The following is a 54611-nucleotide window of genomic DNA, read 5'->3' on the forward strand; positions in this document are numbered from 1 at the left end:
GCTGCTGGACCAGCTGAACGCCGCCGCCCGCAGCGGCGACTTCCACATGTCGGTGACGATGTTCGCCTACCTCGTCCACAAGCCCTGACGAAACCCTTCCGACATTCGGAAACCGAGTGTGGTGGATCACCTCCGGTGCCGCACAGTGGTGGAGACGACGCTGACGCCTCACCGAGTCCGGCGTCACGAATAGCGCAGCAGCCCAGCATATTTCGGAGGCACCCATGTCCACGATCGCCCGCAACCAGTGGTACGTCGCAGCGTACGGCCGTGAGGTCGGACGCGAGCTGTTCTCGCGCACCATCTGCGAGGAGCCGATCCTGTTCTGGCGGACCGAGGCCGGCGAAGCCGTCGCGATGAGCGACCGGTGCGTGCACCGCCGGTACCCGCTGTCCGAGGCGCCGAGCCGGCTCGACGGCGACAAGGTGGTCTGCGGCTACCACGGATTCACCTACGGCAGCGACGGCGGCTGCGTGTTCGTGCCCGGCCAGGCGCGCGTTCCCCGCACCGCCCGGCTGAAGTCGTATCAGGTGGTCGAGCAGGACTCGTTCGTGTGGGTCTGGATCGTCGACCCACAAAACCCCGAGCAGGGCGATCCCACCCGCATCCCCCGCGCACCGTGGATGGACTCCCCCGACTACACCGTGGTCAGCGGTATGGAACCGATCGACTGCAACTACGGCCTGCTCGTCGACAACCTGATGGACCTGTCGCACGAGACGTACCTGCACGGCGGCTACATCGGCACCCCCGAGGTGGCGGAAACCCCGATCACCACGGAGATCGACGAGGACCGGAACGTCATCTACGTGTCCCGGCACATGGACGACGCCGAGTGCCCGCCGTTCTACTCGAAGTCCACCGGCATCGAGGGACGCATCACCCGCTGGCAGGACATCGAGTACACGCCGCCGTGCCTGTACCTTCTGCACAGCCGCATCGCCCCGATCGGCGCACCGCTGCCCGGCGACGACGGCTCCGACCCGCACGCGTTCCACAGCGAGATCGTGTACGCGATCACCCCGTCGACGGAGAATTCCACCCTCGACTTCTGGGCCGTGGCCCGCGACTTCGCGCTCGGCGACGACGCCGTCACGACGTTCCTGGCGGAGAACAACCGGACCGTCGTGATGCAGGACGTCGTGGCGCTGAACGTCCTGCAGAAGGCGCTCGACACGGAAAAGGACGGCTACCAGGAGCTGTCGATCAACATCGACGCCGGTGGCCTCGGTGCACGCCGGATCCTGAAGAAGCTGGTCGACGCGCCGCAGGCCGTCACGGCAGCGGCGGTGGGCTGAGCCGTGGAACCGACCAGGATGCTCCGCGGCGCCAACGTGATGCGCATCGTCTGGCTTCCGGGCTCGGACCTGCTCGAGGGCGAGTGCCACTGCGGCGCGCGACACGTCGCGGAAGAACCCGCCACCCTCTGGGAGTGGTTGCTCGCCCACCCCGAGGGACACCACCCCGCCGATCCGCCGGTGCCCGCCACGCCACTGCCCGCGGCGCCGGAATCCGCTCCCGTTCCCGTCTGACCCGGAGAAACCGCCATGCCTACCCCACCCGAACCCGTGCTCGAGCTGGAGCTGACCACCAGGACCACCGGCGCCGACGGCGTCGTCGTCTTGGAGTTCCGCGACCCGTCCGGCGCCGACCTGCCCGCGTGGACGCCGGGTGCGCACATCGATCTGGTGCTGACGCCGGAGCTCACCCGCCAGTACTCGCTGTGCGGCGACCCGGCCGACACCGGGACCTGGCGCGTCGCCGTGCTGCGGGAGGCGATGGGGCGCGGCGGTTCGCAGTTCGTGCACGACAAGCTGAGCGAGGGCGACCGCGTCACGGTCCGGGGACCGCGGAACCATTTCGAGCTCGCACCGTCACCGCGGTACGTGTTCGTCGCGGGCGGCATCGGGATCACGCCGATCCTCACCATGGCGCACGCAGCGGAGAACGCCGGCGCCGACTGGACCCTGGTCTACGGCGGGCGCAGCCGCAGTTCGATGGCGTTCGCCGACGCACTCGCCGAGCGGTTCGGCGACCGGGTGGTAGTGCACCCCGAGGACGAGCACGGCCTCATCGACCTACCGGGACTGCTCGGCGACGTCCGGGCCAACACCCTCGTGTACTGCTGCGGGCCCGCGCCGCTGCTCGACGCCGTCACCGGTCACTGCGACAGCTGGCCGTCCGGCGCGCTGCACATCGAGCGCTTCGCGGCCAAGGATCTCGAGGAGCCGGTCCGCGCCGAGGGGTTCGAGGTGGAGCTGACTCTGAGCGGCAAAACCGTCACGGTGGCACCCGAGCAGTCGATCCTGCAGGCCGTCACCGCCGCCGGCGTCCAGGTGCTGTCGTCCTGCGAGGAAGGGACCTGCGGAACCTGCGAGACGGCCGTGCTCGGCGGTACTGTCGATCACCGGGATTCCCTGCTCACAGCGGACGAGCAGGCCGCCAACGACACCATGATGATCTGCGTCTCGCGTGCGAGCTGTCCACGTCTGACGCTGGAACTGTGAGACGGAGAACGAGCAATGGCGATCACCGGATCGGTGACCATTCGCTCGTTGCGGCTCCTCGAGCTCTTCACCCCCGCGTCCCCGCGGCTGACCCTCAGCGATCTGTCGCGGAAGTCGGGGTACCCGCTGAGCACCGTGCACCGGCTGACCAGCGACCTCATCGAATGGGGCGCCCTCGAACGTGACAGCAGCGGCCGCTTCACGGTCGGGCTCAAGCTGTGGGAGATCGCGTCGCTCGCACCGCGCGGCACGATGCTGCGCGAACTGGCGATGCCGGTGATGGAGGACCTGTCGCAGATCACGCGGGAGAACGTACAGCTCGGCATCGCCGAGGGCACCGAGGTCGTGTTCGTCGAACGCATCGCCGGACAGAAGGCCGTGCCAGTCCAGACCCGCGTGGGCGGCAGGTTCCCGCTGACGGCGTCCGGCATCGGCCTGGCCCTGCTCGCCTACATGCCCGCCGACGTGCAGGAGCAGGTGCTGAGCGGGCCGATCGAGAAGTTCACCGAACGGACAGTCACCGACCCCGTCGTGCTGCGGCGGACGCTCGCCGAGATCCGCCGATCCGAGGTCGCGATCAGTGATCGCCAGGTGACCATGGACGCGGTCTCCGTCGCGGCACCGATCTTCGAGCGTCCCGGAGCGGCGGTCGCGGCCGTGTCGCTGGTGGTCTCGGCGGAGAACGCGTCACTGAACGCGCTGGTCCCGCTGGTGCGTGCGGCCGGCCGGACGATCAGCCGCGCGCTGCGCCCTCGTCAGCCGTCGTAGCCGGACGGGTGCGACGCTCCCAGGCCCCCGGATCGGATGTCAGCGTGGTGAGGAAACCCGGCAGCTGCTCGTTCGCCACGTCCGCCAGGCTCACGTTCTCGAGCACGGCCCGCAGGTTCACCCGTACCGCGATCCACACGTCCTGCAGTTTGGCGGCCGGCCCGCAGTAGTCGACGTCCTCGGGACGCTCACCCCGCACCGACGCGAGCGGACCCTCGACGGTCCGGATGACGTCGGCGATCGTGATGTCCTCGGCGGGACGGGCCAGCCAGTAGCCGCCGTCGGGTCCGCGCCTGCTGTTGACCAGTCCCCCGCGCCGGAGGTCGGCGAGGACGGCCTCGAGGAACTTGTGCGGAATGGTCTGCGACTGTGCCAGGAACTCGGCCTTGGACGGGGACGGCCCGGCAGCGGCCAGTTCGATCAGCGTCCGCACGGCGTAGTCCACCTTTGCGGTGATGTGCACACCGAATTCCTACCATCCGAGTATGAAAACGGGCAACTCACGCTTCGCCGCGCGCACCCAGAATGTCCAGGTAATGCGGGTTGTGCGTGACGCCGAGGATGTTGCCGAACGGGTCCACGACGGACGCGGTGACGAATCCCGACTCACGTTCGGTGCGCGGCTCGCGCTCTGTCGCGCCCATCGACAGCAGCTTCTCGACGGCGGCGGTCACGTCGTCGACGTGCCAGAACACCACCACGCCAGACGGGCCGTCCGCGGCGCCGTGCGGGGCGTATCGACGGTCGATGATGCCGAGCTCATGCTGGTAGTCGCCGATCCGGTATTCGATGTACGCAGGGTTCTCGGAGTCGGGGCGTTGGAAGTACGGGGCGATGCCGAGCACGGCGCTGTACCACTCGCGGGCCGCCGGGATGTCGTCGGCGAAGAGGCTGACGGTGGTGAGTCCTCGCAACATGACGAGTCCTTTCGACTGATCCGGCTCTTGCTGACGGATCCATTCTTCGCCGCAAAAGTGCGCACCCGATGAGCACTTTGTTTGCCTCTTCGAATCGAGGCGGATAGTGATGCGTGTCACTCCGAGGTACATTGAACTGGACGATCGTCTTGTGGAGGAAGCAGCATGTGGGAGACCGTGACGTCGGCGTGGAATTCGGCGTTGCTGACGCCCCTGCACGAGCCGGTGACGCTGGCCATCCCGGCGTTCGTGCTGTTCCTCGCCATCGAATGGTTCGCGGCCCGGCACCTCGAGGACGCGACGTTCGACCCCGACGGACGGTCCCGCCCGGTGCGCGGAGGCTACGAGCGCCGAGACGCGCGGGCGAGCGTGTCGATGGGCGCCGTGTCCATCCTGACGACCACATTCTGGAAGCTGCTGGCCCTGATCGGGTACTCCGCCATCTGGGTGTACCTCGCGCCGTGGCACCTACCCGCGGACGCCTGGTACACGTGGGTGATCCTCATCCTCGGCGTCGATGCGCTGTTCTACGCGTATCACCGGATGGCGCACCGCATCCGCCTGATCTGGGCCACCCACCAGGCGCACCATTCGAGCGAGTACTTCAACTTCTCGACCGCGCTCCGCCAGAAGTGGAACAACAGCGCCGAGATCGTGATGTGGATTCCGTTGCCGCTGATCGGCGTTCCGCCGTGGATGGTGTTCATCGGATTCTCCGTGAACCTCGTCTACCAATTCTTCGTCCACACCGAGCGCATCGGCACGCTGCCCCGGCCCATCGAGTTCGTGTTCAACACCCCCTCTCATCACCGCGTCCACCACGGCTGCGACCCCGAATACCTCGACCGCAACTACGCCGGCATCCTCATCGTGTGGGACCGGATGTTCGGCACGTTCCAACCCGAAACCCACCGCCCCACCTACGGACTCACGAAACCGGTGGGCACCTACAACATCTGGAAACTGCAGACCCGCGAATACGCCGCCATCGTCCGGGACTGGCGCCGGGCATCGTCGTGGCGCGACAAGCTCGGCTACGTGTTCGGGCCGCCCGGCTGGGCGCCGTCAGGAACGCGCGAAGCTGACCAGGAAGTCGACCGTGCCGTTGCCGTCCACGGTCACGAAGCCCAGTGACGGCGGCGTCACCCCGAAGTCCGTCCAGGTCACCGGGATACTGCCCGAGGCGATGAGGTCGTCGCCGGAACGCAGCACGTCGATGTCGACGGACACCGGACGCGACTGCCCCTTGAGGGTCAGCGTGCCCTGGGCCGTGACCGTTCCCACGGAACCGTCCGCAGGCAGCCCGGACAGATCGACCGGGGAATCGACCGTGAACGTGGCGGTCGGGAACGTGCCGGTGTCCATCACGTTGCCGCGGAACTGGTTGTCGCGGCGGGACTGATCGGTTGCGATCGTCGCCACCTGCACGGTCACCTCGCCGGCGGTGAGTTTCTCGCCCTCGACGGTCGCGTTGCCGGTCGCGTCTCCGGTCGACCCGACCACCGTGACGCTGGCGCCGTTGAGGATCTCGTGGACGGTGTACCCCGCCGCCGTCTGGTTGGAACCCTGACCCGGCGTGACGGTCCACTGTCCGTCGACCGATCCGGTGGCCGCCTCCGCGCCCTCGGTCGACACCGAGGCCGCCGGTGCGTCGTCCTCCGCGATGAATTGGCCGTAGAACCACGGTCCCACCAGCACCGCGATCACGACGATGACAACTGCGCCGACCAACCACCACAGCTTTTTCATGAGATCACGCTAATTGCAGCTTCAACGGATGTCACTCGCTACGACCTGCGAGAGTGCTGTGAACGGCGGTCACGGGACGATGGAATCGATGTAGCCGCCGTCCACCCGCACCGCCGCGCCGGTGGTCGCCGACGCCTGCGCCGAACTGAGGTAGACGACCATGTTCGCGATCTCCTCCGGCTCGATGAGTCGCTGCAGCAACGACTGCGGCCGGTACTTCTTCATGAACTCGCGCTGCGCCTCTTCCCACGGCAGGTCCGTGTCTACCAGGCTGTAGACGAAATCCTCCACACCGCCCGTGTGGGTGGGGCCGGCGAGAACCGAGTTGACCGTGACCCCCGTCCCCGCCGCCTCTTTCGCGAAGCCGCGCGAGACCGCCAGCAGTGCCGTCTTCGACATCCCGTAATGGATCATCTCGGCGGGAATGACGATCGCGGAGTCACTGGCGATGTCGAGGACCCGGCCCCACGACCGTTCGACCATGCCGGGCAGGACCAGACGTGTCAGCCGGATCGCGGACAGCACATTCACCTCGAAGTAGCGGCGCCACTCGTCGTCGTCGATCTCCAGGGCCGGCTGTGAGCCGAAGATCCCCAGATTGTTGACGAGGATGTCGACGCCCGGAACGATCTCCAGGACCCGGCGCGCGCCCTCGTCCGTCGTGACGTCGGCGGCCGCCGGAACGAATTCGCCGTCCGGGACGTCGGCCCGCAGTCGCTCGATCGCCGCACCCACGGACTTCTCGGTGCGGCCGTTGATCGCCACCCGTGCGCCGGAGCGGGCGAGACCCGCTGCGATCGCGGCGCCGATGCCCTGCGTCGATCCGGTGACCAGTGCCGTCCTGCCCGTCGAGTCGATGCGCATGTCGCCTGCCCCTTCCCTCCAGGACACGCTAACGAACATCCCCGGCACGGATATACAAAAAGCTCCCCACCTGCGTGTGCAGGTGGGGAGCCCTGGCGGTGGCGGAGGGATTTGAACCCTCGGACGGGGGTTACCCGTCACACGCTTTCGAGGCGTGCTCCTTAGGCCGCTCGGACACGCCACCGCCGGTGACTTTACCGGATGTGGCGCCCGAGCCCGAAATCGCCAGGTGAAACCGTTTAAGTCAGCTTGTCCTTGAGGTTCTTGGCGGCGTCCTTGGCCTTCTCGCCGGCATCCTTCACCGCCGAGGACGCCTGGTCTGCCTTGCCCTCGTCGCGCAGGTCCGGATCGCCCGTGGCTTTGCCGGTGGCTTCCTTCGCCTGGCCCTTGAGGTCTTCCGCCTTGTTCGAAGCTTTGTCTGCGATTCCCACGAGATACCTCCGTGAATCCGATTTCGAACCCGGGGACGGGTCCGGCGGCGCCTCGTCAGCGCCTGTCTCCAGAGAAGCACGGGTCATGCGGACCCGGCCACATTGTGTCGAGTACCCCACGAAAGAGTTTGAAACCGGTCAGCGCCGTTCACGGAAGAAGTCTTCGAGGATGCCGGCGCATTCGTCCTCGAGAACACCGCCCCTGACCTGCGGGCGGTGCGTGAGGCGGCGGTCGCGGACCACATCCCACAACGAGCCGACGGCACCGGTCTTCGGCTCCCACGCCCCGAACACGACCCGGGAGATCCGGGCCAGCACGAGCGCGCCCGCGCACATCGTGCACGGCTCCAGCGTCACCGCGAGCGTCGCCCCCTCGAGACGCCAGCCGTCGCCGTACACCCGCGCAGCGGCCCGCAACGCGATGATCTCCGCGTGGGCCGTCGGATCCGACATCGCCTCCCGCGAGTTCACGGCCCGCGACACCTCGACACCGTCGGCGTCGAACACCACCGCACCCACGGGCACGTCGGCGTCGGTGGCGGCCCGGGCCGCCTCGATCGCCGCGCGGATCATCCGCTCGTCGTCCTGAAGAGTCACGGCGCGTGGAACTACCGGGGAAGCTTGTCGAGAACCCCGGCCAGCTCCGTGGTGAACCCGAGCCGCTGCGCGATCATCCCGAGCTGCTCGTCGGGATACAGGTCCGTCTCGGACGTGATGACAGCCAGAACAGGTTCGGGCAGACCGAGGTCCGCGAGCAACGACAGGTCGCCTTCCTCCCACGGCTCGATGTCGTCGAGTTCGTCCGGGTCGATGTCCGGGACGTCGACGTTGAGCGCCTCGAGGACGTCGGCGGCGATGTCGTAGTCGAGGGCCGCGGTGGCGTCGGACAGCAGCAGACGCGTTCCCGACGGCGCAGGCCGAAGCACGACGAAGAATTCGTCGTCCACGTCCAGCAGACCGAAGAACGCGCCCGCGCTACGAAGGGCCCGAAGCTCCTCCTCCGCGACGCTGAGACTGGTCAGAGCAGCCGAAGTGAGGGCCTTGACCTTCCACCGGCCGTCCTCGTGTACTACCGCGACACCGAAGCCCTCCAGATCCTCTGACCGATCCGAGGAGGCGCTGTTGTTTTCCGCGCGCTGTGCACCCATGAGCGCAACGGTAGCCCGCGGGGTGCCGGTAAATGAAGTCCGCACTCGAATGTGCCAACCTGTTCGGGTGTCTGATACCCCTTCCGCACCTCCGGTGTGCGTGCTCGGCCTGGGCTTGATCGGCGGTTCACTGCTGCGTGCGGCGGTCCGGGCGGGCCGCGAGGCGTGGGGTCACAACCGATCCGCGCCGTCCGTCGACGCCGCCCGGGCGGACGGCTTCGACGCCGACACCGATCTGGTCGCGGTGCTCCAGCGTGCGTCGGCCGCGTCGGCGCTGATCGTGATCGCGGTCCCCGTGCCCGCCGTCGCCGCCACCCTCACCGCGATCGCCCTGTACGCACCGAACTGCTCGATCACCGACGTCGTCAGCGTCAAGGCGGAGGTCGCGGCGGCGGCAGCCCGTCAGGGCCTCGCCGACCGCTACGTGGGCGGGCACCCCATGGCGGGAACGTCGGCGTCCGGGTGGAGCGTCGGCAGCGCCGACCTGTTCCGGGAAGCCGTGTGGGTGGTCGGCACCGACGACGGCGTCGACCCCGCCATCTGGACGCAGGTCGCGCAACTCGCGTTGGACTGCGGTTCCGTCGTCGTGCCCGCCGAGTCCGCCGAACACGATCGGGCGGTCGCGCGCATCTCGCACCTGCCGCACCTACTGGCCGAGACCCTCGCAATCACCGGTGCCCGCGGCGGACCGCTCGCCCTGGGCCTGGCGGCCGGCTCGTTCCGCGACGGCACCCGCGTGGCTGGCAGCGCGCCCGGCCTCGTCCGGGCCATGTGCGAGGGCAACCGGGACGCCCTGCTGATCGCCCTGGACGAGGCGCTGGTACTGCTGCAGGACGCGCGGACCGAACTGGCGGACCAGTCGTCGGCGGCGACACTCGTCGAGGCCGGCCACACCGCTCGCCTGACATACGACAACCAGGAGACGTGGGAAATCACCGGCATCGTTCCCGGCCACGCAGGCTGGATCGACGACATGCGTGATGCGGGTCGGCGGGGAGGGCGGCTCCGCCGCCTGTGAGCCGTTCTGGTTGCCGGAGCTACCAAAAAGGCGCACGGGTGCGGAGCGCCTAAATCCGTTCGGCCAGGCCCGGGTAGTCGATGATGAACCCGTCGCGGTCGACGGTCACCGAGGAACTCGACACCGGGGACAGCACGTGGATGCCGTCCGGACCACTGCTGTAGGTGAGGATCGCGCCCTCGACCCGCAGGTCCAGGAGGTTCACGTAGACGACGGGTACCTCGACGTCCTCGGACCCGAGGTGCAGTCCGTACCGCCGGATGGGCAGGGCGTTGAAGAACGGGCTGAGCACCATGTCGACGTCGAGGGCGCCGTCGAACGTGGACCGCTGGTGGTTGGCGCCGTGCTCCACCATCCACGTGCCCTCTTCGTCCCGGCTGATCGACATCTGCCGTTCACCGGCCGCGACGGACGTCCGCAGCGACAGCCGGCGGGTGACGCCGCTTTCGTCCGTGACGAGGTCGTAGGACGCGCTGAACGCCGGATGCTCAGGGCACTCGCCGCCGATGATCCGTCCTGCTGCCTTGATGCGGTCGCCGTTGAGCTGGACGCGCACCGATTCCATTCGGGGTGCGTTGTCCGCCCGCCACGTCAGTACTGCGGGCCAGGTCGAGGCACCGGAGGCTTGGATGCTCACCTGTCTACGGTAAGCGACGACGGCTCCCGGGGTGGCAACGGGCCGAGTTTCGTTGCAGCAGAGTTGCCGAGACTCAGTGCCCGGGCTCGTTCCGTGACCGCGATGCGCGACGAGAAGACGACGAGGGCGCCGAGTCCGACCGCCACGTTCAACAGCGCCCCGAACTCCTGGGCGACGAAGTCGAACACCTCGGTGAGCAGGACCGTAACCAGGGCCGCGGCCCGCAGGAACTGCAACGGCCACAGCTTCCCGTTCCTCAGTCGCACGATGGCCGACCAGCACAGGACGAACGCGATCGCGGACCCGGTGAGCTGGCCGACCGTCGTGATGTCCGTTCCCTCGTCGCCGCGGAGGTCGTCGTCGAGCGTGATCACCGCACTGAGCAGTCCCAGGGTGGAGAACAGGGTGAGGAGCACGGCCGCCGTCCAGAGCATCCCGGGACCCTTCGCGAAGGCGGGGGTCGCGCGGCGGGCCAGCTCCCGGGCCGTGGGCACGGTCCGGCCGTTCCGGTCCGGGCAGTGGGTGAGCAGATCCCGGACCGACGTCAGCGTCGCCTCGTCCGCGCCGGCGGCGGCCGCCCGGCGCAGCTGCGCCAGCGCCTGCTCCCGGCGTGCGCGGTCCAGCCCGCGGTCCAGGCCGCCCAGTGCGATGGCGGCGGCGTTGGCGACGTCCTCCGTCGGGGTCGGCGGCCGGACGTCGTGCAGCGACCGGTTGACCAGCAGCAACACGACGATCACCACGTACATGATCGCGACGGACGGCCGATAGAAGTAGTCGTTGGACTTGGTGACGAACTTGCCGATCTCGTCGAGGAACAACCCGAACCCGATGCCGCCGATCACGACGCCCAGGACGCGCGGTTTCATCCCCAGGAACGAGAACACGGTCACCAGCGCCACGACCATGCCGAGTCCGCCCCACAGGACGTGCGCGATGTGCAGCGAGGAACCCCCGACCTGCGGATAACCGGTGAGGTGAAGGTAGGCGCGGGTGAGCAGGATCGTGACGATTCCGATGATGACGAACGCTTCGACGAGGCCGCTGCCCTGGGCGTCGCGCAGGAGGTGCGGCCGGTTCCGGAAACCCGAGATCCGGAAACCCGAGATCATGGCGCCTCCCTGTGCTCCCACCTACAGGAAGTCTATGTGGCTTCGCCACCCGTGAGTACTTATTAACCGCCCGCCGTTAATAAGTACTCACGGGTCGTTGGTCAAAGCGGGCACAGATCTCGAGTAACGTTCTCGGGTGACTGGTTCGTGAGGAAGGGTGCCGTGACGTCAACCGGGAGCATGGTGGGCCTGTTCGCCGGTATCGGCGGGCTCGAGTTGGGTCTGAGAGAGCACGGCTGGAACACCGAACTGCTCTGTGAGATCGACCCGGGCGCCCAGGCGGTTCTGCGTACCCGATTCACCGACGTCCCTGTGCATTCCGACGTCACCAAGCTGCGTTCCCTCCCCCAGGACATCGAACTCGTCGCAGCGGGATTCCCTTGCCAGGACCTCTCCCAGGCCGGCCGGACCGCCGGTATCACGGGTTCCCGTTCCGGCCTCGTCGACGAGGTGTTCCGCTTGGTGAAGCGGAAGAAGGGTCCGCGCTGGCTCCTGATCGAGAACGTGCCGTTCATGCTGCAACTGGGTCGCGGTGCGGCTATGAGGCATATCACGGACGCCCTCGAGGACCTCGGCTACACGTGGGCGTACCGGGTGGTCGATGCGCGCGCGTTCGGGCTCCCCCAGCGCCGTCAGCGGGTCCTGATGCTCGCCTCGCGCACCGAGGACCCCCGCGCGGTGCTGTTCGGTGAGGACGCCGGAGAACGCCCCGTCGACGACCATGCCGACTTCCCGTGTGGTTTCTATTGGACCGAGGGCACCCGCGGTCTCGGGTGGGCGGTCAACGCGGTCCCCACACTGAAGGGCGGTTCGTCCGTCGGTATCGCGAGCCCGCCCGCCGTGCGACTGCCGTCGGGCGAGATCGTGACGCCCGGACTCGTGGACGCCGAACGCCTGCAGGGCTTCGACCCCGACTGGACGGCGCCCGCCGCGCTGGTCCCCGGGCTGCGGAACAGTCATCGGTGGAAGCTCGTCGGCAACGCGGTGAGTGTGCGGATGGCGTCGTGGGTCGGTCGGCGTCTGCTCGAGCCGGCGGACTACGAGCGGGGCATCGAGACGCCGATGAAGCCCGGCGACGCGTGGCCGGTGGCGGCGTGGGGCAGCAATCGTCAGGCCTTCCGGGTCCACACCTCGACGTGGCCGGTGCAGGAGCCGTACGAGGATCTCAGCGGATTCCTGGAGGACACCCGGCTGCTGTCGGCGCGCGCGACCGCCGGCTTCCTGAAGCGGGCGCGGATGGGCAATCTGCGTTTCGTTCCCGGGTTCATCGACGACGTCGAGAGCCACCTCGACCGCATGGGCGGCTTCCCCGAGGCCGCCGCGTAGCGGACGGACCCGCGATGCCCGCCACCGATCCCGCGACCAGTGCCCGGATGCGGGCGCAGCGGCGTCGCGACACCGCGCCCGAACTCGCACTGCGCCGGGAACTGCACCGGCGCGGGGTCCGGTACTACGTGGACCGGGCGCCGATGAAGGGCGTCCGGCGGCGCGCCGACCTGGTGTTTCCGCGACGGAAGGTGGCCGTGTACGTGGACGGGTGCTTCTGGCACAACTGCCCGCAGCACGCCACGTTCCCGAAGAACAACGCACGGTGGTGGGCCGAGAAGCTCGCCGGGAACGTCACCCGCGATCGTGACACCGACACGAGGCTGACCGACGCCGGGTGGACGGTGGTGCGGATCTGGGAACACGAGAATCCGGTGGTCGCCGCGAACAGGGTCCAGGAAGCTCTGGCCGACGAGTGACCACTGCTTCGCTGACGGCGGGAGGTCGAGGTGTTGAATTTTCCACCCCTAGGGGTATGGTCGCCGATGGCGGATCGGTGCAGGATGGTCTCATCGGTAACCATTCGGACCACCTTCGGAGGAGCATGATGATCCGCCGAATCGTCGCGGCGGCCTCCATTGCGTTTGCAGCAGCGGCCGTCCCACTCGTCGGTCCGGCGACCTTTGCCGTCGCTGCACCGGGTGACACCTACATCAGCAACCCCCCGGCCAACCCGTCGGATCAGAGTTTCTGCGACGACCAGGCCGCCCTCGCCAACAACCTCTCCGCGAAGGGCGATTTTGCGCGTGCCGACGGCGTCGTGTCGGCCGCGAACATGAGCGGTTGCCGCATCTACACGTTCCCCAGCCCGTAATCGGTTGCCGTTGGCAACGGCGGCCACAGTGGGAGCAGGCCGACATCCTGTCGTGGGAGCCACCGGCCCGCCGATTCGACCTGGTGTCGGCACATTTCATGCCTCTACCGGGACCTGCCCGCGAGGCCCTGCACCGTCGCCTGGCCGGAGCGGTCCGCCCCGGTGGGCGGCTTCTCGTCGTCGGGCATCACCCGTCCGATCTGGAGACGTCCGTCGGGCGGCCCAATGTTCCCGACATGCTGTTCACACCGGAACAGGTCGCTGCCGTACTGGACGCCGCGGAGTGGGAGATCCTGGTGTCGGCGGCGCCCTCGCGTGAGGCGCGCGACCCCGAGGGCCGGCCCGTCACCGTTCACGACACCGTTCTGCACGCGGTTCGCCGGGCCTGACGACGGTCTACTGTGTGGGCACGATCTGTTCCGAGTGCCGAGACCAGAGTGCCGAGACGAGGACGCCGTGGCCGACCTGTTCGTGAAAGCCCTTCAGCTGCACCAGTTCGTCTACGAACGCAGCGGAGGATGGGTGGGGCACCGGTTGCTGTTCGGGATGCCGACCCTGCTGCTGCACAGTGTCGGCCGGAAGTCCGGGCAGCCGCGCACGTCCGCGTTGACGTACGGCCGCGACGGCGCACGCTTCCTGGTCGTCGCGTCGAAGGGTGGTGCGCCCACGTCGCCCGCGTGGATGCACAACGTGCTGGCCGCGCCGACCTGCGAGATCCAGGTGGGCCGCGACCACATCACCGTGGCGGCGCGGAAGGTTCTGCCGGGCGACCCGGATTACGACCGGATGTGGGCGACGATGAACGAGATCAACCACGGCCGGTACAGCGACTATCAGAAGAAGACGGATCGGCCGATCCCCGTCATCGCGCTCACCCCGACCCGCTGACTCGGCCGGTGCGGCCTCAGCGGAACTCGTCGACGTGCGCCGACGCCCACTGCGCGAAGGTGGTCGCGGGGCGCCCGGTGAGTTGCTCGACGAGCCGGTTCGCCTCCTGGGGAGCGTCGACCAGACTCGCCATCCCTTCCAGATACCAGCGGGCGTACTCCCCCATCGCCGGTGTCAGGACGTCCACGGCCTCGTCCAGCGACACCTGCCGGTACTCGATGTTCCGGCCGAGGGCGGCGCCGAGTTCTCGGACGAGGTCGTCGCGGGTGATCGTCTCGGGACCGGTGAGTTCGTACGACGCGCCGACGTGCCCGTCCTCGAGGAGAGCGACGGCCGCGACCTCGGCGATGTCGTTCATGGCGATCGGCGCGTTCGCCGCCGTCGGGTACGGCTCACGCACGGTGTCTCCCGCGGCGATCTGCGGTGCCAGGATTCCCGCGTTCTCCATGAACTCGCCGGGCCACAGGTGTGTCCACTCGATGCCGGACGCCTCGACGGCCCGTGCGACGTCACCCCAGTGTCCGTCGTGGGGGCCGGACAGGTCGACGACGTGCCGGACTCCGGCCTGCTTCGCCAGGGCGAGCGCGTCCGGGGCGGTGTCGGGAGTCGGTGCGAGGTACAGGGAATCGACGCCCTCGAACGCCGCGGGCAGGCTTGCGAGTCTGCGGAGGTATCCCTCGACGACGGTGACCGAGTCCGGAAGTTGCGCCTTGTCAGGATGATTCGTGAGGGCCCGGACGTCCGTCGCACCCCGCGCGAGCAGGTGGTCGACGAGCATTCTGCCGATGTTCCCGGTTGCCCCCGTCACGAGAATCGTCATGCCCTGCACGCTACCGCCGCGGGAGGGCATGTGAGTGGCGAAGTGTGCTCGCGTACGCTTTGCCACTCACATGGGGTCAGCTGGTCGGCGGGGCGGACGTCGAGGACGTTGCCGGGGTCTCCGAGGGCGTCGGCGTGGCCGGGGACGACGCGTCCGGATTCTGCACTCCGGCGCTGAGCTTGTAGACGTGTTCCGGCGAGATGATCTCCGTGACGGCCCCCGCCAGCGCCGTGCTGGGTTCGCTGCCCTGATAGGGGACGTCGGTGTTGATCATGATCGCGAGGGTGGTTTCCTGCTCGGGCAGGTAGACGCACACAGTCTGGTACCCGGGGAGGCTGCCGTTGTGCCCGATCCAGCCGGCGACGTCGAAGATGCCCAGGCCGTAGCCCACGTCGGATGCCAGACCCGGTGCGTTCACCGTCTCGAGCCGCTGCGCCTGTGTGGCCGGCTGCAGCAGGGTGCCGGTGGCGAGAGCCGGCGCCCAGATGTGCAGGTCGTCGAGGGTCGAAATCATCGCGCCCGCCGCCCATCCCCAGGACGGATTCCAGTTGGTGGCCACGGCTTCCTTGTCGTCCAAGGTCTGCTCGGTGTAGCCCTGCGCGTGCGGTTCGGGGAACGCGTTGGTGGTGGGGAAGCTCGTGCCCGCCATCTTCAGCGGCTGGACGATCTTCTGCGTCACGTACTCCGGGAGCGGCAGTCCGCTGACCTTCTCGATGACAAGTCCGAGCAGGGTCGTGTTCGTGTTGGAGTACTCGAATCCTTGCCCGGGCGGGAACGTCGCGGGCTGCGCGAACGCGTAACCCAGCAGTTGTTGCGGGGTGAACGCCGCCTGCGGGTCGCTGAGCAACGCCTTCTGGAAGTCCTCGTTGGCCGAGTAGTTGGCCAGCCCGCTCTGCATCCGGGCGAGCTGGCGCAGCGTGATCTGATCACCCAGCGGCACGCCCTCCACGTACTTCGAGATCGGGTCGTCGAGCGCGACCTTGTCTTCGTCGACCAGTTGCAGCACACCGGTGACCGTGAACGTCTTTGTCACACTGCCGATTCGGTGATAGAAATCGGTCTCCATCGGCGCGCCCGTCGTCTTGTCGGCGACACCGAACGCCTTCATGTAGTTGCCGTCGGGCCCCCACACTCCCACTATCGCGCCGGGAATCGCCGCCATCGACATCGTCTTCTCGATCGCCTCGTCGAGTCGGTCCGCGACACCGGGGTCGATCTGCGCATCCGCCCCGGCGTTCGGTGATCCCGTCTGCGTCGTCGTGGAGGTAGCGGAGGTGCCCGTGGAGGACGAGTCCTCGGAGCACGCCGCAGGCACTACCAGCAGCAATGCCGCGGCGGCCGCCACGAGGCCTCGTCGCCGATTCGTCCTGGTCACGACCTGAGCTGTCATCGTGCGTCCCGTCGTCGAGGTGCCCCTCTCGGGAATTTACTCCGCGACCGCCGGGCGAATGTACCTTTCGGCGCTTCTGAGGCGACCGGCGGTACATTCGCCCTACTGCGCTCTCTCGGTCGCGTATTCGGCCAGCAGCCGCTTCTCCTTCTCCCGGTGCGGGAAGAAGAAGAACACCACCACGGCCCCCGCGCACACCACCAGGATCGCGGCGAGGTACGCGCGATCGTCGCCGTCCAGGAAGGCGTTGCGGGCGGCGGCGATGATCTGCTCGGCGTACTGCGGATAGCGTTCCGCGAGCACTTCGGCGCTGGAGTACGACTTCGTGAGCGCCGCTTGGGTTTCCGGGGTGATCTGGCTCGAGTGCGGCGACGAGGCGATCGTCGCCGACAGCGACTTCGCGTAGCCGGCGGTGAGCACCGCGCCGAGGATCGACTGCATGATCGCGCCGCCGAGGTCGCGTTGCAGGTCGGATGTGCCGGACGCCATGCCCGCCCGCGACACCGGCACCGAACCGGTGAGCGACCGCGACGCCGGGGTGCCCGCGAACCCGACGCCGATGCCCACGAACGCGTACGCGAGGGCCACCCACCAGAAGGTCGCGTCCTCGTCCCACCACACCAGCGCGACAAGCAGTCCGAGGACGACGAACAGGTAGCCGAGCAGCAGCGTGAACCGGGCGCCGTGCGATTCGACGAGTTTCGCGGAGCGGGGTGCGACGAGGACCATCGCGACCGCGGCCGGGATGATCGCGGAACCGGCGGCGAGCGTGGAGTACCCGAGCACGTTCTGGAGGAACTGCTGCCCGATGAACATCGCACCCATCAACGCGCCGAACACGATCACCCCGCCGACGGCGGCGACCCAGAACGTCGGGCGGGCGGCGACGTGCAGATCGAACAGCGGGTGCGCCGCCCGCCGTTGCTGCAGGAAGAACGCGGCTCCCGCGGCGAGGGCGATCAACCCGAGACCGAGGGCGAGCGCCCCGGCGCCGTCCACAGGCGCGAAATTGATCGCGAGGATGAGGGCGGCGATGAAGACGACGGAGATGATGCCGCCGAGATTGTCGACGGGATCGGTCGTCTCGTTGACGTGGGCGGGCACCCACAGGATGGCGGCCACGAGGGCGAGACCGGCGAGCGGAAGGGTCACGAGGAACACCGAGCCCCAATGGAAGTGCTCGAGCAGCGCGCCCGACACGATCGGCCCGAGCGACGAGATTGCGCCACCGAGGGCCGACCACAATGCGATCGCCTTGGTCCGGGGCGGTCCCGACCATAGCGCCGTGATGATCGCGAGGGTGGTGGGGAACGCGAGCCCGGCGGAGACACCGCCGAGAACACGTGCGAGGAACAGTATTTCGAAGTTACCCGCGAATCCCGCGATCGCCGACGCCGGCAGCGACAGCGCCATGCCGAGCACCAGCATCTGCTTGCGGCCGTAGCGATCGCCGAGGGCCCCCAGATACAGAACCGACGCGGCGAGCCCGAGGGAGTACGCGACGGCGACGAGGTTCAGCTGCGTCTGACTCGCGTCGAAAGCGCGGCCGATGTCGGGGAGTGCGACATTCGCGACGGACAGGTTCAGGTTGGCAACGGCGGCGACGAGGATGAGGGTCGCGAGGATCAGCGTGGCGCGGGCCGGCGCCTGCGTCGTTTCGGTTCGAGTCACTGTCTGCTCCCGGGGTTCTGGTCGCCGCGTGGGCTCGCCGTGTCGGCCGACGGTTCGGGGCCCGACGCCAGCAGCGATGCGGCGAGCGGGAAGAGGAGGACGGTGATCGCGCCTGCCGCGACGAGCACGGAGGCGTTGGCGGACGTCATGTCACCGGAGTCGACGGCCACTCCGGTGACGGCCACGATCAGCGGCAGACCCGTTCCCGCGTACAGCGCCAGCTGGGTGCGTTCGCGGCCGGTGAAGGGCGGATCCGTGCCGTCGGCGCCCCGGTCGAATCTCCCGGCGAAGTAGACCGGGCCTGCCCGCACCAGCAGGATCAGCAGGACGAACGCGATCAGGACCCCGGGTTCCGACGCCACCGCGGCGACGTCGATAGCCATGCCGGACGTCACGAAGAAGATCGGGATCAGGAACCCGAACGCCAGGCCGTCGAGCTTCGTTTCGAGCGTCTCGTCACCTTCGGGCGTGGCCCGCCGCAGGATGAACCCGGCCGCGAAGGCACCGAGGATCGTGTCGAGACCGAACGACGCCGCGAGCACGGTGAGTGCGACGAGAAGCAGCATGGTCAGCCGGACCGTGGTCTGCGACGTCGTCTCCGATCCCGACCGGATGATCGCGGTGATCCGGGAACCCTCCCGCCGCACTCGGGCGGGTATGAACGCGACCAGCACCGCCGCGGCCGTGAACAGTCCGAGGACCACGATGGACGCCACCGACCCGCGGGAGCCGAGCAGAACTGCCATGGCGACGACGGGCCCGAGTTCGCCGAACGCGCCGTGATTGAGGATCGTCCTGCCCAGCCGGGTGTCGAGTGCGCCCGCGTCCCGGAGGATCGGGAGCAGCGTGCCGAGCGCCGTCGACGTCATGGCAATGGCCACCGCGGTTCCGGCGTCGACCGCGTGGACGAGGCTCAGCAGCGTCACCACCGCGAACGCCAGGGCAAGCGACACCAGCCACGTCAGCAGGGCCCGCCTGCCGCCGCGGCCGGTGATCTCGGCCGTGTCGATCTCGTACCCGGCCAGCAGGAAGAGCAGCCCCAGCCCGAGGTCGCGCAGCAGTTCGATCTCGCTGCCCTCGACGGCCAGGTCGAAGACGTGCGGGCCGATGACGATCCCGGCGACGAGGAGAAGTACCACCTCGGGCACCAGCTTCCGGGGAAACAACCCGGCGAGCAGTGGGGCGATCACGGCGCATGCGACGATCCAGAACAGCGAGGCGCCCACGGAAGGCATGCATCACCCCGTCTCTCGAACACCCGGACACAGCACTGTGTTCGAGCCTCACAGAGCCTGGACGACGAGACATCATCCGTGAGGGATGAACGCCGCCGGCGCGCCGCCGACACACAGCCGGCAGCGCCGAATCGTCAGTAGAACTCGACGGTGTCGACGCGGTTGATCAGTTCCTCGCCGTCGAGGAACCGGGTGGCATTGCGCGCGAACAGTTCCGCGATGAGGCGATCCTCCGCGGGATTCAACGCTGCGGTGTGCGGGCTGACCAGCACGTTCGGGTGAGTCCACAGCGGACTGTCCGACGCCAGGGGCTCGGACGCGAAGACGTCCAGCGCGGCGAATCCGACCCGCCCGTCCTCGATCGCCGCGGTCATGGCGACCTCGTCGACGACGGTGCCCCGGCCCACGCTCACCACCGTCACGCCGGGCTTGACCGCGCCGAATACCTTTGCGCTGACGAGGCCCTCGGTGGCACTGGTTCCGGGAAGCGTCACGACGATGCCGTCCGCGTCCCCGACCACATCGGCCAGCCGGTCGGGGTGCACGATCTCGTCGACTCCCTCGATCGCGGTGTCGCGCCTGCTCGTTCCGACGACAGTGGCGCCGAGGGCCTTCAGTTTCAGTGCCGTCGCGCGGCCGATGCTGCCGAGCCCGACGATGACGATGCGCTGCCCGGACACGGTCCCCATGGCCCAGCGGCCGCTCCACACCTTGTCGCACTGCTGGGCGAGGAGGCGCGGGAGGGTCTTGGCACCGGCCAGCAGGCCGAAGACGGCGAACTCGGCCAACGGCTCCGCGTGCACACCGGCGGAGGTGCTGAATGCGATGCGGGCGAGTTGCTCGTCGGTGAGGCCGGCCGCCTTCACCTGGGCCCCACCGCCGGCGGGCATCGTGTGCACCCAGCGGAGCCCGGGGTTGACGCCCGCCGTCCTCGTCAGCGCCGCGGGAGTCTCGTCGGGCACGCCGTACAGGGCTTGCGCCGAATCGACCAGGTCGTCGAAGGCCTTCTGCTGCTCCGCGGTCCGGGAGAACGACGGATCGCCGGAGTGATCACCCGGGAATCGGGAGGGCGGCAGCAGATCCTGCTCGCGGATGAAGTCGATGCGCGGTTCCGCCCGAATGACGAGACTGATGAGCTCTTCGCTCACGGGGGTCGCGGCGACGACGCGGAGTCGCCCGTCGAGTGGCTTCGAGTCGTGTGCGCTCACTGCAGATTCCTTCGTATACGGGCCGATTCTGACCATATGTTCAGAACAAAAACTGTGCACTAATCATGTGATTCAGTCAACACTTTCAGTTATGTATGACAAATGGTCGTCTTCGCGGTATCGTCCTCGGCACGCCAGTGACCTGGGTCACTACACCGAACTGTTTGTGACCGCGCTCGACGTGGTCCCGTCCCACAACGGAGCAGAAGATGTCCCCAGAATCGAAGACTCAAGTAGGCGCAGACTCGAAGATGCCGGAAGGCCGTGAATCCACCCGACCGGTGCGCGCCTCCGACGACCCGGAGTACGCCGCGAACCTCAAACGCGCGACGCTCGCCAGTTCCATCGGCAGCGCGCTCGAGTACTACGACTTCGCCCTGTACGGCCTGGCGTCGGCGCTGATATTCGGCGAGCTGTTCTTCCCCGCCATGGGTGCGTCGGCCGCGCTGATGGCCAGTTTCGGCACGTACGCCGTCGGCTTCCTCGCCCGTCCCGTCGGCGGCCTGTTCTTCGGCGCCCTCGGGGACCGCCTCGGACGCAAGGCCGTCCTGATGATCACGATCGCGATCATGGGCGGCGCGAGCACGCTGATCGGCGTCCTGCCCACCGGCGCACAGGTCGGCATCTGGGCCCCGATCATGCTGGTCGCGCTGCGACTGCTGCAGGGCTTCGGCGCCGGCGCCGAGCAGGCCGGTGCCACGACACTGATGGCGGAGTATTCGCCCACCCCGCGACGCGGATTCTTCTCCGCACTCCCCTTCGTCGGGATCATGGTGGGCACCCTGATGGCCTCCGGGGTCTTCGCGATCCTCGGCCAGATCGACCGTGAACTCCTCCTCGACTGGGTGTGGCGGGTGCCGTTCCTGGCGTCTGTCTTCCTCATCGCGGTCGCCGTGTTCATCCGGCTCCGCATGCAGGAGAGTCCCACGTTCATCAAGCTGGAGAAGCAGGATCAGATCAGCGAGAGCCCGTTCCGGGAGCTGATCGGCAGCTCGATGCCCAGCGTGCTCCGCGGCATCGGCCTCCGGATGGCCGAGAACGGCGGCTCGTACATCTTCCAGACCCTCGGCATCAGCTACGTGACGACGGTGGTGGGTGTCAGCAAGTCGATCGGACCGCTCGCCATCGCCTGCGGCGCCGCCCTCGGCATGCTCGTCATCCCGATCTCGGGCGCGCTGTCGGACCGCTTCGGCCGGATGCGGGTGTACCGGTTCGGTGCGGCCCTGCAGCTCGTCCTCGCGGTCCCGTCGTGGTGGCTGCTCTCACTCGGCAACCCGGTTCTCGTGGTGGCGACGCTCGCGGTCAGCTACGGGATCGGCGTCAACGTGATGCTCGGTGCGCAGTGCGCGGCCCTGCCCGAGCTGTTCGGCAATCGCCACCGCTACATCGGCGTCGCGGTCGCCAGGGAGACGAGCGCCATCCTCGCCGGCGGCATCGCGCCCTTCGTCGGCGCACTGCTGCTGTCGCTGCTGAACAACTCGTGGGTGCCGCTCGCGATCTACGTTCTGGTCCTCAGCGTCATCACGTTCGCCACCACGTTCGTGACACCCGAAACCCGTGGCCGCGACCTCGGGCTCGCCTGGGACGCGATGGCCGACCCGGTCCACGGACCGGATGCCGTCACCACCGGGTCGAAGGATCGGGTCGACGCATGAGACTGGCCCGCATCGCCACCGACTCGGGACCGCGGCCGGTGTGCCTGCGCGACGGTCGCTGGCACGAGGTGGCGGATCCGTACGCGGATACCCTGACGTTCACCGGACCCGCACACGACCTCGACGGCGCACGCCTGCTCGCGCCCGCCGAACCGCGGGTCCTGCTCGGGATGGCCCACAACGGCGCACCCGGAGATCGTGACCTCCCGTTGCAGGCGTTCATGAAGTCGACGCGCACGGTGATCGGCCCCGAGGATCCGATCGTGGTCGACGAAGGGCTCGGGCAGGTGAACGTCGAGGGCGAGCTGACCGTCGTCATCCGCCGCACCTGCCGCCGCCTGCGCCCCGGGGACGTCCCGTCCGCGATCCTCGGATACACGATCGGCAACGACGTCACCGCCGTCGAACAGACAGCGTTGGACGACAAGCTCACCCAGGCCAAGCACGGCGACGGTTTCACCCCGCTGGGACCGTGGATCGAGACGGATCTCGACTCCGGAGACGTGCCGATCGCGGTGCGCGTCAACGGCGTGACGGTGGCCGAGGCGTCCACCCGGCAGCTGGCCTGGAACGTGTCCGAGCAACTGGTCCATCTCACCCGGTATCTGACCCTCGGTCCGGGAGACGTCGTGCTCACCGGTTGCCCGTTCACGCTCGGCCCGGTCAAACCGGGTGACCGTGCCGAGATCACGCTCGGCGGAATCGGCACGCTGGCCAACCCGGTGCGTGCGCTGTGAATCTCTTCGATCTGTCCGGTCGCATCGCCCTGGTCACCGGTTCGAGCCGGGGAATCGGCTACGCCCTCGCGCGGGGCCTGGCCGAGGCGGGCGCCACGATCGTCCTCAACGGGGTGTCGGCCGAGCGCGTCGGACGGATCCCGGTATGTCAACGGTCAGGTGATCTTCATCGACGGGGGGATGACCGCGGTGGTGTGAGGGTTCAGCCGCCGACCGCGGCGGCCGGTTCGGTCCGCAGCTCGCCGAAGGAGCGGCGGGTGTGCAGGACGAGTTCGCGGAGCGCGGGACCCGCGAGGCTCTTCCAGACCAGCGCGAGCACGGCCGGGATGTCCACGTCGTCCAGTGCGACCGCCGTCAACCGTCCTCGGTAGTCCGTCGCCATCGACTCGCTGAGGATCGCGACCCCCAGCCCGCGGATCGCGAGGTCCGCGACGGCGTCGGGCGCACTCGCCTGCAGGGCGATGTCGGGGCGGAGGCCTGCGGCCGCACACGCCTGGTCGAAGACCGTCCGGATCCCCGTTCCGGTCGGCATACATACGATCGCATGGTCGCCGAGTTCGGCCAGGGTGACGCGCGAACGCCCGGCCAGGGGGTGTCCGGGTGGCACGGCCGCGACCAGCCCCTCGCTGATGATCGGGAAGGCGTCCAGGCCTTCCGGCGGGGCGGTCGCGGTGCCGACGAGAGCGAGATCGATGGCACCGGCACGGACCCGTTCGACGAGGCGGTCGGAACTGTCCTCGGTCAGCGTGATCTCGATCCCCGGGTGCGCGACGTGAAACGCGGACAGCGCGTCGAACAGCGGCTTCACCGTGCAGGCGGTGACCATCCCGACGACGAGCCGGCCCCGGATCAGCTGGTTGACGTCGTCCACAGCCTGTCGCATCGACTCGGCCGACGCGAGCGCCTCGCGGGCGTGCACGAGCGCTGCCTCCCCCGCGGACGTAAGCGTCGCGGTCCGGCTCGACCGGTCGATCAGCGTGGCGCCGAGGTCGTGCTCGAGCTGCCGGATCTGCGCACTGATCCCCGATTGGCTGATGTGGACGCGTTCGGCGGCACGGGTGAAGTTCGCTTCTTCGGCGACCGCGACGAAGTACTCCAGCTGCCTCAGTTCCATAAGCAAAGATTCTAGTATCCAGCAAAACTATCCGTTGGACTTCCGGTTGCGGGGCAACCATTCTGAGATGTGACAGCAAGTTCACCCACGAAAGGAGTCCCGTGTCCGACTACGAGAAGGCCCTGAACCCCGAAGATCTCACCCGACTGTTCGTCGAGCGCAGCAATGCCGGCGACGCGGCCGGAGTCGCCGCCCTGTACGAGGAGAACGCCGTCATGGCGTATCCGCCCGGCAGCCGGACGGTCGGCCGGGCAGCCATCCAGAAGCTGTGGGAGTCGGTGCTCGCGAATGCGCCGCACTTCGAACCGGAGACGCCGCTCCCCACGCTGGTCAGTGACGACATCGCGCTCACGTCCACCCCGCCCACGGACGGATCCGGCGCGCGGGCCCAGGTCGTCCGCAGGCAACCGGACGGAACCTGGCTCCGACTGCTCGACCAGCCGGAGTTCGTCCCGCCCACCCGCTGAGGTTGTGGCTGCACCGGCCCCTACACGGCATGAACTTCGTTGTCCACCATTGCATCTGCATTCGGATCGGTGGGACCATAGGGGTCATGCGCAGACCGCGTTGGCCGGCAGTAGCACCACCCACCACCGGAGGACACCGGGTGCACGGTCCCCTGCTCCTCACGGCCGAAGACCACCTCACGCTCGAACTGTTCGAGGTCGTGGCGTTCCCGGACGGCCTCCACCTCCGGATGGCCCTGACCGCGACGGGCAGGCCTGCGGAGCTGGCGCAGTTCGAGACCCGCCCGCTGTCCGACCCGGACGATCCCTCGACTCGGTGGTCCTATCTCTCGGTGCGGGCGCGGGTCGACGACATCGAAGGCGAGGCCGACCCCTACCATCCGGCGGCGGCGTCGAAGCCGTGCCGGAGCGGGCCACCCGAGTACCGCACCGAACCGCATTACTGGCTGGACGCGATACCCACGTCGGGATTCATCGCGGTCACCGCAGGCTGGCCACGGATCGGTCTCGGTTCGACCACCACCACGATCGGTCTCGAATCGAGCACGCGAACGTCGTGACCGGTCCCGGGTCGCCGTCAGGTGCAGCAGTTGGGGTCGAGGACCACCCGCAGTGCGTCGAGGGCGTCCGGCCGCGCACAGTAGAAGACGTTCATGCCACGGCGGACGGGCTGGACCATTCCCGCCTTCTTGAGCTGGCCGAGATGGTGACTGACGGTCGATTCGGACAAGCCCACGCCGGTCGCGAGATCGCACGTGCACACCTCGCCGCCGCGCGCGGTCAGCAGGATCGACATCAGCTTGATGCGGACCGGGTCGGCCAGCGCCTTGAGGCGTAGCGCGAGGTGCAGAGCGGCCTCGTCGGTCATCGGGGCGGCCGAGACGGGCGCGCAGCAGATCGGCGCGGAGACATCTACGACCGGCAACGTCTTGGGCATGACTCCATCCTCCCACCTTCTTGACATATGTCAAAAAGGTGGAATTCTGTGATTGCAAGCAATTCGATATATGTCCCACAGGTGGAGGTTGTCATGTCCCGCGCCCAGCTCGCCCTCAATGTCGACAATCTGGAAGAAGCAGTCACGTTCTACTCGAAACTGTTCGGTACACAACCGGCGAAACTGAAGCCGGGCTACGCGAACTTCGCCATCGCGCAGCCACCCCTCAAGCTGGTGCTGATCGAGAATCCCGGCGAGGGCGGCACCATCAACCACCTCGGCGTCGAGGTCGAGTCGAGCGCCCGGGTGCACGAGGAGATCGCACGGCTGACCGGGGAAGGCCTCTTCACCGACGAGGAGATCGGCACCACCTGTTGCTTCGCGACCCAGGACAAGGTGTGGGTCACCGGCCCCGCCGGCGAGAAGTGGGAGGTCTACACCGTGCTCGCCGACTCCGACACATTCGGGTCGAGCCCCCGGCACCTCGACGCCGACACCGAGGGGGCCACCTGCTGCGGCACCGCCGCGGACGGGGAGAAGGCCGCCGCGGGCACGTCCTGCTGCTAGTGCGCCCGGCAAAGAGAAACCCCGCCATCTGCACCACTGCAGTTGACGGGGTTTCTTTGTGCGCCCGAAGGGATTCGAACCCCTAACCTCTTGATCCGTAGTCAAGTGCTCTATCCGTTGAGCTACGGGCGCATGTTCTTCAGTTGTCTAGCTTGCACCGGCCGACTAGGCCCGGTGTGGCGGAGGCGAGAGGATTTGAACCTCCGGTCCCTCGTAAAAGGGACAACTCATTAGCAGTGAGTCCCATTCGGCCGCTCTGGCACGCCTCCCTGGGGTGGTTCCGATCCCTTCGGACCGCCGGTGCGAAAGATTACACACCTTTCCACCACAAAGGCAAAACGGCTGGTCAGAGCGTAAGGCTGGCCGGTTTATCGCAGGTGACTGTCGAACCAGTCGAAGATCCGCCGCTGCGCGTCGACGATCGCCTGCGCGCCCGGGTCGTCGTCTCTGCCGTCGGGCACCTGGGGCGGTTCGTCGGCCCGGTGGGCGAGCCCCGCATAACTCACGACGAGCCCCGCGACGTCCGACTTGGCGGTGGCGTCGCGCAACAGCTCGACCTGATCGGGCGGCGTGGACGGATCGTCCTCCCCGTACAGACCGAGCCACGGCGCCTTCAGGTCGGGTGCGGCGTCCACCAGCGCAGGCGCGTCCTCCGACAGCGGCTCGACGATGCCGCGGGCGGCAACACTCACGGCGGCGCCGACGGGACGCGTGGTGGCGACCAGCAGGGCGGCGGTTCCGGCGTCGTCGAAACCCAGCACGCCCACACAGTCGGCGTAGATGCCCCGCGCGATCAGCCAGTCGAAGGTGGCGTCGAAGTCGGCGAACAGGGCGTCGCCGAACACCTCGACATCGCTCGGCGCCGATTCCCGGTGGAAGAGGTGCGGCGCTACCGTCACCCACCCCTCCATCGCGAGCGAGCGCATCAGATCGAGGAGAGGTTCGCTGAAGGTGCGCGACTCGTGCAGGACCACGATCCCGCCCCGCGCCGGACCGTCCGGTTCGACCGCGGTGAGCGGAACACGCATCTGAGGGCTTTCCGGCGCGTCTCCGGACGTCCGCAGGGCTGCACTGTCCCTGAAGAATCCCGACATGCCCCTACCTTGACACGAAGGGGGCGTCGGCGCAGTGGATCGGGAGGCGCATAATCGCCTGGTGACTCCGCGAACCAGGGCAGACCTCGAGACGATTCCGGCCTACATCCCCGGCAAGAACTTTCCGGGCGCGATCAAGCTGGCGAGCAACGAGACCACGTTGGGGCCGTTGCCGAGCGTGCGCGATGCCATCGCGGAGGCCGCCGGCAACGCCAACCGATACCCGGACAACGGCCATGTCGCCCTGATCGCGGCGCTCGCCGACCACCTCGGGGTGGCCACGGAGAACATCGCCGCGGGTTGCGGTTCGGTGAGCCTGTGCCAGGAGTTGGTGCAGGCCACGTGCAACGACGGTGACGAGGTCATTTTCGCGTGGCGGTCGTTCGAGGCCTATCCCGTGGTCACGCAGGTGGCCGGGGCGACGCCCGTCAAGGTTCCGCTCACCGCGGACCACGGTCACGACCTCGACGCGATGCTGGCCGCGATCACCGACCGCACCCGGCTGATCTTCGTCTGCAACCCGAACAACCCCACCGGCAACACGCTCACGAAGGCCGAACTCGAGCGGTTCCTCGACGCCGTCCCCGCGGGCGTTCTGGTGGCCCTCGACGAGGCCTACTTCGAGTACAACCGGTCCGACGCCGACGGCATCGAACTGTTCCGCGGACGCCCCAACGTGGTGGTGCTGCGCACGTTCTCCAAGGCCTACGGCCTCGCCGGCATCCGCGTGGGGTACGCGGTCGCCGATCCCGCGGTGGTCACCGCGCTGACCAAGGTGCACATCGCGTTCGCGGTCAATGCCGTCGCGCAGGCCGCCGCCATCGCGTCGCTGGCCGCGTCCGGAGAACTGCTGGCACGCACGGACGGCGTCGTCGCCGAGCGGATCCGGGTGCGCGACGCCCTGCTCGCCGCCGGGTACGACGTGCCCGAATCGGCCGCCAACTTCGTCTACCTCCCGCTGGGCACGCACTCCGGGGCGTTCGCCGCCGCCAGCGCCGAGGCCGGCGTGCTGTTGCGCCCGTACGGCGACGACGGCGTGCGGATCACGATCGGCGATCCCGCGGAGAACGACGCGTTCCTCGCGTTCGCGACGAGCACCGAGGCACGCTCGATCGCGAACGTCGCGATCCGCGCGTAACGCTCGAGACGTAAACGTTACCCACGGGTATAACGCCCGTGACTCCCTGTTGGCAGACTCAGTGAGGTTTTGCCGAAGGGAGCCCATACATGCGTCGCCGCGCCGCGCTCCGCACTGCCGTGCTGGCGGCCGGACTGGCGACGACGCTGACGGTCTCGGTGACGTCGGGGCTGTCGGCGGCGCAGTCGCAGGACGCGGCGGTCTCCGTCCGGCTCCTCGCCTTCAACGACCTCCACGGCAGCCTCGAACCGCCGCCCGGCATCCGTAGTCAGGTGAAGCACGCCGACGGCTCGCTGGTCCCGGCCGGCGGCGCCGCCTACCTGGCCGCGTACGTCGACCAGCTGCGCGGCCAGGCGATCCATTCGCTGCTGTACTCGGTGGGTGACAACTGGGGGTCGTCCGCGCTCGAATCCGCGATGTTCCACGACGAACCGACCGTGCAGCTGCTCAACAGGATGGGCGTCGACGTGTCCGCGATCGGCAATCACGAACTCGACGAGGGGTACACGGAGTTCCGGCGGATGCAGACCGGTGGCTGTCATCCCGTCGACGGCTGCCGGTTCGGAAACACGTTCGAGGGCGCGAACTTCCCGCTCCTCGCGGCGAACATGGAGTTCGACGACGGCGCGCCCGCGACCCTGCCGTTCACCGTCAACTACGTCGAGGGAATCCCGGTAGGCGTCATCGCGACCATGCCCGCCGACACCGCGACGATGGTGACCCCGGAGGGGGTGGGCGGGTTGCGCTTCACGGACGAACTCGCCGCCGTCGACCGCACCGCGGATCTCCTCGAATTCTTCGGCGTGCGGGCCATCGCGCTGCTGATGCACAAGGGAGCCGAACCCGACGCCGACAACGGCCCCAACTCGTGCGAGGTGACATCCGGACCCGCGCGCGACCTCGCGCTGCGGGCGTCCCCGAAGGTCGACGTCATCTTCACGGCCGACAGCCACCAGCAGTACAACTGCTCGTTTCCCGACCCGATGGGAAACCCGCGCGTCATGATGCAGGGCGCGTCGCACGGCCGGATCGTCTCGGTGGTCGACGTGTCGATCGACCGCACCACCCGCGACGTCCTGCGCGACCGCGCGTCGGCGTTCAATCAGGTGGTCACCCACGACATCCCGTCCGACCCCGACATCCAGGCGCTCGCCGACGGCGCCGCCGCCCAGGCCTCCGAGATCGGTGCGGCGCGCGTGGCGTCGGTGACGGGCGACCTCACCCGCGACGAGACCGGCAGCGGCGAGTCCACGCTCGGCAACGTCGTCGCCGACGCCCAGCTGGTGGCCGGATCGGCGCACGGCGCCCAGGTGGCACTCACCAACCCCGGTGGACTCCGCGAGGATCTGCTGCGCGGCCCGGACGGCGCCGTCACCTACGGGCAGACCTACGCCGCTCAACCCTTCGGCAACACCCTCGAGGTCCTGACGGTCACCGGCACGACCCTGAAGCGTGCCCTCGAGCAGCAGTTCCAGCCGCGCGGAGACGGCACGATCACGGAGCGGATCCTCGCCCCGTCGAGTTCGCTGACCTACACCATGAATCGTTCGGCGACTGTCGGCGAACGCATCTCGGACATCCGGGTGAACGGCGACGCGGTCGTCCCCGACGGCACCTACCGGGTGGCCGTCAACAAGTTCCTCGCCGACGGCGGCGACGGCTTCGATGCGTTCCGCACCCGCGCCGAAGCCGTGCGCGCGGGCTGCGACCTCGACGCGTTCACGGCGTATCTGGGGACGACTTCACCGGTGACGCCGCCGAGCACCGACCGGATCACCGTGGTCGGATAGGAACGCGGTCAGACGCCGAGCGCGCTCTTCAGGACGGGCCACGACGTGCGCAGTTCGTCCTGCCAGTACGGCCACGAATGCGTGCCGAAGTGGCGGTAGATGAACGTCGCCGGAATCGCGAGGTGGGTCAGGCGCTGCTGGAACGTCTGCGTGCAGAGGTTCGCCGCGGCCTCGAGGGGACCGCCCACCGCGATCGTGGACGCGATGTCTCCGCTGATCTCATACGGTCCGGGGAGCCCGTTGCCCGTCGAGATGTAGATCTGCTTGCCGCGCAGGGCTTCGGCGTTCACCGAAGGGTCGTGCGCAGTCCAGGCCGGATCGGTGTCGGGACCCCACATGTTGGCCGGGTTCCCGCCCTTGAACGCCACCGTGCCCCGCACCGAATCCCGCGAGCTGGGTTGCGTGTTGTCGAGGCATCCGCTGTAGGCGGCGAGACCGCGGTAGAGCTGCGGGTGCCGGGTGACGAGGTTGGCGGCACCCATCGCGCCCATCGACACACCCGCGACGGCGTTGACGCCGTTGCCGCTGAAGTTCTTGTCGATGATCGGCGGGAGTTCGTCGGCCAGGAACGTCTCCCACTTGTTGACACCCAGCGTGGGGTCGGGCTGCTGCCAGTCGGTGTAGTAGCTGGCGGTGCCGCCCACCGGGAGCACCACGTTGACCTTCTTGTCGGCGAAGAACTGGACCACGTCCGTCTTCTGCGTCCAGGTGCTTTCCCGGAAATCCGACTCGGCGCCTGCGCTGACCCCGTCGAGCAGGTACAGCGACGGCCTCGACCCGCCACCAGCGGGATGCAGCACCTGCACCTGCACGACGCGGCCCATGGCGGGGGAATTGATGAAGACGGCACTACGGGTGTCGGTGAGCGGGACGATCTTGTCGACGCTCGCGACGCCACTTCCCGGAGGCGCGACCGGAGCAGGCACCGGATCGGCCACAGCAGTGAACGCCGGCCCCATGAGGGTCAGTGACACTGCCAGACCGATGGCAGCCAATGCTTCGCGACGCATAAAGAAATACCTCTTCCCCGGACTGTGTGGACCCCGATTGCACAGTACAAAATGCGTCCGGTCAACAAGAGCTTAGAGGTTTTGTGACAGCTGTGTGCTCCAGCGTGATCACGTTGTAGTCACCAGGGTTGAGGGTCGGGGGGAGGCGCTCGGCCGCTGGGCACCTCCAACCCTGTGAGCAGGGACTTCCCCTGGTAGTCCCGGCTCATCCGCCTCGACAGCCGCACCCGTTTCACGCAGCCGCACCCCTTCTGGGGCCCGAATACGGGTGCGGCTACGCAGTAAGGGGTGCGGCTGTGGATGCCGGGCCGTTACTTCGGCAGGGCGGACTTCAGCTGGTCGAGACCGTCGCCGCTGAGTTCGTCGAGGGCGGCGCGACGACCTGTCATCGCCAGCACGAGCGCCAGCATCGGACCGGAGACCTCCGGCCCCGATCCGGTGGACCACTCGGTGTCGGTGGCCCGCAGCGTGAGCCCCGCGACCCGGGACTTCGACCCGATCAGCAGGTTCGAGTTCTTGTAGAAGTCGGCGACTCGGATAACCGCGTCCATCGGGTACTCGTGTGCGATGCCGAGCGGTCGGCGGATGTCCTCGGCGTGGACGATCATCTCGCCCAGCATGGCGTCGATCGGGCCGGGCGGATGCGTGGAGTCACCCATGTGCGCCCGGAACTCGTCGAGCGACTCCGCTGGTGTTCCTTCCTCTTCGTGTGCGATGTCCTTCTCGAACATGGTGTTGATCCGGAATCCCGACCCGACGAGTTTTCCGACGAACTTCGGCGGCGTCATCTTCTCCGTCGCCGTCATGTGCGCGAACACGTCCCGCACGGTCCACCGTTCGCAGAGCGACGGCGTCGACCACTGGGTATCGGTCAGCGGTTCGAGGTCGTCCACCAGTGCGCGGCGTTCGTCGTGAATCGTGGGCCAGGGGCTTGACGTTGTCATTTCTCACTCCCTCGTCGCTCTGAATTCTCCCACCTCACGATCGCTGCGGCGAGACCCATTGCACAACGCGTTAGTCACGACTAACGTATTGATCGTGCTCGATCAGTTGGAAGTCGCAGCTGAGCCCACCCGGAGACGCCTCATGCAACTGCTGACATCAGGTGAACAGACCGTCAACAACCTCGCCGCACACTTCCCCGCGAGCCGGTCGGCGATCTCGCAACATCTCCGGGTGCTCGCCGAGGCCGGGCTGGTCACTGCGCGTAAGGATGGACGCTTCAGGTACTACCGGCTCGACCCGCAGGGACTCGTTCAACTCCGGACGTTGTTCGACTCCTTCTGGATCGACGAACTCGACCGCCTCGTCGCGGACGCCACCGAGGAAGCAGCTTCCAAAGGAGACAGCTGATGCCATTCGACAAGACCGTCGTCGTCCCGCTGGACCCGGACGCCACGTTCGACCTCGTCACCCGACCGGAACGATTGCGGCGATGGCAGACCGTCGCGGCACGCGTCGACCTGCAAGCCGGCGGCGAGTACCGGTGGACCGTCGTCCCCGGACATTCCGCCGCGGGCACGTTCAGCGAGATCGTCCCCGGCAAGCGGGTGGTGTACACGTGGGGATGGGAAGGTGACGACGAACTCCCCCCGGGCTCGTCCACCGTGACCGTGACTCTGACCCCCACCGCCGGCGGGACCGAGGTGCGACTCGTGCACGACGGGCTCACCGACGAACAGGCCGTCCGCCACGCGGAGGGCTGGAACCACTACCTCGACCGTCTCGTCGCCGCCGCCCAGAAAAGTGACGCCGGACCCGACGACTGGGCGGCCGTACCGGATCCACTCGACGAACTGTCCAGTGCCGAGGCAACATTGGCGGTCGTGCAGCGCGTCCTTCGCGACGTCACGGACGAGGACATGTCCAAGCAGACGGCGTGCACCGAGTTCACCGTCTCGCAGCTCGCCGATCATCTCGTCGGTTCGATCACGGCCCTCGGTGGCGCCGCGGGCGCGACGTTCGACGACGACCCGGGCAAACCCGTCGAGGCCAGAATTGCCGACCTCGCCCAACCCGCACTGGAGGCGTGGCGCAGTCGCGGCCTGGACGGCACGGTGACGATCGGGACGAACAACCCTCCCGCCACCGTCGCCGCGGGGATCCTCTCGATCGAATTCCTCGTTCACGCCTGGGATTTCGCGGCAGCGACCGGAGGTGAGGTTGCCGTATCCGAGCCTCTCGCCGAATACGTGCTGTCGCTGACACACAAGATCATCACACCCGAAGGCAGGAAGGCCGTCGGGTTCGACGACCCCGTACCCGCCCCACACACCAGCGACGCGATCACCCGGCTCATCGCCTACACCGGTCGCCGCCCCGTCCCGGCCGTCTGACACCTCACACGGAAAGGTCCAGTCATGCCCATCAAGTCGGAATACGCCCAGGGAACACCGGACTGGGTAGACCTCCAAACCAGCGATCAGGACGCCGCCAAGGAGTTCTATGCGGAACTGCTCGGCTGGGAGTACGACGACCGTCCGATGCCCGAAGGCCCCGTCTACTCGATGGCCACCGTGCGCGGCGAGAACGTCGCCGCCATTGCGCCACTACAACCCGACGCGGTCGCGGCCGGGGCGCCGGCGAATTGGAACACCTACATCGCAGTCGACGACGTCGACGCGACGCTCGCGAAAGTCCCCGGCGCAGGCGGCCAGGTTCTGATGCCGGCGTTCGACGTGGGGGAAGCGGGCCGCATGTCCTTCGTCACCGACCCCACCGGGGCGGCCGTCGGATTGTGGCAGGCGAACAAGCACATCGGCGCCACCCTCGTCGGCGACCCGGGCGCCTGCCTGTGGAACGAACTGAACACCGGCGACGTCGACAAGGCGCTCGCGTTCTACAACAGCGTCTTCGGGATCACCTCGTCGAAGATGTCGATGGGACCGGAATACACCTACACACTGTTGGAGGTGGGCGACGACCAGGTCGGCGGCTGCGGTGAGCCGATGAAACCCGACACACCGAACCACTGGCGGGTGTACTTCGCCGTCGAGGACGTCGACGCCAGCGCCGCGAAGGCCGTCGAACTCGGCGGCACGATCGTCGAAGAAGCGATGGACATCCCCACCGTCGGCCGCATGGCCGCCGTCACCGACCCGCAGGGCGCGATCTTCAGCATCATGACGCCCGAGGAACGTCAGGAACAGTAGACCGTGAAGATGCCCACACCCTCCGAGGAGGACAAACAGTTCTTCCGGTCGCTGATCCCCGACGCCCCCGGCGTCGAGGTGAAGCCGATGTTCGGCAACCTGGGTGCCTTCGTCAACGGCAACATGTTCGCCGGACTCCTCGGACCGAAAGTCGGGGTTCGGCTGCTCACCGAGCAGGCAAGGGACGAGCTGGCGTCGTCTGACGGCGCCGGCTCGTTCGGTCCGGGCGAAAAGCCGATGCGCGAGTACCTGGCCCTGCCCGACCGGTGGCGCGGCACCCCGGACCGCGCCACACCGTGGGTGGAACGGGCGCTCGCCGAGATCGGCGCACTGCCGCCGAAGCAGCCGAAACCCCGGAAGAAGTAGCGATACGACAGCAGCCCTGACCTGGAGGGAAACCAGATCAGGGCCGCCGGTCGTTGGCGGAAGCGGAGGGATTTGAACCCCCGGTCGCTTTCACGACGCTCGCTTTCAAGGCGAGTGCATTCGGCCGCTCTGCCACGCTTCCGTGGGCGATCTTATCGGTACGGAGGCGCAGGCGGGCAACCGGTCAGCGGTCGCCGATGGCCTTGTCGACGCGTTCGAACACCTCGGCGAGAACCTTCAGCTGAGACTTGGTGAGCAGATCGACGAGATTGCTCCGCACCCCCGCCACATGGGTGGGGGCCGCTTCGGCCAGCCGGGCGCGACCTTCGTCGGTGATGACGGCGAGCACCCCGCGGCCGTCCTCGAGGCAGGTGTCGCGGGTGACCATGCCCTGCGCTTCCATCCGCCGGATCTGGTGGGTGAGGCGGCTGCGGGAGGAGAGGACGCCGTCCGCGAGCTCGCTCATGCGCAGCGAACCGTCCGGCGACTCGGACAGCAGCACCAGAATGCGGTAATCCGCGAGGGACAGATCGTGTTTCTCCTGCAGATCCCGGTTGAGGACGTCCATCAGCCGCTGGTTGCCGTCCATGTAACCGCGCCAGGCGCGCATCTCGGCCGGGGTCAACCAATTGGTCGCGGCTTCGGCGTCGGAGGTTTCTGCTGTCACAGGTTCACAGTCTAGTAGTGCGACATTACTTTCCAGTAGCGTGCGGTCCCCGGAACGCCGAGGGACCGCTGTGATCGGTCACATCCACCGGGCGCCGACGCATTTCGCTAGCGTCGTCCCCATGTATGCGATCACGATCGACCAACCGGGCGGCCCCGAAGTCATGAAGTGGACGGAGCAGCCCGACCCGGAACTTCCACCCGGTCACGTCCTCCTCGACGTAGCCGCGACGGCCGTCAACCGCGCCGACCTGTTGCAGCGTCAGGGGTTCTATCCCCCGCCGCCCGGAGCCAGCGACGTCCTCGGGCTCGAATGTTCCGGCACGATCGCCGAACTCGGCGAGGGAGTGTCGGGGTGGTCCGTCGGCGACCAGGTGTGCGCACTGCTGGCCGGCGGCGGATACGCGGAGAAGGTGGCCGTCCCCGCGTCGCAGCTTCTCCCGTTGCCCGAAGGGGTGGACCTGCTCGTCGCCGCGTCACTGCCGGAGGTCGCGTGCACGGTGTGGTCGAACGTCGTGATGGGCGCCGGGCTGTCCCGCGGCGACGTGCTGCTGGTGCACGGCGGTGGCGGCGGCATCGGCACGCACGCCATCCAGGTGGGCGTCGCGCTGGGTGCCCGCGTGGCCGTCACCGCCGGCTCCGAGGAGAAGCTGGCGCGCTGCCGCGAACTCGGCGCCGACATCCTCGTCAACTACCGCGAGGCCGATTTCGTCGACGAGATCCGCAAGGCGACCGACGGACACGGCGCCGATGTGATCCTCGACAACATGGGCGGCTCGTACCTCGACCGCAACGTCGACGTGCTCGCCGCCGACGGCCGGCTCGTCGTCATCGGCATGCAGGGTGGCCGCAAGGGAGAACTGGACCTCGGCAAGTTGCTGTCCAAGCGCGGCCACGTGACGGCGGCCGGACTGCGGGGGCGGGCCGAGACGGGACACGAGGGCAAGGCCGACATCGTCGCCGACGTCCGCAAGCGGCTGTGGCCGCTGATCGCGGAGGGCGCGGTGCATCCCATCGTCTCGGCCGAACTACCCATCACCGAGGCGCCGCGCGGGCACGAACTGCTGGACTCGGCGGACACCGTCGGCAAGGTGATCCTGACGATCCCTCGGAACTGACGGCGAAGTGCGTCGCCCGATGTGACATTCGTCCACTCGATCGGAACGAATGTCACATCGGGCGCAGCAGCGGGCGGCGAGCTCAGCCCAGGGTGGCGAGCTCGTTCACGAGCTGGTCGATCTCGTAGCGGGTGGTGTACGGCGCGAGACCGATGGTGACGGCGCCGCCCTCGTCGTTGACGCCGAGCGCGTCGAGCAACCGGGAACCGCCGTGGACGCCGCTGACGGTGGCGATGCGCTTGTCGGCGAGATGCGACGCCACCTTGTCGGCCGAGACTCCGGCGACGGTGAAGCTGAGCGTCGGAACCCGGCTGGGCGAGCGCCCGATGACCATCACCTGCGGTAGCCGCTTCAGCGACGACATGAGGTGGTCGAACAGGGTGTCCTGGTAGTTCTGCAGCGAGCTGATGGACGCCTCGAGCTTCTCGCGCCGGGACCCGGTGGCCGATTCGTCGAGGTTCGCGAGGAAGTCGATAGACGTGGTGAGGCCGGCGAGGAGCGCGAACTGGTGCACCCCGACCTCGAGACGTTCTACACCCCGCGCATACGGGTTGAGCGACACGGCGGGGATGCGGTCGAGGAGGGTGGGGTCGCGGAAGACGAGTGCCCCGACCTGCGGCCCGCCCCAGGAGGTGGCGCCGACGGCGACGACGTCCGCTCCGAGTTCGTTGATGTCGACGTGCGCGTAAGGGGCGGCCCCGATCGCGTCGACGACCATCAGTCCCCCGACTTCGTGGACGCGGTCCGAGGCGACACGGACGTCGGGCGCCGAGCCGACGATCGGGGATGCGGCGGTGAGTGCGACGAGACGCGTCGTGGTGGTGATGAGGTCCTGGAACTGCCAGCTGGGGAGTTCGCACGTCTCGATCTCGACCTCCGCCCACCGCACCTGGGCGCCGTAGCGGCTGGCGACTCTGAGCCAGGGGGCGACGTTCGCTTCCTCGTCGAGGCGGGAGAGCACCAGCCCGGTTCCGAGGCCGAGTCGCGTGCTCAGCGACTCCGCCAGCCAGGCGAGGAGAACGGATCGGTCGGGTCCGAGCACGACCCCGGCGGGATCGCCTCCGACCAGGTCGGCGACGGCTGCTCGGGCCGCATCGAGTACCGCCGCACTGCGCCGGCTGGACACATGTCGCCCGGTCGACGAAGAGGCAGACGCCCGGAAGGCCGTGGAGACAGTGCGCGACACCGCGTCCGGAATCTGCATGCCGGCCTGCGGATCGAGATGGATCCAACCGTCGCCGAGTGAGGGGATGAGTCCCCGAACGCGGGCAACGTCGTAAGCCATGCCCGACACTCTAAGACCCCAAGTCAATACGGTCGAAGCCAGCCATCGATTGTTGTGGAGTGCAACAAAGGTGGAATGGGCCCAAATTGGACGCACCTTCGCACTGCCGAGCGGGAACAGCCAAGATAGAGGCATGACGAACTCGGAGAATGAACACGTCGTCGTGATCGGCCCCGACGGTCAGCCCATGGCCATCCCCGTCGCCGAGGCCGCGAGCAAGCCCGAGGGCTCCGACGCCGCCGCGGACGCGAACGGGAACGGCACGGAGTCGGTGGCCGACATGGTGGAGCAGCCGGCCAAGGTCATGCGCATCGGCACGATGATCAAACAGCTCCTCGAGGAAGTGCGCGCCGCACCGCTCGACGACGCCAGCCGCAACCGGTTGAAGGAGATCCACAAGTCGTCGATCCACGAGCTCGAGCAGGGCCTCGCCCCCGAGCTGCGCGACGAGCTCGAACGCCTCACCCTGCCCTTCACCGACGACACCGTCCCCACCGACGCCGAACTCCGCATCGCCCAGGCACAGCTGGTGGGGTGGCTCGAAGGACTGTTCCACGGCATCCAGACGGCCCTGTTCGCCCAGCAGATGGCGGCCCGCTCCCAGCTCGAACAGATGCGTCAGGGAGCACTGCCTCCGGGCATCAGCATGGGCAACCCGCACGGGGCGCACAATCACGATCCGGGGTCGCAGTCGAGCGGTACCGGCCAGTACCTGTAGCAACGGGCGAAACAGCATGGAACTCGACTCCCGGTAGGCTCGGTGCCCGTGTCAGCATCCGCTATCGAAACCGAGGCCACAGGCGGCCCGCTCCCGACGTCCGACTCGCAGACCTTCCGTCGCGCGTTCAAGGACCTCAGGGACGGCTTCGCTCAGCGCGAGCTGTGGCTGAGCCTCGGCTGGCAGGACATCAAGCAGCGTTACCGCCGGTCGGTGATCGGCCCGTTCTGGATCACGATCGCGACCGGTGTGCAGGCCGCGGCGATGGGCATCCTGTACTCCGCCCTGCTCGACATCCCGCTGGACGAGTTCCTGCCGTATGTCACCGTCGGTCTGATCGTCTGGAACCTGATCAGCGCGAGCATCCTCGAGGGATCCGAGGTGTTCATCGCCAACGAGGGGCTGATCAAACAGTTGCCGTCGGCGCTGAGCGTCCACGTCTACCGGCTGGTGTGGCGGCAACTGCTGCTGTTCGCCCACAACCTCGTGATCTACGTGGTCATGCTGTTCGCGTTCGGGGTGTGGCGCCACCTGACCTGGATGTCGCTGGCCGCGATCCCGGCGATCGCGCTGATCGTCGTCAATGCGGCGTGGGTGTCGATCATGTTCGGCATCTTCTCCACCCGGTACCGGGACATCGCGCCAATCCTCGGCAGCATGACGCTGCTGCTGTTCGTGCTGACTCCGATCATGTGGACGACGCAGAGTCTCGAGGCGCAGGGCGGGCAGGCCGCCGAGCGCGTCAAGCTCGCCGAGTTGAACCCGCTGTTCCACTACCTCGACATCGTGCGCGCGCCCATGATCGGTCAGGATCAGCAGGCGTACCACTGGTACATCGTGCTGACCATCACTGTCGTCGGGTGGGCCGCCGCCATCCTCGCGCTTCGCAGGTACCGGGCCCGTGTGCCCTACTGGGTTTAGGGGTCAGAAGTAATGACAGAGCATGTGAGTATCGAGACGCGGGACGCCTGCGTCGACTTCCCGATCTTCGACGCCAAGTCCCGGTCGCTGAAGAAGGCGTTCCTCGGCAAGGCCGGAGGGTCGATCGGGCGCAACAACTCGGACGTCGTGGTGGTCGAGGCCCTGCGCGACATCAACCTGTCGCTGAAGGAAGGCGACCGGATCGGCCTGGTCGGCCATAACGGCGCCGGCAAGTCGACGCTGTTGCGGTTGCTGTCCGGCATCTACGAACCCACCCGCGGCAGCGCGAGCATCCGCGGCCGCGTGGCCCCGGTCTTCGACCTCGGTGTGGGCATGGACCCCGAGATCTCCGGATACGAGAACATCATCATCCGCGGGCTGTTCCTCGGGCAGACCCGCAAGCAGATGCTCGCGAAGATGGATGAGATCGCCGAGTTCACCGAGCTGGGCGAGTACCTGTCGATGCCGCTGCGCACGTACTCCACCGGTATGCGCGTGCGCGTCGCGATGGGTGTGGTCACCAGCATCGACCCGGAGATCCTGCTGCTCGACGAGGGCATCGGTGCCGTCGACGCGGAGTTCATGAAGAAGGCGCGCGTGCGTCTGCAGGCGCTGGTGGAGCGGTCCGGCATCCTGGTGTTCGCCAGCCACTCCAACGAGTTCCTCGCCCAGCTGTGCGACACGGCCATGTGGATCGACCACGGCCAGATCCGGCAGCAGGGCGGCATCGAGGACGTCGTCCGCGCGTACGAGGGTGACGACGCCGCCGACCACGTCCGCCACGTCATCTACGAGTTGGACCGGGAGAAGTCCGGGCTCACCGCTTCGGGCGAACGGGACGCCCGTAGCGACAGATCGAACGAGCGTCCCGTTCGTACGGCCGCGGAAGCCGAGGCGGAGTCCGCGTGAGCGCTGCTGCCGAGCGGATCGTCGGTGTCGTCGTCACCCACAAGCGCCGCGAACTGCTGGCGGAATCGCTGAAGGTCCTCGGCTCGCAGACGCGTCCGCTGGACCACCTGGTGGTCGTGGACAACGCCGCCGAGGACGACGTGCGTGAGCTCGTCGAATCGTCCGGGATTCCCGTCAGCTACCTCGGTTCGCAGCACAATCTGGGCGGTGCGGGCGGCTTCGCGCTGGGGATCCTGTACGCCCTCTCGCTCGGCGCCGACTGGGTGTGGCTCGCCGACGACGACGGACGGCCCGAGGGACCGAAGGTCCTGGAGACGCTGCTCGACTGCGCGCAGCGGCACGGGCTGGCCGAGGTCTCCCCGGTGGTCTGCGACATCGACGACCCCGACCGTCTCGCGTTCCCGCTGCGCCGCGGTGTGGAGTGGCGACGGCTGCGTTCCGAACTGTTCGCGGACGGTGACGACTCTGCCGACCTGCTGCCGGGCATCGCGTCGCTGTTCAACGGCGCCCTGTTCCGCGCGTCGGCGATCGACACGGTCGGCGTTCCCGACCTGCGTCTGTTCGTCCGCGGCGACGAGGTGGAGGTGCATCGCCGGCTGGTGCGATCGGGGCTGCCGTTCGGCACGTGCCTGCAGACGGCGTACGTGCACCCGAACGGCGCGGAGGAGTTCAAGCCGATCCTCGGGGGCCGGATGCACACGCAGTACCCGGACAACGAGACGAAACGGTTCTTCACGTACCGCAACCGCGGCTACCTGCTGTCCCAGCCGGGCATGCGGAAGCTGCTGCCGCAGGAATGGGTGCGGTTCGGGTGGTACTTCCTCGTCACGAGGCGTGATCCGCAGGGTCTGCGTGAGTGGATGCGGTTGCGGAAGCTGGGCCGCCAGGAGCGGTTCGAGCGCCCGTAATTCGGTTGCGTCCGGGTTCAGCCGGGTGGGAGCATCGTGGGGTTCCGGTGTGAGAATCTCGACGTGTTGCGAAGGAGTGAGTGTCCGATGACTGTCTCGTCGGTCGACGCCGTGTGCGTCCACTCCCCCTTCCCTCTCGCCTGACCGAACCCGTGCAGTGGTCCGGTCGGCACTCATCGACCCGAGGATCACACCCACCATGTTCGACCCTGGACAACTCCTGCCCTACGGCTGGAACGACACACTTTCCGACACCTTCGACAACTACCCGGCCGACGGTCGCGAGCCCGGGCGGGTGATCCGCGTGGACCGCGGTCGCTGCGACGTCGCCACTCCCGCGGGCCTCGTCCGCGCGCTCGCCGGCGAGCACACTCTCTGCACCGGCGACTGGGTGACGCTCCACCGTCACGGCGACGAGATCGCCGTCGCCGACCTGCTCCCGCGGCGCAGCGCGATCGTCCGGGCGTCCGCGTCCGGCCGGTCGGAGGGCCAGCTCCTCGCGGCCAACGTCGACACGGTGGTGATCGCCGCCGGACTCGACACCGCCCTCGATCTCGGACGCATCGAACGCCTGCTGGCCCTGGTGTGGGAGAGCGGCGCCCAGCCGGTGGTCGCGCTCACGAAATCCGATACCGTGCAGGATGTTTCCCTCGCGACCGCAGAGGTGGCAGCGGTGGCGCCAGGTGCGACGGTGCTCGCGGTGAGCGCCGACACGGGCGACGGCATCGACGTCCTCACCGCCGTGATCGACGGGACGGTCGCGCTCATCGGACCGTCCGGCGCGGGCAAGTCGACGCTCGCGAACGCGTTGCTCGGCGAAGACGTGCTCGCGACCGGACGTGTCCGCGAGGGCGACCACAAGGGACGTCATACGACGGCGCACCGTGAACTCCTGCCGCTGCCCTCCGGGGGCGCCCTGATCGACACGCCGGGACTGCGGGGTGTCGGCATGTGGGACGCTGCCGACGGTATCGACAAGACGTTTCCCGAGATAGAGGAGTTCGCGGCGCAGTGCCGGTTCGCGGACTGCTCGCACGGGACGGAACCCGGCTGCGCGGTACTCGACGCGGTGGAGCGCGGCGCACTGCCCGAGCGCAGGCTTGCCAGCTACCGCAAGCTGATTCGGGAGAACGGCTGGATCGCGTCACGCACCGATGCGAGGCTCCGGGCCGACCGTGAACGCGAGTGGAAGAGCATCGCCCGCTGGCAACGTCAGATGTACCGCAGTCGCGGTCACTGACACGGGCGCCCGACCCGCATCCCGGTTCGAGCGGTGAGCCGGGATGCGGACTGGCAACATGGGTATATGTTCGATCTTCGGAGAAAGGCCCGTCTCAAGCTTCAACGTGCCATGTCCGAGGTGGTGGCCGAATCGGATCGGCGGTCCCGCGAACTCACCGAGAACCAGCACGACCAGACCCTGGCCGAGCTGAGCGCGACCAACCAGGAACTCGCGCGGGTGCTGTCCGAGCTGTCCGATGCCCGCATGGAGATCTCCGACGTCCAGCAGCGGCTCGGCGAACTCGAGCAGCAGGCCCGCCGCGACATCACGCAGGCGCTGGACGTGCGGGCCACGAACGAGGCCGCGGCGTTCGTGCTCGAGCACATGCCGAAGGCGCCCGTGTTCTGGAATCCGCAGGACACACTGCGCTACGGACTGTCGCAGGTGGAGGTCGAGGGGCTGGCCCTCGAGTTCGGGGTGGCGTCGGGCACCACGCTCCGGATCATCGTCGAACAGTTGAAGGACGCCGAGCACGAGGTGTTCGGGTTCGACGTGTTCTCCGGTCTGCCGCAGACCTGGCGCACCGGATTCCCGGCCGGGGAGTTCGCGCAGCAGAAACTGCCGCACGTGCGGGGCGCGCAGCTGGTGCCCGGACTGTTCGAGGACACGCTGGCGGGCTTCCTAGAGGAACACCCGGGACCGGTGTCGTTCGTGCATCTCGACGCCGACCTGTACTCGTCCACGAAGTCGGTGCTCGACCGGCTCGAACGGCGGCTGGTCGCGGGCACGGTGATCGTGTTCGACGAGTTCTTCAACTTCCCGGGCTGGCAGGAGCACGAGTACCGGGCCTGGACGGAGTTCGTCGACCGCACCGGCGTCCGCTTCGAGTACCTGAGCTACACCGCGAACCACGAGCAGGTGGTCGTGCGGATCACCGCACCAGCTTCACCGCCTGCGTGACGTTGAACGTCGCGCGTTCGTCGATCCGCAGTCCGGACCGCGCGAGAGCGGCGAACGCCTCGGTGTCCTCGAAGTGGTACGGCGGCAGCGTCCACACCTCGTTGGACGTGTGCCGGATGATGCGCTCGGTGTCGCGTTCGTAGTCGGTGAAGAACCAGACCACGGAGCACGAGTCGAGCGCGCTTACAAGGTCAGGGACCGCGAGTTCGTCGTCCCACAGCGACCCCCGGCTCGCGGCCGTGGTCCCGAGCCCGATGTCGCGAGTGCCGTCGAAGGCCTCCGGCCGCACATTCTTCACGAGCCGCAGCGACGTGGGGTTCCAGGCCGGCTTGTCGAACAGCACGCAGTCGCCGGGGCGGAGGTGTTCCCCGGCGAAACCGTTGACGGTGCTGAAGTCCATGCCGCTGGGTTTCGCCCACTGCTCGCGCTGTTCGAGGTAGCTCGGCGATGCGGCCACCGCGAACACCGCGATCACCGCGGCGGACTGCCACCACTTCCGGGTGAGGGCGGCCAGGCAGAGTCCGCCGACGAGGGCCACCGCGGGCGTCGTGAATGTGAAGTACCGCGGGAGATACACCGGGCTGCGCAGGAGCGAATACGCGAGCAGCGCCGCCATCGGCATCGCGATCCACGGCAACGCGACGGACAGTACCGGGGGCAGCCGGTGACCGCGCATCAGCGCCACCGACCCGGCCACCACCAGCACGGCGAACAGCACCGCGAACCACGGTGCGCCGACGAACCACTGGTACTCGGCGACGGCCCGGGGCAGGTGCCCGTCGAGCGGCGGGATCCACGCCACCTGGACCGATTCCCGGCGCACCAGTGCCACGAACGGCGCCGCGACCACCGCCCCCGCGGCCGTGCCCGACGTCCAACCGAGCCAGGACCGCCGGGCCTCGCGCAGCAGCAGGATCGTCAGCAGGTGCGCGGGAACGAGGGTGATCAGGTAGACGAACAACACGATCGACACCGCCAGGCCGGCGGCGTACAGCGCCCACAGCCACCAGCGCCGGAACCTCAGTGCCGCAAGGAGAATCAGGGTCAGCCAGACCGCGGCCGCCGCCGTGGCCGCGTACCCGCGCGCCTCCGCGGCCGCCCACGTGACACTGGGCAGGATCACGAACAGGATCCCGGACAGCACCGCCACCCGCCTGGTCGAGATCAGCGCACCGAGCACCACCACGCCTGCGCCCGCCGCGCCAGTTGCCAGGGCGCTCGGGAACCGCGCCGAGAACTCGGAGGCACCGAACGCCGCGAACCAGTAGTGCATCCCGACGTAGTACAGCCCGTGCACGGCATCGATGTGGCCGAGCAGATTCGACAGGTCGGGCCGGGACCGCTGACTCGAGTACAGCGTCGCGACCTCGTCGTACCAGAACGACGGACGCCAACTCCACGCCGCGCCGAGCACCACACCGACAGCGAAGACGAGGAACGAATCCCGGAGCAGCCCGCGAACATCGCGGGCCCGCAACGGTCCGGCCGACGTCACTGACCGTAGAGGCGAGCCCAGTTCTCCCGGCTGGTGAGCTGCGGCAACGCGTCCCGGTACTGGCGCTGCGTGGACGCCGCATCCTCGCGGAACCGTTTCATCAGCTTCGCGGTCCGGGCCGTGAGCTCCCGGGCCGTCTCCTTGTCGCGGCGGCGCACCCGCACCCCGGACTGGGAGGCGTCGGTGATGACGGCGGTGTCGAACAGCGACACGTGCCACCAGTGCGCCTCCGCCACAGGGATACTCGCGACACCGTGCTGGGTGCGGCCGAGCCACTGGTTCGCGGCCCGCTTGGCGAGGACGAGGTCGAGCTTGCTCTTGTCGGGCTCGAAACCGGCGTACCGGGTGACGAGATCGGAGTTGCGGACCCCGGGAATGTTCGACGCGGGATGCTTGACGGTTTCGGGGAACCGCTTGCGCTCCTCGCGGATCGACGCCAGCACGGCCTGACCGCCGTCCTCGAGCACCTTCGGGCCCTCGAGGAAGTCCTCGATCCCGCGAATCATGGTGTACGCCAACCCGTACTGCATCGACACGAGGTACTGGGTGATCTCCCGCGTCATCATCTTGCTCAGCGACTTGGCGTCGAAGTCACTGTGCAGCGCGGCGGCGATCAGCGAGTTGCGGATGCTGAAGTACTTGGCCCAGTCGTCGCGGTCCTTCCAGTGGAAGTCCGCGTGCCACACACCGGCATTGGGCAGGGTGACCGTGACGAATCCGGCGGCGCGGGCGCGGATGCCGTACTCGATGTCGTCCCACTGGAAGAACATCGGCAGCGGGAGCCCGATCTGCGCGACCACCTCGGCGGGGATCAGACACGACCACCACGCGTTGTAGCCGGCGTCGACGCGCTTGTGCTGCTTCTTCTTGATCAGGTTGATGTCGTGCCGCGACCCGGCCGCCCAGCGGCCCGCCTTCAGCTTCGACAGGTCCGCTTCCTCTGCGCTGACGTGCAGGTGTTCCGGGTTCATCAGGTACAGCATCTGCGCGCCGACGAGCGTCGGCTCGGTGGTGACGTTGGCGAATGCGTTCATCCGCAGGATCGACTCCGGCTCGCACAGGATGTCGTCGTCCATCAGGATCAGGTTGGCATGCTCGTTGATGCCCGAGACCTCGTACATGCCGCGGGTGAATCCGCCGGCCCCGCCGAGGTTCGGCTGCCGCAGGTAGACGAGCTTGTCGCCCAGGATCTCGGCGACCTCGGTGAACTTCTCCCGGTCCGACACGTGGTCGCTGCCCTGGTCGACCACGTACACGGCGTCGATGCCGGACGCCATCGTCGAGTCGTTCGCGATGGCGGCGACGGTCTCGGCGCAGTCGTCGGCGCGGTTGAACGTGCAGATCGCGATCGCGGCGGGCCGGATCACCGACGGCGCGGCGACGGTCCACTCCAGTTCGCTCACCGCGAGGGGGCCGTCGACGGCGGTGAACTCCACCCACAGGGAGCCGCCGTCGAGGTAGGCGTCCAGCTTCGCCGACAGCGTCGCCGTGCCCGAGCCGTCGATCTCCGTCGTCGCGAGGATGCGCGAGTTTCCGCCCGAATCGGAGCCGCGCAGCGCCACCACGGCGCGTCCGCCGGCCTCGTGGTGGAACCCGACGGTCACGTCGGTGACCGTGGTCCAGCGCTGGTAGTAGCTGGCCGCGAACCGGCCGAAGTAGGTGTCGGTGTCGACCGTCGCACCCTTCTCGAGGTGCACGACGTGGCGCTCGCGGTGGGCACGGCCCTTGACGATCCTGGCGTACAGGTCGTCCTTGACCCGGGTGGTCGGTCCCGTGAAGAGACCTCGCGCCACCACGAGGCGGTCGGGTGCGCGATGCTCGGTGAGAGCACTCCGTACCGCGGCCGTGCTCCCGTCCACAGGTGCTACCGACGCAGACTCGTTCATAGTGCTCCTACTGTTCCCCGCGAGAGGTGGGCTGGACCGCGCCACGGCGACGGCACGATCCTCTTCTCGGTTCGCAGGGTATCAACCTCGCGACCCGCTCCCCGACCATGCGAGGCGACCTCCGTCCCGGTGACGGGCCCGCAGCCGGAACAGCCCCACCCCCATCGCGAGCACATCTGCCCTGGATATGCGGGTTTCGTGGCTGTCGTGGTCGTCGCTCAGACGCACCGGGACCTCGACCGGCACGATGCCCGCCCGCTCCGCGAGGTAGACGAGTTCGGTAGTGAACAGGAATCCGGGTTCGACGAGGTCGGGAACCAGTCCCCGCATCAGGTCGCCGTCCATCAGGACGGTGCCCTGAGGGTCGCCGGTGCGCATCCCGAGGACCACCCGACGCAGCGCCGCGAAACCCCACGTCAGGGTGCCCCGGAGGGCGCCGCGCCGCACCTGCGAGTCGGGGTGGGCCTTGGAACCGATCACGACTTCGGGCAGCCGGCCGTCGTGGCCGGCGGCGAGTTTCTCGGCGCCGTCGAGGTCGTCGAACCCGAACGGCAGGTCGTCGGCGGTCAGCAGCACGTGCGCGCCGCGACTCGCCTCCGCTCCGGTCCGCAACGCGTTGCCCATGCCCTTCTCGCTCCGCAGGACGGTGAGCGACACACGTCCGGGCGTCCAGTCCGCGGCGAGGCGGGTGCAGATGTCCACGGTGTCGTCGGTGGATCCGTTCTCCACGACAATGATCTCGACGTCGTGGCCCGCCAGTCGTTCGGCGACCCGGTGGACGGTCTGCTCGATGACGGCGGCGGAATTGTAGGCCGGGACGACGACCGACAGCGCCTTCGGCGCACGTGCGCCTTTCTGGTCGTGGGAACAACCGAAAAGGCGCACGGGCGCAGCCTAACTCGTAGGCTCGGAGTCCGTGGCACCCTCCGCGTCCGTGTCTTCGACGTTCACCCGATCGATACACCGCATGCCCGAGTGGATGGTGGCACTGGCGGTCGCGGTGGCTGCCGTGGCCGTCGCGACGATTCCGCGGATCGTGTACGACCGCTTCTACTACGGCGGCGACATGCTGGAATCGTTCGTCCCGTCCTGGCACCGGATCGGCACGGAACTCCTGGCCGGGCGGTGGCTCACCGTCAATCCCGACGCCTGGATCGGCGGAAACTACGCGGGCGAGGCCGCGTACGGTCTGTACAACCCGGTCAACCTGGCCAACTACGTCCTGGCCGCGAAGTTCGAGAACCTGTCCGTCGCGGCGTTCGTGATCATGGCCGAGTTCCTTGCGCTGTTCGCCCTCGCGACGTATCTGCTGTGCCGCGAATACGGCGCCCGCCGCGGTCCCGCGATCCTCGCCGGACTGACCATTCCGTTCAGCGGTTTCACCCTGTTCTACGAGGCGGCGGGCTGGCCGTCCGGGATGATGGCCGTCGCGTGGGTGACGCTGTTCTGGTGGTCGGCGCTCCGCCTCTCCCGCGGTCGCACGAACCCGCTGGTCACCTTCGTGATCGGTGCGCTGACGGTGAGCATGGGCAACCCGTACGCCGCGCTCGGCGCCGTCGTCGTACTCCTCGGCATCGGGATCGGCCTGCTGGTCGAGCGGCAGTTCTTCCGGTTGCTCGTGCTCGTCGTCACCGGCGCGTGCGCGGGGACCGCCGCGCTGGTGACGTACCTGCCGCTGTTCCTCAGTGTCGACGTCACCACCCGCGCCGGCAGCACCGGCATCTTCAACGACACGTTCCTGCAACCGCAGATCGGCGGCCTCGCGGGAATGAGCAGCCCGTCGTATCTCCCCGTGATCATGACGTTCGGGGGTCCCGTCGAGGTGATTCCGTCGTTGTACCTCGCGTGGTTCGTGCTGCCGGTGCTGCCATGGCTTCCGTGGGGACGGATCCGCGCGCTGTTCGCGTCCGCGGAGTTCCGTCGCGCGCACGGGCGACCACTGATCAGCCTGGCCGTGATCGCGGTCGTCTACTTCCTCTTCACCTTCGGACCGTCGAACGTCGGGATGTTCCGGTGGCCGATCCGGCTCGTCGAATACCTGTACCTGTGCGTGGTGATCGGCCTGGCGCTCGCGCTGTCGCTGGGGATCGCGCGCGACCGGGTGCGTCACCGGGCGACGGCGTCGGCGGTGCTGATCGCGCTGGGCTTCTACCTGGCGTTCTCGTCCTCGCCCGCCCTGACGCTGCGGCACACGCTGTTCGCGCTGCTCGTCGCGGCGCTGTGCGTGCTCGCGTACACCGGCTGGCGCACGCGGGGGCCGAATGCTCTCGTCGCCGCCCTCGTCCTGGGCACCGTGGTGGTGGCCGCCGCGCAGGTCTGGTCCCTGACCCGCGACGTCGAGCGCGGCAGCCGCGTCGACCCGGCGAGTACATCGGTGCTGTCCGAGCAGACGGACCGCTACCAGGGCACCGTGCTGCAACTCGCCGACCTGGGCGACACGTCCCACGAGGACGTCACCGCCGGCCGGATCCTGTTCGGCAACGAGATCATGGCGTCGTCCGTCGAGGGCAGCATCAACGCCTACACCGGTATCGGGTTCACCGAGTTCCAGGAAGCCTTGTGCATGGACTACCGCGGCGCCGTCTGCCCCGGGGTGTACGGGGCGCTCTGGCAGCCGGTGAACGCGGACATCCCGATCCCGCTGATCGACTACCTCCGGGTGTCGACGCTCGTCGTGGAGCACGGGCTCGTGCCCGAGGTCGCGACGACACCGCCCCCACCCGGCTGGCACGTCACCGAACGCAGCGACTCCCGGACGGTGTTGCAGCGGGACCGGCCGCTGCCCCTGCCCGGACGCGTGGCGTTCGCGTCCGACGGCGTCCGGGTCCTCTCGTCCGACACGAGCGCGGCGACGGAGACCGTGCGGGTGGCGGGCAGCGGCGGCACCGTCTGGTTCGCGCGCCTCGCGTGGCCGGGCTACTCGGCCACCGTCGACGGCGAGCCGGTGGACGCGACCGCCGGGTGGCACGGTCTGCTCGAGGTGTCGGTGCCGCCGGGTGATCACGAACTGGTCGTGTCGTTCCGGCCGCCGCGGCAGAACCTGTCCGTAGCGGCATTCGGCGCAGCGACGGTCGTGGTGCTGATCTTGTCCGTCGTCGATGCGGTGGTGCGCCGACGCAGGCTCAGCGCGGCGACCACTCGGACGACGTGAACGCCGACGCCTCCGTGGAGCCGGATCCCGCGACCGACGCGGACGACAACGCGTCGGCGATCAGCTGGTGGCCGATCTGGTTCGGGTGGTCGCCGTCGTCGGCGAGCAGTCCGGTGGGGTCGCCGTCGCCCCATGTCCCCTTGAACGTGGTGAACAGGTCGACGTAGGTGGCGCCCTCGGCACCCGCGACCTCCGAGATGACGTCGTTGGCGCGCAACGTCAGCACGGCGCTGTCCCGGAGGAACTGCGGGCCGTACAACTCGCGGGCCACGTCGCCGTCGGGGAAGACGTCCCAGTACCCGGTGACCAGCACCGCGGTCGGCTGACCGGCCCGCAGTTCGGCGATGCGGTCGAGCACGGACGTCAGCGTGGTCTGCAGCTGCGGGAGGACGGGTTCGAAGCAGCCGAGGCCGTCGTCGCCACCGCAGTCGCCGTCCAGGTAGTCGTCGAGTTCGGCGTAGAAGTCGTTGGCGCCGATCGTGACGGTGACGAGGTCGGCGTCGCGGACGGCGTCGGCGTCGTATTCGCCGGGTTCGAGGGAGTCGAGCAGGTCGGTGCTGGTCCAGCCTCCGACACCCAGGTCGGCCACCTGGACGGGCAGCGCGTCGTCGCCGGACAGCTGATCGCCGAACAGTTCCACGAACGGCGTGCAGCCGGGGCATCCGTCACCGGCAGGGATCGAATCCCCCAGGCCCACGAGAGTCGCACCTGCGGGCGGTGATTGCGGCTGCGGTTGCGCGACGGGCGGTGCCACAGTCGTGGAACAGCCGGCGAGGAGCGGAATCAGGACCGCTACGGGAACACCGAGAATCCAGCGTCGCACGGGGCCTCCCCATCACGTCCTGCGCCTCGGAGGGAGCGCTCGTCACCGGTCCGGACGAATTCTACCGACGGTCGCGCTCGGCTGCCGTTCCCCGCGGGACCGTGCGGACGTGCGCCCGCTCGCCCTGGGGACCGAACAGGCTGAGGATCTCCGCCGGTTGCGGTCCGGGGTTGCCGAACCAATGCGGGACGTGGGTGTCGAACTCCGCGACCTCCCCCGGCGTCAGGATCACGTCGTGTTCGCCGAGCAGCAGTCGCAGCCGGCCGGACAGGACGTACAGCCATTCGTAGCCCTCGTGGACCTGCAGGTTCGGGACGCCTTTCGGGTCACCCGGTGGGATCACGTGCTTGAACGCCTGGATCCCGCCGGGCCTACGCGTCAGCGGGATGATCGTCGAGCCGTTGCGCTCGAGGGGTCGCAGATGGACGCGGGGGTCGCCGGTGGCGGGTGCGTCGACGAGTTCGTCCAGGGGCAGCTGGTGAGCCCGGGCCAGTAGGAGCATCAGCTCGAGGGTGGGTTTCCGCTGGCCGGACTCGAGCCGCGACAGGGTGCTCACCGAGATCCCGGTGGACTCGGAAAGCTGGGCGAGGGTGGCACCGCGCTGCTGCCGGAGTGCTTTCAGCCGCGGTCCCACGGCGTCGAGGACGCCGTCCAGATCGGATACGTCGTCGTTCACACCCACCATGTTGCCACAGCGGCAAACTTGCTTGCCAGTATCGCGGCCTCCCCGGACAGTGGACGTCACGAGGTCGACGAACGAAGGAGAACGCGATGGAAGACAGTTACGACGTAGTGGTCGTCGGTGGCGGCGCGGCCGGACTCGGCGGGGCACTGGCCCTGTCGCGGGCACGCCGCTCGGTGCTCGTGACCGACGCGGGCGCCCCGCGCAACGCACCGGCCGGGCACATTCACAACTACCTCGGCCGAGAGGGCACCCCTCCCGGCGAACTACTGGCCATCGGACGCGAGGAGGTCACCGGGTACGGCGGCGAGATCGTGACCGGCACCGTCACGTCCGCAGACAAGATCGGGGACGGCCAGTTCCGGGTGACACTCGCCGACGGCGCGACCGTGCGGGCGCGGAGACTACTCGTGACCACCGGCCTCGTCGACGTGCTCCCCGACATCCCCGGGGTGGCCGAGCAATGGGGACGCGACGTCCTGCACTGCCCGTACTGCCACGGCTGGGAGGTCCGAGACCAGCCGGTCGGCGTCCTCGCCGGCAGTCCGCTGGCGGTGCACCAGGCGCTGATGTGGCGGCAGTGGACCGAGAACGTGACGCTGTTCCTGAACGACGCGGACGAACCCACCGCCGAGGAGTACGAGCAACTCGCCGCACGCGGTATCGCCGTGATCGACGGCGGTGTGGCCGGGCTCGAGGTGCAGGACGACCGGCTGACCGGTGTCCGGCTGCGCACGGGTCAGGTCTTCTCCCTCACCGCCGTGGTGGTCCCGCCCCTGTTCAGGGCCCGCGCCGACTTCCTTACTAGCCTCGGCCTGGACACCACCGAGATGGAGATGGCCGGACACGTGATCGGCACCGCCGTCGCCTCCGACGCGACCGGTGCCACCGCGGTTCCGGGGGTGTGGGTGGCAGGCAACGTCGCAGACCCGAAGGCGCAGGTGATCGTCGCCGCCGGAGCCGGCCTGAGCGCCGCGGCAGCGATCAACGCCGATCTCATCGCGGAAGACACCCGCCTGGCGGTCGCCGGAGCGCTCAGCCGGTAGCCGACACCGTCGCCTCGTGGACCACGCGATGCGCGGGCAGTATCGAGTCGCGCTCCGCATCGGCATCCCCCTCGCCGCCGATCAATCCGACGTAATGCGCGAGCTGGGCGGCGAGGGGTTCGTCGCTGTAGCGGAGGGTGGGGATCTCGATCACCGTCTGCTGCTTGTAACCGTCGCGGTCGGCGGGCAGGTCGTCGTCGATGTGCCGGTAGATGGTGATGTCGCGGCGAAGGAGGTCGATCTCGATCAGGCGGTCCGGCTCCAGCAGCGACAGCTGCCGGACCTTCCGCTGACTCACCCGGCTGGCCGAGATGGTGGCCACCGCACCGGATTCGAAACGCAGCACTGCCTCCGCGCAGTCCTCGGCCTCGTTGCGCCGCGAACTGTCGTGGAAGTACCCGAATTCGGCCTTCACGCCGACGGGCGGTGATCCGACGAAACCGATCGCGAGGTCGACGTCGTGGATCAGCAGGTCGGTCGCGACGCCGGTGGGGATGCGGGAGACGAACGGCGAGTGCCGGATTCCGTTGACCTGCCACACGTCACCGGCGAATTCGCGGGCCGTCCGGACCGCCGGATTGAATCGCTCGAGCAGGCCGCACATCAGCGGGACACCCGTCGCGGCGGCACGTTTCACCAGATCCGTGCTCTCCTCGTACGTTGCGGCGAGCGGCTTTTCGACGAGCACCGGCTTGCCGAGGTCGAGGACGCGGCCCGCCAACTCGTAGTGGGCGGGTGTCGTCGCCGCGACGACGGCCGCATCGATGCCGTCCAGTTCGTCGAAATCCGCAGCCCATGCGGTGTCGAACCGTGCGGCGACCTCCCGCCCGTGTTCCTCCCGCGGTTCCACGAGCAGGGCGAGGTCACACAGCGAGGACTGCGCGAGAACGCGGGCGTGCAGCGAACCCATCCTGCCGGATCCGATGAGCGCGATCCGCGGTCGCGTGGACGTCATCACGCCTCCATCGCCTCGCGCACCGCGGCGACGATCCGGTCGACGTCGTCGGTGGAGAGCGCGGCGTGGACGGGAATGCTCAGGCACCGGCGGGCCACGGACGTCGCGACCGGCGTGGGCGAGATGATCACCCGGGGATGCTCGCGGTAGCAGTCGTAGTCGTAGACGGTTCTCGGGTAGTAGACACCGCTGCCGACCCCCCGATCTCCCAGACGCTGCGCGAGGGTGTCGCGGTCGATCGGCGCATCGGGTGCGAGGATCACGGTGAACTGGTGCCACACGTGTCCGCGGCCCGCGAGTTCCGAAGGCAGAACGAGACCTTCGACGTCCTTCAGACCGGTCCGCAGCGCCTCGGCATTACGCCGGCGCGACTCCACCTGCTGTAGATAGGAACCCAGTTGCGGCAACCCGAGACTGGCCTGCAGATCCGTCATCCGGAAGTTCTGGCCCGCCATCTCGTACTCGTAGCGGCGTCGCATGCCCTGATTCCGCAGCACCCGCAACCGGTCGGCCACCGCGTCGTCGTCCGTCGTGACCATGCCGCCCTCGGCGGTGGTGAGATTCTTGGTGGCGTAGAACGAGAAGCAGCCGAGCCCGAAACTGCCCGCACCCTTGCCGTCGAACGTGGCACCGTGCGCCTGCGCGGCGTCCTCGACGACGGCGAGTCCCCGGGTCTCGGCCAGCGGCATCAGCGCACCCATGTCCGCGGTCTGCCCGTACAGATGCACCGGCATCAGCACCCGGGTGCGCTCGTTCACGCACTGCGACAAGATGTCGGGGTCGAGCGCGAAATCGGCAGCCCCGATGTCGGCGAACCGGGCCGTCGCGCCGGAGTCGAGAATCGCGTTGAGCGTGGCCACGAACGTGAACGGGGTGGTGAGCACCTCGTCGCCCGGTTGGAGATCCAGCACCCGCAGCGCCGCGATCAGCGCGGTGGTGCCGCTGTTGACGGCAACGGCGTGCCGGGTGCCGACGAGTTCGGCGAACCCGTCCTCGAACCTCGCGACCTTTGGTCCCTGCGCGACCATCCCGGATCGCAGGGTGTCGAGAACCTCGCGCTCGACGTCCTCTCCGAAAGAGATACTCGAGATCGCGATCACGGTTCCTCCGATAGATTGACGTGCGTTCACACCGTCTTCACAGATTGCACCCTCTTGAAGGTTCCCACGGTCTGCACGGCTCCTGGAAGGAATCGCCAACTTTCATGACCATCGGTGAAAACTGCGAGATCCACCCGACCGTCGTGATAGGCGACGGCGTCACGATCGGGGCCCGGGTGAGCATCGGACCGTATGCCGTCCTCACCGGCCCGCTCGACATCGGTGACGACTGCTGGATC

61 protein-coding genes, 4 tRNA genes and 1 pseudogene (2 of these 66 only partly in view) are annotated in these 54611 nt (G+C 68.2%); 34 read left to right on the plus strand and 32 right to left on the minus strand.

The features are described from left to right. The 5 genes from GO592_RS28840 to GO592_RS28860 form a co-directional block, all read left to right on the plus strand. Positions 1-88, plus strand: partial view of a class I SAM-dependent methyltransferase gene (locus tag GO592_RS28840; protein WP_007298395.1) — the 3' end only. It extends 728 nt beyond the left edge of the window; 88 of the gene's 816 nt are visible here — the last part of the coding sequence; the start codon falls outside the window, past its left edge; it ends in the stop codon at positions 86-88. A 136-nt stretch (positions 89-224) separates the two neighbouring features. Beyond that, positions 225-1298, plus strand: coding sequence for an aromatic ring-hydroxylating dioxygenase subunit alpha (locus tag GO592_RS28845; RefSeq protein ID WP_007298394.1), 1074 nt, complete (start codon positions 225-227; stop codon positions 1296-1298). Positions 1299-1316: 18 nt separating this feature from the next. After that, complete coding sequence (locus GO592_RS28850; RefSeq protein ID WP_005561602.1) at positions 1317-1532, plus strand: hypothetical protein; 216 nt, start codon at positions 1317-1319, stop codon at positions 1530-1532. Between the two features lie 15 nt (positions 1533-1547). Beyond that, a complete protein-coding gene (locus GO592_RS28855; RefSeq protein ID WP_007298393.1) occupies positions 1548-2507 on the plus strand; it encodes a PDR/VanB family oxidoreductase in 960 nt (319 codons plus the stop codon). A 15-nt stretch (positions 2508-2522) separates the two neighbouring features. After that, positions 2523-3275 carry an IclR family transcriptional regulator gene (locus GO592_RS28860; protein WP_005561607.1) on the plus strand — a complete coding sequence of 251 codons (753 nt, stop codon included), beginning with the start codon at positions 2523-2525 and terminating at the stop codon, positions 3273-3275. Here GO592_RS28860 and GO592_RS28865 read toward each other — a convergent pair. Together GO592_RS28865 and GO592_RS28870 are read right to left on the minus strand one after the other, a co-directional pair. Next, on the minus strand, positions 3241-3738 hold the full coding sequence (locus tag GO592_RS28865) for an RrF2 family transcriptional regulator (protein ID WP_005248742.1): 498 nt from the start codon (positions 3736-3738) through the stop codon (positions 3241-3243). The genes GO592_RS28860 and GO592_RS28865 overlap by 35 nt on opposite strands. A gap of 37 nt (positions 3739-3775) precedes the next feature. Next, entirely contained in the window at positions 3776-4192 is a 417-nt protein-coding gene (locus GO592_RS28870) for a VOC family protein (RefSeq protein WP_007298392.1), read from the minus strand. A gap of 165 nt (positions 4193-4357) precedes the next feature. Here GO592_RS28870 and GO592_RS28875 point away from each other — a divergent pair, with 165 nt between their 5' ends. Then, on the plus strand, positions 4358-5326 hold the full coding sequence (locus tag GO592_RS28875) for a sterol desaturase family protein (RefSeq protein WP_005253308.1): 969 nt from the start codon (positions 4358-4360) through the stop codon (positions 5324-5326). Here the strand turns inward: GO592_RS28875 and GO592_RS28880 are convergent. The 6 genes from GO592_RS28880 to GO592_RS28905 form a co-directional block, all read right to left on the minus strand. Next, the gene (locus GO592_RS28880; protein ID WP_007298391.1) at positions 5258-5941 is read right to left on the minus strand and encodes a YceI family protein; all 684 of its coding nucleotides are present in this window, start codon (positions 5939-5941) and stop codon (positions 5258-5260) included. The genes GO592_RS28875 and GO592_RS28880 overlap by 69 nt on opposite strands. 69 nt (positions 5942-6010) lie before the next feature. After that, the gene (locus GO592_RS28885; protein ID WP_007298390.1) at positions 6011-6805 is read right to left on the minus strand and encodes an SDR family NAD(P)-dependent oxidoreductase; all 795 of its coding nucleotides are present in this window, start codon (positions 6803-6805) and stop codon (positions 6011-6013) included. Between the two features lie 93 nt (positions 6806-6898). Continuing rightward, positions 6899-6989, minus strand: a tRNA-Ser gene (locus tag GO592_RS28890). Positions 6990-7044: 55 nt separating this feature from the next. Continuing rightward, entirely contained in the window at positions 7045-7236 is a 192-nt protein-coding gene (locus GO592_RS28895) for a CsbD family protein (protein WP_007298389.1), read from the minus strand. Positions 7237-7374: 138 nt separating this feature from the next. Beyond that, entirely contained in the window at positions 7375-7833 is a 459-nt protein-coding gene (locus tag GO592_RS28900; protein WP_005561213.1) for a nucleoside deaminase, read from the minus strand. An 11-nt stretch (positions 7834-7844) separates the two neighbouring features. Further along, positions 7845-8384, minus strand: a complete 540-nt coding sequence (locus GO592_RS28905; RefSeq protein ID WP_007298388.1) for a tRNA adenosine deaminase-associated protein — start codon at positions 8382-8384, stop codon at positions 7845-7847. Between the two features lie 49 nt (positions 8385-8433). Between GO592_RS28905 and GO592_RS28910 the strand changes: the two genes are divergently transcribed. Next, entirely contained in the window at positions 8434-9402 is a 969-nt protein-coding gene (locus tag GO592_RS28910; RefSeq protein WP_039951748.1) for a prephenate dehydrogenase, read from the plus strand. A gap of 49 nt (positions 9403-9451) precedes the next feature. Here the strand turns inward: GO592_RS28910 and GO592_RS28915 are convergent, their stop codons facing one another. Both GO592_RS28915 and GO592_RS28920 read right to left on the minus strand, forming a co-directional pair. Further along, entirely contained in the window at positions 9452-10039 is a 588-nt protein-coding gene (locus GO592_RS28915) for a putative glycolipid-binding domain-containing protein (RefSeq protein ID WP_005248751.1), read from the minus strand. Beyond that, positions 10036-11148: a hypothetical protein gene (locus GO592_RS28920; protein WP_007298386.1), complete on the minus strand. Its 1113-nt coding sequence runs from the start codon at positions 11146-11148 to the stop codon at positions 10036-10038. The genes GO592_RS28915 and GO592_RS28920 overlap by 4 nt, the downstream gene beginning before the upstream one ends. 180 nt (positions 11149-11328) lie before the next feature. Between GO592_RS28920 and GO592_RS28925 the strand changes: the two genes are divergently transcribed. The 5 genes from GO592_RS28925 to GO592_RS28945 all read left to right on the plus strand — a co-directional run bounded on the left by GO592_RS28925 (position 11329) and on the right by GO592_RS28945 (position 14176). Then, the gene (locus tag GO592_RS28925; RefSeq protein ID WP_005561219.1) at positions 11329-12474 is read left to right on the plus strand and encodes a DNA cytosine methyltransferase; all 1146 of its coding nucleotides are present in this window, start codon (positions 11329-11331) and stop codon (positions 12472-12474) included. Positions 12475-12488: 14 nt separating this feature from the next. After that, the gene (locus GO592_RS28930) at positions 12489-12893 is read left to right on the plus strand and encodes a very short patch repair endonuclease (protein WP_007298384.1); all 405 of its coding nucleotides are present in this window, start codon (positions 12489-12491) and stop codon (positions 12891-12893) included. Between the two features lie 125 nt (positions 12894-13018). Further along, positions 13019-13288 carry a hypothetical protein gene (locus tag GO592_RS28935; protein ID WP_037202863.1) on the plus strand — a complete coding sequence of 90 codons (270 nt, stop codon included), beginning with the start codon at positions 13019-13021 and terminating at the stop codon, positions 13286-13288. 98 nt (positions 13289-13386) lie between these two features. Continuing rightward, positions 13387-13677: a hypothetical protein gene (locus tag GO592_RS28940; RefSeq protein WP_039951747.1), complete on the plus strand. Its 291-nt coding sequence runs from the start codon at positions 13387-13389 to the stop codon at positions 13675-13677. A gap of 67 nt (positions 13678-13744) precedes the next feature. After that, positions 13745-14176 carry a nitroreductase family deazaflavin-dependent oxidoreductase gene (locus GO592_RS28945; RefSeq protein WP_005561222.1) on the plus strand — a complete coding sequence of 144 codons (432 nt, stop codon included), beginning with the start codon at positions 13745-13747 and terminating at the stop codon, positions 14174-14176. Between the two features lie 16 nt (positions 14177-14192). On the opposite strand, the gene GO592_RS28950 is transcribed toward GO592_RS28945, so the two are convergent. From GO592_RS28950 to GO592_RS28970, 5 genes are all read right to left on the minus strand, one after another. Then, positions 14193-14996 (minus strand): NmrA family NAD(P)-binding protein, encoded by an 804-nt coding sequence (locus tag GO592_RS28950; protein WP_007298382.1) that lies wholly within the window; start codon positions 14994-14996, stop codon positions 14193-14195. 76 nt (positions 14997-15072) lie between these two features. Beyond that, complete coding sequence (locus GO592_RS28955) at positions 15073-16386, minus strand: serine hydrolase domain-containing protein (protein WP_039951745.1); 1314 nt, start codon at positions 16384-16386, stop codon at positions 15073-15075. Positions 16387-16488: 102 nt separating this feature from the next. Beyond that, positions 16489-18057, minus strand: a complete 1569-nt coding sequence (locus GO592_RS28960; RefSeq protein WP_007298380.1) for an MFS transporter — start codon at positions 18055-18057, stop codon at positions 16489-16491. Continuing rightward, positions 18054-19292: a cation:proton antiporter gene (locus GO592_RS28965; protein ID WP_039951743.1), complete on the minus strand. Its 1239-nt coding sequence runs from the start codon at positions 19290-19292 to the stop codon at positions 18054-18056. The genes GO592_RS28960 and GO592_RS28965 overlap by 4 nt, the downstream gene beginning before the upstream one ends. Positions 19293-19426: 134 nt before the next feature. Continuing rightward, complete coding sequence (locus GO592_RS28970; protein WP_007298378.1) at positions 19427-20500, minus strand: D-2-hydroxyacid dehydrogenase; 1074 nt, start codon at positions 20498-20500, stop codon at positions 19427-19429. Between the two features lie 209 nt (positions 20501-20709). On the opposite strand from GO592_RS28970, the gene GO592_RS28975 reads away from it, so the two are divergent. From GO592_RS28975 to GO592_RS28985, 3 genes and pseudogenes are all read left to right on the plus strand, one after another. Next, positions 20710-22155, plus strand: coding sequence for an MFS transporter (locus GO592_RS28975; protein ID WP_085990381.1), 1446 nt, complete (start codon positions 20710-20712; stop codon positions 22153-22155). Beyond that, a complete protein-coding gene (locus tag GO592_RS28980) occupies positions 22152-22892 on the plus strand; it encodes a fumarylacetoacetate hydrolase family protein (protein ID WP_007298376.1) in 741 nt (246 codons plus the stop codon). Before GO592_RS28975 ends, GO592_RS28980 begins: the two co-directional genes overlap by 4 nt. Beyond that, a pseudogene (locus GO592_RS28985) lies at positions 22889-23029 on the plus strand (SDR family NAD(P)-dependent oxidoreductase); the annotation flags it as partial. The gene GO592_RS28980 and the pseudogene GO592_RS28985, both read left to right, overlap by 4 nt. A 65-nt stretch (positions 23030-23094) precedes the next feature. Here GO592_RS28985 and GO592_RS28990 read toward each other — a convergent pair. Continuing rightward, on the minus strand, positions 23095-24006 hold the full coding sequence (locus GO592_RS28990; RefSeq protein ID WP_007298375.1) for a LysR family transcriptional regulator: 912 nt from the start codon (positions 24004-24006) through the stop codon (positions 23095-23097). A 101-nt stretch (positions 24007-24107) separates the two neighbouring features. Between GO592_RS28990 and GO592_RS28995 the strand changes: the two genes are divergently transcribed. Together GO592_RS28995 and GO592_RS29000 are read left to right on the plus strand one after the other, a co-directional pair. Beyond that, a complete protein-coding gene (locus GO592_RS28995) occupies positions 24108-24473 on the plus strand; it encodes a YybH family protein (protein ID WP_005253274.1) in 366 nt (121 codons plus the stop codon). Positions 24474-24559: 86 nt separating this feature from the next. Then, on the plus strand, positions 24560-25033 hold the full coding sequence (locus GO592_RS29000) for a hypothetical protein (protein WP_050998641.1): 474 nt from the start codon (positions 24560-24562) through the stop codon (positions 25031-25033). 17 nt (positions 25034-25050) lie between these two features. On the opposite strand, the gene GO592_RS29005 is transcribed toward GO592_RS29000, so the two are convergent. Next, positions 25051-25410 carry an Rv2640c family ArsR-like transcriptional regulator gene (locus tag GO592_RS29005; RefSeq protein WP_007298374.1) on the minus strand — a complete coding sequence of 120 codons (360 nt, stop codon included), beginning with the start codon at positions 25408-25410 and terminating at the stop codon, positions 25051-25053. Between the two features lie 93 nt (positions 25411-25503). Between GO592_RS29005 and GO592_RS29010 the strand changes: the two genes are divergently transcribed. Further along, complete coding sequence (locus GO592_RS29010; RefSeq protein WP_007298373.1) at positions 25504-25977, plus strand: ArsI/CadI family heavy metal resistance metalloenzyme; 474 nt, start codon at positions 25504-25506, stop codon at positions 25975-25977. Positions 25978-26036: 59 nt separating this feature from the next. Here GO592_RS29010 and GO592_RS29015 read toward each other — a convergent pair. The 3 genes from GO592_RS29015 to GO592_RS29025 all read right to left on the minus strand — a co-directional run bounded on the left by GO592_RS29015 (position 26037) and on the right by GO592_RS29025 (position 27071). Beyond that, a tRNA-Arg gene (locus GO592_RS29015) sits at positions 26037-26109 on the minus strand. A 45-nt stretch (positions 26110-26154) separates the two neighbouring features. Beyond that, a tRNA-Ser gene (locus GO592_RS29020) sits at positions 26155-26246 on the minus strand. A gap of 99 nt (positions 26247-26345) precedes the next feature. Next, a complete protein-coding gene (locus GO592_RS29025; RefSeq protein WP_007298372.1) occupies positions 26346-27071 on the minus strand; it encodes a dienelactone hydrolase family protein in 726 nt (241 codons plus the stop codon). Positions 27072-27132: 61 nt separating this feature from the next. On the opposite strand from GO592_RS29025, the gene hisC reads away from it, so the two are divergent. Together hisC and GO592_RS29035 are read left to right on the plus strand one after the other, a co-directional pair. Then, a complete protein-coding gene (hisC, locus tag GO592_RS29030) occupies positions 27133-28209 on the plus strand; it encodes a histidinol-phosphate transaminase (RefSeq protein ID WP_007298371.1) in 1077 nt (358 codons plus the stop codon). Between the two features lie 89 nt (positions 28210-28298). Next, positions 28299-29999 carry a bifunctional metallophosphatase/5'-nucleotidase gene (locus tag GO592_RS29035; RefSeq protein ID WP_007298370.1) on the plus strand — a complete coding sequence of 567 codons (1701 nt, stop codon included), beginning with the start codon at positions 28299-28301 and terminating at the stop codon, positions 29997-29999. A gap of 8 nt (positions 30000-30007) precedes the next feature. Here the strand turns inward: GO592_RS29035 and GO592_RS29040 are convergent, their stop codons facing one another. Together GO592_RS29040 and GO592_RS29045 are read right to left on the minus strand one after the other, a co-directional pair. Further along, positions 30008-31009, minus strand: coding sequence for an alpha/beta hydrolase (locus tag GO592_RS29040; protein WP_005253267.1), 1002 nt, complete (start codon positions 31007-31009; stop codon positions 30008-30010). 311 nt (positions 31010-31320) lie between these two features. Further along, positions 31321-31953 (minus strand): maleylpyruvate isomerase family mycothiol-dependent enzyme, encoded by a 633-nt coding sequence (locus tag GO592_RS29045; RefSeq protein WP_005569415.1) that lies wholly within the window; start codon positions 31951-31953, stop codon positions 31321-31323. Between the two features lie 142 nt (positions 31954-32095). On the opposite strand from GO592_RS29045, the gene GO592_RS29050 reads away from it, so the two are divergent. The 4 genes from GO592_RS29050 to GO592_RS29065 are packed head-to-tail and all read left to right on the plus strand — an operon-like array spanning position 32096 to position 34527. Next, positions 32096-32362, plus strand: a complete 267-nt coding sequence (locus tag GO592_RS29050) for an ArsR/SmtB family transcription factor (protein ID WP_231137790.1) — start codon at positions 32096-32098, stop codon at positions 32360-32362. Then, positions 32362-33345, plus strand: coding sequence for a TIGR03086 family metal-binding protein (locus GO592_RS29055; protein ID WP_007298369.1), 984 nt, complete (start codon positions 32362-32364; stop codon positions 33343-33345). Before GO592_RS29050 ends, GO592_RS29055 begins: the two co-directional genes overlap by 1 nt. A 24-nt stretch (positions 33346-33369) precedes the next feature. Continuing rightward, positions 33370-34161, plus strand: coding sequence for a VOC family protein (locus GO592_RS29060; RefSeq protein WP_007298368.1), 792 nt, complete (start codon positions 33370-33372; stop codon positions 34159-34161). A gap of 3 nt (positions 34162-34164) precedes the next feature. Further along, positions 34165-34527 carry a TfoX/Sxy family protein gene (locus GO592_RS29065; RefSeq protein WP_007298367.1) on the plus strand — a complete coding sequence of 121 codons (363 nt, stop codon included), beginning with the start codon at positions 34165-34167 and terminating at the stop codon, positions 34525-34527. 54 nt (positions 34528-34581) lie between these two features. Here the strand turns inward: GO592_RS29065 and GO592_RS29070 are convergent. Next, a tRNA-Ser gene (locus tag GO592_RS29070) sits at positions 34582-34669 on the minus strand. A 42-nt stretch (positions 34670-34711) separates the two neighbouring features. Further along, the gene (locus tag GO592_RS29075) at positions 34712-35194 is read right to left on the minus strand and encodes a MarR family winged helix-turn-helix transcriptional regulator (protein ID WP_007298366.1); all 483 of its coding nucleotides are present in this window, start codon (positions 35192-35194) and stop codon (positions 34712-34714) included. A 121-nt stretch (positions 35195-35315) separates the two neighbouring features. Here GO592_RS29075 and GO592_RS29080 point away from each other — a divergent pair, with 121 nt between their 5' ends. Then, positions 35316-36311, plus strand: coding sequence for an NAD(P)H-quinone oxidoreductase (locus GO592_RS29080; protein ID WP_007298365.1), 996 nt, complete (start codon positions 35316-35318; stop codon positions 36309-36311). An 82-nt stretch (positions 36312-36393) separates the two neighbouring features. Here the strand turns inward: GO592_RS29080 and GO592_RS29085 are convergent, their stop codons facing one another. Further along, entirely contained in the window at positions 36394-37596 is a 1203-nt protein-coding gene (locus tag GO592_RS29085; RefSeq protein WP_005253261.1) for a cysteine desulfurase-like protein, read from the minus strand. Between the two features lie 133 nt (positions 37597-37729). On the opposite strand from GO592_RS29085, the gene GO592_RS29090 reads away from it, so the two are divergent. From GO592_RS29090 to GO592_RS29115, 6 genes are all read left to right on the plus strand, one after another. Next, positions 37730-38314, plus strand: a complete 585-nt coding sequence (locus GO592_RS29090; RefSeq protein ID WP_007298364.1) for a bacterial proteasome activator family protein — start codon at positions 37730-37732, stop codon at positions 38312-38314. A 48-nt stretch (positions 38315-38362) separates the two neighbouring features. Beyond that, positions 38363-39235 (plus strand): galactan export ABC transporter permease subunit Wzm/RfbD, encoded by an 873-nt coding sequence (wzm, locus tag GO592_RS29095; RefSeq protein WP_039951810.1) that lies wholly within the window; start codon positions 38363-38365, stop codon positions 39233-39235. A 12-nt stretch (positions 39236-39247) separates the two neighbouring features. Next, a complete protein-coding gene (wzt, locus tag GO592_RS29100; RefSeq protein ID WP_039951742.1) occupies positions 39248-40144 on the plus strand; it encodes a galactan export ABC transporter ATP-binding subunit Wzt/RfbE in 897 nt (298 codons plus the stop codon). Further along, positions 40141-41052 (plus strand): galactofuranosyltransferase GlfT1, encoded by a 912-nt coding sequence (gene glfT1 / locus GO592_RS29105; protein WP_007298361.1) that lies wholly within the window; start codon positions 40141-40143, stop codon positions 41050-41052. Before wzt ends, glfT1 begins: the two co-directional genes overlap by 4 nt. Positions 41053-41209: 157 nt before the next feature. Next, complete coding sequence (gene rsgA / locus GO592_RS29110; protein WP_007298360.1) at positions 41210-42292, plus strand: ribosome small subunit-dependent GTPase A; 1083 nt, start codon at positions 41210-41212, stop codon at positions 42290-42292. A gap of 66 nt (positions 42293-42358) precedes the next feature. Further along, on the plus strand, positions 42359-43234 hold the full coding sequence (locus tag GO592_RS29115) for a class I SAM-dependent methyltransferase (protein WP_007298359.1): 876 nt from the start codon (positions 42359-42361) through the stop codon (positions 43232-43234). Here the strand turns inward: GO592_RS29115 and GO592_RS29120 are convergent. The 3 genes from GO592_RS29120 to GO592_RS29130 form a co-directional block, all read right to left on the minus strand. Beyond that, on the minus strand, positions 43206-44729 hold the full coding sequence (locus GO592_RS29120; protein WP_007298358.1) for a glycosyltransferase family 39 protein: 1524 nt from the start codon (positions 44727-44729) through the stop codon (positions 43206-43208). The genes GO592_RS29115 and GO592_RS29120 overlap by 29 nt on opposite strands. Beyond that, positions 44726-46615, minus strand: a complete 1890-nt coding sequence (locus GO592_RS29125; protein ID WP_039951740.1) for a glycosyltransferase — start codon at positions 46613-46615, stop codon at positions 44726-44728. The genes GO592_RS29120 and GO592_RS29125 overlap by 4 nt, the downstream gene beginning before the upstream one ends. An 81-nt stretch (positions 46616-46696) precedes the next feature. Continuing rightward, positions 46697-47500, minus strand: a complete 804-nt coding sequence (locus GO592_RS29130) for a glycosyltransferase (protein ID WP_005253252.1) — start codon at positions 47498-47500, stop codon at positions 46697-46699. 82 nt (positions 47501-47582) lie between these two features. Between GO592_RS29130 and GO592_RS29135 the strand changes: the two genes are divergently transcribed. Next, positions 47583-49766 carry a hypothetical protein gene (locus GO592_RS29135; RefSeq protein WP_007298356.1) on the plus strand — a complete coding sequence of 728 codons (2184 nt, stop codon included), beginning with the start codon at positions 47583-47585 and terminating at the stop codon, positions 49764-49766. Here the strand turns inward: GO592_RS29135 and GO592_RS29140 are convergent. Both GO592_RS29140 and GO592_RS29145 read right to left on the minus strand, forming a co-directional pair. Then, positions 49738-50589, minus strand: a complete 852-nt coding sequence (locus tag GO592_RS29140; protein ID WP_007298355.1) for an SGNH/GDSL hydrolase family protein — start codon at positions 50587-50589, stop codon at positions 49738-49740. The genes GO592_RS29135 and GO592_RS29140 overlap by 29 nt on opposite strands. A 61-nt stretch (positions 50590-50650) precedes the next feature. Then, complete coding sequence (locus GO592_RS29145) at positions 50651-51274, minus strand: helix-turn-helix domain-containing protein (protein ID WP_007298354.1); 624 nt, start codon at positions 51272-51274, stop codon at positions 50651-50653. 86 nt (positions 51275-51360) lie between these two features. On the opposite strand from GO592_RS29145, the gene GO592_RS29150 reads away from it, so the two are divergent. Further along, positions 51361-52317: an NAD(P)/FAD-dependent oxidoreductase gene (locus GO592_RS29150; RefSeq protein ID WP_007298353.1), complete on the plus strand. Its 957-nt coding sequence runs from the start codon at positions 51361-51363 to the stop codon at positions 52315-52317. On the opposite strand, the gene GO592_RS29155 is transcribed toward GO592_RS29150, so the two are convergent. Continuing rightward, entirely contained in the window at positions 52307-53272 is a 966-nt protein-coding gene (locus GO592_RS29155; protein ID WP_007298352.1) for a Gfo/Idh/MocA family protein, read from the minus strand. The two genes, GO592_RS29150 and GO592_RS29155, sit on opposite strands and share 11 nt — an antisense overlap. Beyond that, positions 53272-54372: a DegT/DnrJ/EryC1/StrS family aminotransferase gene (locus tag GO592_RS29160; protein WP_007298351.1), complete on the minus strand. Its 1101-nt coding sequence runs from the start codon at positions 54370-54372 to the stop codon at positions 53272-53274. Before GO592_RS29160 ends, GO592_RS29155 begins: the two co-directional genes overlap by 1 nt. Positions 54373-54476: 104 nt before the next feature. Between GO592_RS29160 and GO592_RS29165 the strand changes: the two genes are divergently transcribed. Further along, a protein-coding gene (locus GO592_RS29165; RefSeq protein WP_007298350.1) for a DapH/DapD/GlmU-related protein crosses the window boundary here: on the plus strand, positions 54477-54611 show its 5' end (the start). Its footprint extends 585 nt past the window's final position; only the first 135 of its 720 coding nucleotides appear in the window; the start codon lies at positions 54477-54479; the stop codon falls past the right edge of the window.

The sequence above is a fragment of the Rhodococcus sp. 21391 genome (assembly GCF_016772255.1).
Taxonomy (GTDB): Bacteria; Actinomycetota; Actinomycetes; order Mycobacteriales; family Mycobacteriaceae; genus Rhodococcus_F; species Rhodococcus_F opacus.

Excerpts from the sequence above, each read along its gene's own strand:
- GO592_RS28845 (WP_007298394.1), top strand. The coding sequence starts at position 225 with ATGTCCACGATCGCCCGCAACCAGTGGTACGTCGCAGCGTACGGCCGT.
- GO592_RS28850 (WP_005561602.1), top strand. The coding sequence starts at position 1,317 with ATGCTCCGCGGCGCCAACGTGATGCGCATCGTCTGGCTTCCGGGCTCG.
- GO592_RS28855 (WP_007298393.1), top strand. The coding sequence starts at position 1,548 with ATGCCTACCCCACCCGAACCCGTGCTCGAGCTGGAGCTGACCACCAGG.
- GO592_RS28860 (WP_005561607.1), top strand. The coding sequence starts at position 2,523 with ATGGCGATCACCGGATCGGTGACCATTCGCTCGTTGCGGCTCCTCGAG.
- GO592_RS28870 (WP_007298392.1), bottom strand. The coding sequence starts at position 4,192 with ATGTTGCGAGGACTCACCACCGTCAGCCTCTTCGCCGACGACATCCCG.
- GO592_RS28875 (WP_005253308.1), top strand. The coding sequence starts at position 4,358 with ATGTGGGAGACCGTGACGTCGGCGTGGAATTCGGCGTTGCTGACGCCC.
- GO592_RS28880 (WP_007298391.1), bottom strand. The coding sequence starts at position 5,941 with ATGAAAAAGCTGTGGTGGTTGGTCGGCGCAGTTGTCATCGTCGTGATC.
- GO592_RS28885 (WP_007298390.1), bottom strand. The coding sequence starts at position 6,805 with ATGCGCATCGACTCGACGGGCAGGACGGCACTGGTCACCGGATCGACG.
- GO592_RS28905 (WP_007298388.1), bottom strand. The coding sequence starts at position 8,384 with ATGGGTGCACAGCGCGCGGAAAACAACAGCGCCTCCTCGGATCGGTCA.
- GO592_RS28910 (WP_039951748.1), top strand. The coding sequence starts at position 8,434 with ATGTGCCAACCTGTTCGGGTGTCTGATACCCCTTCCGCACCTCCGGTG.
- GO592_RS28920 (WP_007298386.1), bottom strand. The coding sequence starts at position 11,148 with ATGATCTCGGGTTTCCGGATCTCGGGTTTCCGGAACCGGCCGCACCTC.
- GO592_RS28925 (WP_005561219.1), top strand. The coding sequence starts at position 11,329 with ATGGTGGGCCTGTTCGCCGGTATCGGCGGGCTCGAGTTGGGTCTGAGA.
- GO592_RS28930 (WP_007298384.1), top strand. The coding sequence starts at position 12,489 with ATGCCCGCCACCGATCCCGCGACCAGTGCCCGGATGCGGGCGCAGCGG.
- GO592_RS28935 (WP_037202863.1), top strand. The coding sequence starts at position 13,019 with ATGATGATCCGCCGAATCGTCGCGGCGGCCTCCATTGCGTTTGCAGCA.
- GO592_RS28940 (WP_039951747.1), top strand. The coding sequence starts at position 13,387 with ATGCCTCTACCGGGACCTGCCCGCGAGGCCCTGCACCGTCGCCTGGCC.
- GO592_RS28950 (WP_007298382.1), bottom strand. The coding sequence starts at position 14,996 with ATGACGATTCTCGTGACGGGGGCAACCGGGAACATCGGCAGAATGCTC.
- GO592_RS28955 (WP_039951745.1), bottom strand. The coding sequence starts at position 16,386 with ATGACAGCTCAGGTCGTGACCAGGACGAATCGGCGACGAGGCCTCGTG.
- GO592_RS28965 (WP_039951743.1), bottom strand. The coding sequence starts at position 19,292 with ATGCCTTCCGTGGGCGCCTCGCTGTTCTGGATCGTCGCATGCGCCGTG.
- GO592_RS28975 (WP_085990381.1), top strand. The coding sequence starts at position 20,710 with ATGTCCCCAGAATCGAAGACTCAAGTAGGCGCAGACTCGAAGATGCCG.
- GO592_RS28980 (WP_007298376.1), top strand. The coding sequence starts at position 22,152 with ATGAGACTGGCCCGCATCGCCACCGACTCGGGACCGCGGCCGGTGTGC.
- GO592_RS28990 (WP_007298375.1), bottom strand. The coding sequence starts at position 24,006 with ATGGAACTGAGGCAGCTGGAGTACTTCGTCGCGGTCGCCGAAGAAGCG.
- GO592_RS29000 (WP_050998641.1), top strand. The coding sequence starts at position 24,560 with ATGCGCAGACCGCGTTGGCCGGCAGTAGCACCACCCACCACCGGAGGA.
- GO592_RS29005 (WP_007298374.1), bottom strand. The coding sequence starts at position 25,410 with ATGCCCAAGACGTTGCCGGTCGTAGATGTCTCCGCGCCGATCTGCTGC.
- GO592_RS29010 (WP_007298373.1), top strand. The coding sequence starts at position 25,504 with ATGTCCCGCGCCCAGCTCGCCCTCAATGTCGACAATCTGGAAGAAGCA.
- GO592_RS29025 (WP_007298372.1), bottom strand. The coding sequence starts at position 27,071 with ATGTCGGGATTCTTCAGGGACAGTGCAGCCCTGCGGACGTCCGGAGAC.
- GO592_RS29035 (WP_007298370.1), top strand. The coding sequence starts at position 28,299 with ATGCGTCGCCGCGCCGCGCTCCGCACTGCCGTGCTGGCGGCCGGACTG.
- GO592_RS29040 (WP_005253267.1), bottom strand. The coding sequence starts at position 31,009 with ATGCGTCGCGAAGCATTGGCTGCCATCGGTCTGGCAGTGTCACTGACC.
- GO592_RS29045 (WP_005569415.1), bottom strand. The coding sequence starts at position 31,953 with ATGACAACGTCAAGCCCCTGGCCCACGATTCACGACGAACGCCGCGCA.
- GO592_RS29050 (WP_231137790.1), top strand. The coding sequence starts at position 32,096 with ATGCAACTGCTGACATCAGGTGAACAGACCGTCAACAACCTCGCCGCA.
- GO592_RS29055 (WP_007298369.1), top strand. The coding sequence starts at position 32,362 with ATGCCATTCGACAAGACCGTCGTCGTCCCGCTGGACCCGGACGCCACG.
- GO592_RS29060 (WP_007298368.1), top strand. The coding sequence starts at position 33,370 with ATGCCCATCAAGTCGGAATACGCCCAGGGAACACCGGACTGGGTAGAC.
- GO592_RS29080 (WP_007298365.1), top strand. The coding sequence starts at position 35,316 with ATGTATGCGATCACGATCGACCAACCGGGCGGCCCCGAAGTCATGAAG.
- GO592_RS29085 (WP_005253261.1), bottom strand. The coding sequence starts at position 37,596 with ATGGCTTACGACGTTGCCCGCGTTCGGGGACTCATCCCCTCACTCGGC.
- GO592_RS29090 (WP_007298364.1), top strand. The coding sequence starts at position 37,730 with ATGACGAACTCGGAGAATGAACACGTCGTCGTGATCGGCCCCGACGGT.
- wzt (WP_039951742.1), top strand. The coding sequence starts at position 39,248 with ATGACAGAGCATGTGAGTATCGAGACGCGGGACGCCTGCGTCGACTTC.
- GO592_RS29115 (WP_007298359.1), top strand. The coding sequence starts at position 42,359 with ATGTTCGATCTTCGGAGAAAGGCCCGTCTCAAGCTTCAACGTGCCATG.
- GO592_RS29125 (WP_039951740.1), bottom strand. The coding sequence starts at position 46,615 with ATGAACGAGTCTGCGTCGGTAGCACCTGTGGACGGGAGCACGGCCGCG.
- GO592_RS29135 (WP_007298356.1), top strand. The coding sequence starts at position 47,583 with ATGCCCGAGTGGATGGTGGCACTGGCGGTCGCGGTGGCTGCCGTGGCC.
- GO592_RS29145 (WP_007298354.1), bottom strand. The coding sequence starts at position 51,274 with ATGGTGGGTGTGAACGACGACGTATCCGATCTGGACGGCGTCCTCGAC.
- GO592_RS29150 (WP_007298353.1), top strand. The coding sequence starts at position 51,361 with ATGGAAGACAGTTACGACGTAGTGGTCGTCGGTGGCGGCGCGGCCGGA.
- GO592_RS29155 (WP_007298352.1), bottom strand. The coding sequence starts at position 53,272 with ATGACGTCCACGCGACCGCGGATCGCGCTCATCGGATCCGGCAGGATG.